A 56,123-nucleotide genomic window follows, 5' to 3' on the forward strand; every position below is an offset into this window, starting at 1 on the left:
GTCTTCATCCCGTCCAGCAGGATCTCGTTCACGATCTCCAGGGCCGGCCGGACCGTCAGCGCCTCGTCGAGGTCGCCCTCCAGACCGTTCTTCTCGCCGTCGACGATCCGCCGCTTCAGCCGCTCGTCCAGCGGCAGCGCGAGGAGTTCCTCGGTCTTGCCCGCCTTCATCGACTTGGTGTTGACGCCCTCGAAGAGGGCCATCAGCTTCTGCAGCGGGTCGTAGCCCTCGGCGCGCCGGTCGTAGATCAGGTCGAGCGCGGTGGTGACCTGCTCCTCGTCGAAACGCGCGATCGGCAGGATCTTCGACGCGTGCACGATCGCCGAGTCCAGCCCCGCCTTCACACACTCGTCCAGGAAGACGGAGTTCAGCAGGATGCGGGCGGCCGGGTTCAGGCCGAAGGAGATGTTCGACAGACCGAGCGTGGTCTGCACGTCCGGATGGCGCCGCTTCAGCTCTCGGATCGACTCGATCGTCGCGATGCCGTCCTTGCGGGACTCCTCCTGCCCCGTGCAGATCGTGAACGTCAGGGTGTCGATCAGGATGTCCGACTCATGGATACCCCAGTTACCGGTGAGGTCGTCGATCAGCCGCTCCGCGATGGCGACCTTGTGCTCGACGCTGCGGGCCTGACCCTCCTCGTCGATCGTCAGGGCGATCAGCGCCGCGCCGTGCTCCCGCGCCAGCCGGGTGACCTGCGCGAACCGCGACTCGGGCCCGTCACCGTCCTCGTAGTTCACCGAGTTGATGACCGCCCGGCCACCCAGCTTCTCCAAGCCCGCCCGCAGCACCCCGACCTCCGTGGAGTCCAGGACGATCGGCAGCGTCGAAGCCGTCGCGAACCGGCCCGCCAGCTCCGCCATGTCGGTCACACCGTCGCGGCCCACGTAGTCCACGCACAGGTCCAGCATGTGCGCGCCCTCGCGGATCTGGTCCCGCGCCATCTCGACACAGTCGTCCCAGCGCCCGTCGAGCATCGCCTCACGGAACTTCTTCGAACCGTTCGCGTTCGTCCGCTCACCGATCGCCATGTACGCGGTGTCCTGCCGGAACGGGACGGTCTGGTAGAGCGAGGCGGCGCCCGGCTCCGGGCGGGGTTCGCGCACACCGGGGGTGAGTCCCCGGACCCGCTCGACGACCTGCCGCAGGTGCTCCGGGGTCGTACCGCAGCAGCCGCCGATGAGGGAGAGCCCGTACTCGCGGACGAAGGTCTCCTGGGCGTCGGCGAGCTCGGCGGGGCTGAGCGGGTAGTGGGCGCCGTCGGAGGTGAGGACCGGCAGGCCCGCGTTCGGCATACAGGACAGCGGGATACGGGAGTGGCGGGCGAGGTAGCGCAGGTGCTCGCTCATCTCGGCGGGGCCGGTGGCGCAGTTCAGACCGATCATGTCGATGCCCAGCGGCTCCAGGGCCGTCAGCGCGGCCCCGATCTCCGAGCCGAGCAGCATCGTGCCGGTGGTCTCCACGGTGACCTGCACGATGACCGGCAGGTCCACGCCCGCCCGGTCCAGGGCCCGGCGGGCGCCGATGACGGCCGCCTTCGTCTGGAGCAGGTCCTGCGAGGTCTCGATGAGCAGGGCGTCCGAGCCGCCCCTGATCAGGCCCTCCGCGTTCTGCTGGAAGGCGTCCCGCAGCGGCTCGTACGTGACGTGCCCGAGGGTCGGCAGCTTCGTGCCGGGGCCCATCGAGCCGAGGACCCAGCGGGGCCGCCCGTCGACGGCCGTGTGCGCGTCGGCCGTGGTGCGGGCGATCCGGGCGCCCGCCTCGGACAGCTCGTACACCTGGTGCTCGATGCCGTACTCGGCGAGCGCGGCCAGGTTCGCCCCGAAGGTGTTGGTCTCGACGCAGTCCACGCCCACCGAGAAGTAGGCGTCGTGGACGGAGGCCACGATGTCCGGGCGGGTCAGGTTGAGGATCTCGTTGCAGCCCTCCAGGTCCCGGAAGTCCTCCATCGTCGGGTCGGCTTCCTGGAGCATCGTGCCCATCGCCCCGTCGGCGACCACGACCCTGGTGGCGAACTCCTCCCGCAGCGAGCGTCGCGCGGTACTCACGTCAGCCCCCTGAGATGTGTGACGAGGGTGGCCGTGCAGCCGGTCCCGTACGTCGTCCTGATCCGGTCGAGCAGCGGCTCCCGGTGCAGCCGGTACTCCTGCGTCCCCACGTAGTCGAGGACGGTCGCGGCCACCGCGCAGCCGAGCTGCGCCGCACACCGCTCCGGCACGCCCCACAGCGTCCCGGCGAGGAACCCGGCGCGGAACGCGTCCCCGACCCCGGTCGGGTCGACGACACCGGCGACCTGCACCGCGGGCACCGCCAGCGGCTCCCGGCCGACGCCCCGGATACGGACGCCCGCCTCGCCGTGGGTGGTCACCCAGGTGCCGACCCGGCGCAGCACCTCGTCCTCCGTCCAGCCCGACTTGTCCAGGAGGAGCGCCGTCTCGTACTCGTTGGTGAACAGGAACCGGGCCCCGTCCACCAGCTCCCGCACCTGCTCGCCGTCGAGCCTCGCCAGTTGCTGCGAGGGGTCGGCGGCGAAGGGGATCCCCAGGTCACGGCAGGTGCGGGTGTGCCGCAGCATGGCCTCGGGGTCGTCCGGTGAGACCAGGACCAGCTCCAGGCGGCCGGTGCGCGCCACGACCTCCCGCAGGTCGATCTCGCGTGCCTCGGCCATCGCCCCCGCGTAGAAGGTGGCGATCTGGTTCTGCGCCCGGTCGGTCGTACAGACGAACCGGGCGGTGTGGAGCGACTCGCTGACGCGCACCGAGTCGGTGTCCACACCGTGGTCCTTCAGCCATACCCGGTAGGGCTCGAAGTCGGCTCCGACCGCGCCCACGAGGGTGGGGCGCAGACCGAGCACGCCGAGTCCGAAGGAGATGTTCGCTGCCACTCCACCGCGCCTGACCTCCAGGTTGTCGGCGAGGAACGACAGGGAGACCCGGTCGAGCCGGTCGGCGAGCAGCTGCTCGCTGAACCAGCCGGGGAAGGTCATCAGATGGTCGGTCGCGATGGATCCCGTGACAGCGATGCGCATGGACTACGCCTCCGTCGCCTTCTTGAGGGCCTCCACGCGGTCCGTGCGCTCCCAGGTGAACTCGGGGAGCTCGCGGCCGAAGTGGCCGTACGCCGAGGTCTTCGCGTAGATGGGCCGCTTGAGGTCGAGGTCGCGGATGATGGCGGCCGGGCGCAGGTCGAAGACCTCGCTGACGGCTTCCTGGATCCGCTCGTCGGGCAGGGTGCCGGTGCCGAAGGTCTCGACGAAGAGACCGACGGGTTCGGCCTTGCCGATCGCGTACGCCACCTGCACCTCGCAGCGGCGGGCGAGTCCGGCGGCGACGACGTTCTTGGCGACCCAGCGCATGGCGTACGCGGCGGAGCGGTCGACCTTCGAGGGGTCCTTGCCGGAGAAGGCGCCGCCGCCGTGCCGGGCCATGCCGCCGTACGTGTCGATGATGATCTTGCGGCCGGTGAGTCCGGCGTCGCCCATCGGGCCGCCGACCTCGAAGCGTCCGGTCGGGTTGACCAGCAGGCGGTAGCCGTCGGACTCCAGGCTGACGCCCTCCTCCACCAGCTCCTTCAGGACGTGCTCGACGACGTACTCGCGCACGTCCGGGGCGAGCAGGCCCTCGACGGAGATGTCGGCGGCGTGCTGCGAGGAGACGACGACGGTGTCCAGGCGCACCGGGCGGTCGCCGTCGTACTCGATGGTGACCTGGGTCTTGCCGTCGGGCCGCAGGTAGGGCACGGTGCCGTTCTTGCGGACCTCGGTGAGGCGGCGGGCGAGCCGGTGGGCGAGCGCGATCGGCAGCGGCATCAGTTCGGCCGTGTCGTCGCAGGCGTACCCGAACATCAGGCCCTGGTCGCCTGCGCCCTGCGCGGCCAGGGCGTCGCCCGTGCCCTCGACGCGGGACTCGTACGCGGTGTCGACGCCCTGCGCGATGTCCGGGGACTGCGCGCCGATGGACACCGACACGCCGCAGGAGGCGCCGTCGAAGCCCTTCGCGGAGGAGTCGTAGCCGATGTCGAGGACGGCCTCGCGGACCAGCTTCGCTATCGGCGCGTACGCGGTGGTGGTGACCTCGCCCGCGATGTGCACGAGACCCGTGGTGATCAGGGTCTCCACGGCGACGCGGGAGCCCGGGTCCTCGGAGAGGAGGGCGTCGAGGATGGTGTCGCTGATCCGGTCGGCGATCTTGTCGGGGTGTCCCTCGGTCACGGACTCCGAGGTGAACAGGCGGCGGCTCATGCCTGGACCTCCACCGGGGCCTTGAAGAAGTGCTGCGCGATGGCGCCGAGGGTGCGGATGGACTCGACCTCGAGGGTCTCCATCTGGATGGCGGTGCCGCTCTCCTGCTCCAGCAGGAAGACGAACTCGACGAAGGACAGGGAGTCGATGAGCCGGTTCTCGATGAGGTCCAGGTCGGACGCGATGTCGTCGCGCTCGGGGTGACGCTCCAGGATCCAGTTCTTCACCGTCTGCAGGCCGTCGGCCATGGTTGCTCTCCTTTAGCTGCTGCTGCTGGACACGTAAGGGGTGGGGGCGATGATCGGAGCGGCCACCGCCACCGCGTAGTCCACGTCGTGGCTGATGGACACGGTGATCTCGGTGATGCCGGACTCGGCGGCCATCTCGGCCGCCGAGGCGTGCAGTTCCACGAGCGGCCAGCCGCCCTCGGAACGCCGCACGACGATTTCCGGCCAGGGCAGGAACCTGCCCCTGACCCGTAAGGTCTTGAAGGCCGCTTCCTTGGCCGCGATCCGCCCGCACAGGCTCAGTACGTCGAGCCCGGAGGAGGTGCGGCAGTCGGCGAGCTCGCCGGGGGTGAGCATCCGCTCGAAGAACTGCTCGCCGTACTGGGCGAGGAGCCTGCGGACACGGTTGACGGACACGATGTCCATGCCGAGGTTCGCCCACCCCAGGCCGCCCGCCGGCGGGGCGGCGGGACGGGCCGGCACGTCAGATCACCGGCCCGGCCGCGCCACTCGCACCGGCCCGCAGGCGGGCGTTCGCGTCGAGGACCGCCTCGCGGGCGACCTCCCAGCTGCCGTGGCGCCGGGTGAGAGCGGACAGCCAGCGTTCCAGGCCGAAGGCGACACAGCTGGTGAAGGCCGGTCCGCCGGTCGACGCCAGGGTGATGTCGCACCGGTCGCCGAAGAAGTTCCGGTGGGTGTTGACCGAGGCGATGGCCAGGTCCTCGTACAGGAACTCGTACTTCACCGGGGTGAGCCGCTGGAGGAGCGCCTTCGAGCTGCCCTTGTCGAAGAAGGGGTCGCAGGCGGCCTCCTTGCGCAGCGGCAGGTCGAGCGCCGCGGCGAAGGCCTGGATGCGGGTGGTGAAGTCCGCGAGGTGGGACTCGGCGTGGTCGGGCGCGCCGATGGCGACGATCTCCCTCATGCGGAAGCCGAGCTGGCGCCGCATCCCCTCGTAGTGGGTCTCCTTGCGGAAGCACCAGGAGCAGACCGTGACGAGGGTGTCGTCGGCGACCCGGGTGCCCTGGTGGTCGAGGTAGACGGCGTAGCAGGACGCCGAGGGCAGTCCCAGCGAGGCCGGCTGGAGCGCCGCGCTGGGGAAGTGCCCGGTGTCGGCGGAGAAGGGTTCGGTGGCCCGCCGGTCCAGGTCGAGCGGGGTGGCGACGACGGCCTGGTGCGGGAAGTTGTCGTAGTAGTCGAGTCGGGCCAGGTCGGCGGCCGGGAGGAGCGGGGGCATGGTCATCGGACGGGCGCCCGCGGTCACCCCCCAGCTCTCGAAGGTGTCGTCGAGGAGCCGCAGCAGGCGGGTCCCCTCCGGGCCGAGCGAGGGCAGGCCCCGGCTGGTGCCGGGCCGGTCGCCCCTCGTCTCGGCCTTGGTCTCCCCGCCGGTCACGGGGGCCCCGACGGGTGCGGGGGTCGTCACGGTCATGATCTCTTCACCTCTCGGGTGGGAGGTCTCGCGGTTGCCTCAGACGACGGGCAGCGTGTCGTCCGAGAAGATCCCGGTCTTCAGGAAGAAGGCGAGCGGCTTGCGGATCGCCTTGCGCTCGTGGGGACGGCGGCTCCCGTCGGCGACCAGCGCGTTGCGCAGGGCCAGCGGGTCGGCGATCCCGGCGTCGCGGTAGACGTGCGGGTTGTAGAGGGAGTTGATGCTGTAGACGACGTACCGCTTGAGGTACGCCTCCACCTCGCGGACCCGCTCGGCGCCGACGGACTGACACATCCGGCCGTACAGGAGGGAGACCAGCTCGCGCCCGAAGGCGATGTGGCGGGACTCGTCCTGGTGGTGGATGCGGTTGACCTCGCGGATGGTGTGGCAGAGCGAGGAGTCCTTCGCCATGCGGGAGTTGTAGTGGTCGACCAGCTCCTCGAAGAAGAGGATGCGGGTGAAGACCAGGAAGTTCTCGACCTCGGGCTCCCAGGCGGCGTCGGCGCGCATCCCGGTGGAGCCGTAGATCTTGTTGCCGTAGCGGCGGCAGAACTCGGAGAAGAACCACATGTGTTCGTTCTCCTCACCGATGAAGTGGTGGAAGAAGTCCGAGGGGACCTCGAAGCCCGGCATGTGGATCCGGCCGACGACCTCGATGAGGAGCTCGCGGATGCCGTGCACGTTGAGGCTGTAGAAGTTGATGGACTCCCACTTCGACAGGCGCTGAAGCGTTTCCTCACCGAGGGTGTCGTAGTGCTCGGTGCCGTAGACGGTGAGCAGCTCCGGCGTCATCCAGAAACGGTTCTCCTCCAGCGTCTCGGGCCACTGGAAGGTCTGGTACGGGTTGTAGTAGTCCTCCACGGAGCGCTCGCTGAGCCGCTCCAGGACCTCCATGAACCGGTCGGTGACCGGCAGGGGGGCGGTGACGCCCATGACATCGCTCCTCGGGATCGGGTTACGGCCGGACTTCGTAGACCGCGTTGACGGGGGTCTCCGTCGCACGGCGCCAGCGGGTGAAGCCGGCCTCCTCCGCGATGCCCCGGAACGCCTTCTCCCCGGAGTGGTTGCCGAGCGCGTGCGGGCCGCGCTGGGCGACCGCGACGGGCAGGCACATGACGGCGGACAGGGCCATGAACATGCGGGCGGCGGGGGTCTGGGCGTCCACGTCCTGCGGGGACACGTTCGACTCGACGAGCATCCAGGTGCCGTCCGCGTCCAGGGACTTGTGGACGTGCTGGGCGGCGGCGACCGGGTCGCCCATGTCGTGCAGGGCGTTGAAGAAGCACACCAGGTCGTAGCCGGAGCCGGGGTAGTCGTCGGCGGAGGCCACCTCGAAGACGACCCGGTCGGAGAGCCCGGCCTCCTCGGCGAGCTCCCGCGCGATGGCGATGGCCTCCTCCGAGTAGTCGAAGCCGTGGACGGTGGCGTTCGGGAAGGCCCGCGCGATGAGGAGGGTGGTGTGGCCGACGCCGCAGCCGACGTCGACGACCGTGCCGCCCGCGTCGAGCTTGCCGGTGACCTCGTGCAGGGCGGGCAGCCACTCGGAGACGAGCTTGTGCTCGTACGTCGGCTGGAAGAAGGAGCCCATGCCGGTGTCGAGGGCCGCGTCGTGCTCGGCCCAGCCGACGCCGTCGCCGGTGCGGTACGCGTCGACGAGGAGGTCCTCGGTGGCGTACAGCGCCTTGAGGGCGGTGAAGAACCCGGCGGCGTAGGTGACGGCCTTCGGGTCGGCGAGGACCTCGACGTGGTCGGCGGGCAGGGTGTACGTGAGGGAGCTGGGGTGCCGCTCGACGTATCCGGCGGACAGCTGCGCGTGCAGCCACTCCTCGATGTACCGCCCGTCCGTGCCGGTGACCTCGGCGAGCCGGGGCGCGGTGAGCGGGCCCTGCTCGGCGAGCGCGCGGTAGAGCCCGAGGCGCTGGCCGAGGGAGACCGTCAGGCCGCGCACGGCGGCACCGGCGTCGCTGATCACTCTCTGGTGGAAGTCGTGGGCGCTCATGCGGCCTTCTCCTCCTCGTACGTGGGGAGATCGCAGGTGAACAGGAAGGAGCGGGGCACGCGGGGCACAGTGCGGGCCGGGACCGGGTAGGGCCAGCGGCCGAAGTCGGCGCCGTCCTCACCGGGCTGCCGGACCTCCCGCACGGCCCAGCCGCAGTCGTCGAGCAGCGCCTCGGGCTCCTCGGTGCCGAAGAGCCACGGGTTGCCGTCCTCCTCCAGCGCGTTCATGAAGGAGCGGGCCAGCGGATTGTCCAGGGCGGCCTTGGAGATGACGTCGCCGAGCAGCACGGAGCCGGGTGCGGCGTGCGCGGAGAGCGTGGAGATGAGGGTCCGTACGGCCTGCTCCGGCAGGAAGAACAGCAGTCCCTCGACCACCCACAGGACGGGCTCCTCGCTCTTCCAGCCCGCCTCCTTGAGGGGGCCGGTCCAGTCCTGGGTCAGGTCGACCGGGACGGTGATCCGGGTGCGCCCGGCGGGCCGCGGCTCGTCCTTGAGCATCTCCGCCTTGGCCTCCAGGAGGGCGGGGCGGTCGAGCTCGTAGACGGTGACGCCGTCGGGCCAGGGCAGCCGGAAGAAGCGGGTGTCCATACCGGCGGCGAGGAACACCACCTGGCGGATGCCGCGCTCCCGCACGGTCCGGACGACGGCCCGGTCGAGGTAGGTGGTGCGGATGGCGAGGAACGGCACGGTGCCGCCCCCGGCGTAGCGATCGAGCAGTTCGAAGCCGATCCGGTCGGCGACGGTGCGCGCGTAGGGATCGGCGAACAGCCGGTCCTCGCGCTCGGTCTCCAGGGCGCGCGCGGCGGCGGTCCACTGGGCGGTGCGGGATACGGCCTCCACAGGAGGTCTCCCTTCACTTGGGCGGGTGTACGGGGAGGTGCGGAGCCACGTCGGGGCACGGAGGTGCCCCGACGTGGTGCGGAGAGGTGGTGCGGTGACGGGTGGTGCGGTGATAACGGACGGCCGTGTTCAGGGGCCTGCCGGACGGGGTCCGTCAGGCACTCATGACCGGGACACAGGTCTTGGCCGGTCGCACGCAGCCGACGGGGTCCTGGGCCGAGGGCATCGACGACAGATGGTCGGCGTCGGACTCGGCGGGGCGCCGGCGGAAGATGCTGTGCAGGATCATGCTGAACACGGCCGTCCCGTCGGAGGCCACCAGGGTGCACCGGGGCTTGACGGTGCCGGTGGCGGGATTGAACGGCGACGGGGTGATGCCGAGGATCTCGACGCGCGCGGTGAGGGTGTCACCCGGGCGGACGGGCCGCAGGTAGCGGACCTCGTCGATGCCGGGCGAGCCCATACAGGCGCTGTAGGCGAGCATCCCGTCGACATAGCGGCGCATGAACATCGCCTGGGTGTGGAACCCGCTGGCGATCAGACCGCGGAACTGCGAGTCCGCCGCACGCTCGGGGTCCGTGTGGAAGGGCTGCGGGTCGAAGCGCCTGCCGAACTCCAGCACCTCCTCCGCCGTGACGGTGACGGTGCCCAGCTCGTGGACGTCGCCGGGCCGGAAGTCCTCGAAGTAGCGCATCTCGCGCCCCCCTTGACCTAGGAGTGGTATTTCCCTGGCACACCCCAATATACGAATCGACCATTTATTTTGTCAACCCAAAAGAAGGACCCCGGGGCGCGGAAACCCGCACGAAGATCCCCTATCCGAGGGCCTGTTCGATATCTGCCCACAGGTCCTCGACGTCCTCGATGCCGACCGACATCCGGACGAGCCCGGGGCCGATGCCGGCCGCCGCGAGGGCCGCTCCGTCCAGCTCCCGGTGCGAGGTGGACGCCGGGTGCGTCACGAGGGTCTCCACCCCGCCGAGGGAGAGCGCCAACCTGGCCAGCCGTACGCGCTCGATGAACGCCCGGCCCGCCTCCCGGCCCCCCGCCAGCTCGAACGACAGCAGCCCGCCGCCGCCGGACAGCAGCTTCCCGGCCCGTTCGTACGAGGGGTGGCCGGGCAGCCCCGGGTAGTGCACGGCGGTGACCCCGGGGCGCCGTTCGAGGCGTTCCGCGAGGACCGCCGCCCCGGCGCAGTGCGCCCGCATCCGCAGCGGCAGGGTGGGTATCCCGCGCAGGGTCAGCCAGGCCGCGAACGGGTCCGCGCAGGCGCCGAGTTCGACCGTCCGGGGCCACACCGCGCGGCGCAGCGCGTCGTCGGCGAAGACGGCGGCGCCGCCGAGGACGTCGGAATGGCCCGAAAGGTACTTGGTCGTGGAGTGCACGACGATGTCGGCGCCGTGCTCCAGGGGCCTGCACAGCACCGGCGAGGCCAGCGAGTTGTCGACGACGCTCGTCACCCCGAGCGCGCGGGCCGTCGTGAGCAGCCCCGGCAGGTCGGGCACCCGGCCCGTGGGGTTGGCGATCGTCTCCAGGACGAGCAGCCGGGTCGCGGGGTGCACGGCGGCGGCCTCCAGTTCGGCCGGGTCGTCGCCGGATATCCGTACGGTCTCGATCCCGTACCGCTCGGCGAGGTCGCCGAGGACGGCGTGCGTCCCGCCGTACAGGGTGTGCTGGGCGACCACCCGGTCGCCCGGCCGCAGCAGCGCGAGCAGCACCCCGCTGATCGCCCCCATCCCGGAGGCGAAGGCGAGGGCCCCGGCGCCGCCCTCCAGTCCGGCGAGGGTCTTCTCCAGGGACCGCACGGTCGGGTTGCCCCGGCGGCCGTAGACGTACGGACCGTCCGGACCGGCCATGGCCCCGGCCAGCTCGTCGGCCGACTCGAAGGCGAAGGCGGAGGACTGCACCAGCGGCACGGAGAGCGGCCGACTGCCCTCCGGGAACGGCTCGTTGACGACGTGGACGGCCCGGGTGTTCAACTCCATGACGTGCTCCTTCTCGCGATGCTCGGATACGGGGTAGGGGTATGTGGGGAGGCGTACGGACGGGGGTACGGGGAGGGGCGCGGGGAGGGGTCCAAGCAGAGGTACGGGGAGGGGTCCGGGCAGAGGTACGGGCAGGGGTCCAGGCAGGGGTCCCGGGTACGGGAAAGGGGCCGCCCGACGTCCTGGGGTGGACGTCGGGCGACCCCTGCGGGCGACACGCGGTCACGCGCGCCCGGTGTGTCAAGCGGAGACCTTCTCGCCCTCGGGAGCGGGGGCGGGAGCACCGGCGGCGGCCTTGTCGCCCTTCATCACGAGGAGGGTGATCACACCGCCGACGGCGGCGATGATCGCGGCTCCGATGAAGGCGGACGAGAACCCGTCGGTGAGGGCGGGCAGGTCACCGAGCTTGTCGGCGCCCTGCGACATGGCGACGGCGGTCAGCGCGGCGAGACCGAGGGCGGAGCCCACGTTGTAGGTGGTGTTGACGATGCCGGAGGCGAGACCGGCCTGCTCCTGCGGGGCGCCGGACATCGCGGCGATCATCGCCGGGATGTAGGCGAGGGACATGCCGAGCGCGGCGACCAGCGAGGCGGGCAGGACGTCGATCAGGAAGGTGCCGGTGGGCGGGACGGCCGCGAGCCAGACCAGACCGGCGGCGAGGACCAGCAGACCGGTGCCGATCAGCGGCTTGGCCCCGAACTTGCCCATGAGCCGGGCGGTGATGGCCGTCATGAAGATCATGAGGAGCACGGTCATCGGGAGCAGGGCGGCGCCGGACGCGAAGGCGCCGTAGCCCAGGACCTGCTGGAGGTAGAGGTTGAGGAAGTACCACATGGGGATCCAGGCGGCACCGAGCAGCGTCATCGCCAGGTTGGCGGAGCCGAGGCGCGGGACGCGCCAGACGCTGAGCGGCATGAGCGGCTCGCGGATGCTCTTCTGGATGAGGAAGAAGACGATCAGCAGGGCGACGGCACCGATGAGCTGCAGGACGGTGCCCGTGGAACCCCAGCCGACCTCGGGGGCGCGGACGACCGCGAAGACGGCGAGCGCGAGTCCGGCGGTGACGGCGACGGCGCCGAGGACGTCGACGGAGCCCCGGCGGGACGCGACGCTCGGGAGGATCTTGGTGGCGGCGAGGGTCGCGAGACCGATCGGGATGTAGATGATGAAGACCCACTGCCAGGCGGCCCACTCGGTGAAGACGCCGCCGAGGAAGACACCCGCGGTACCACCGGCGGGGGCGGCGGCACCGTAGAGCGCCATCGCCTTGCCGAGCTCCTTCGGGTCGTGCATGAAGAGCATCATCAGCAGGGTCATCGCGGCGGGCGCGATGAGGGCACCGCCGACGCCCTGGACGGCGCGGCCCGCGATCTCGACCCAGGCGGTCTGGGCGGCGGCGGCGAGGATCGAGCCCACGATCATGATCGCCCAGCCGGTGACGAAGATCTTGCGGGCCCCGATGAGGTCGGAGAGGCGTCCGCCGAGGAGCAGGAGGCCGCCGAAGACGATCACGTACGCGTTGAAGACCCACTGGAGCTCGCCCTGCGAGAAGCCCAGGTCCTTCTGCATCTCGGGGAGCGCGACCCCGATGATCGACGTGTCCATGATGACCATGAACTGTGCGGCGGCGAGCACGACAAGTGCCCACCAGCGCCGGGGATTGACGGTTGACATTGCCCTGACCCTTCACTCGCGACGACCCCCGGACACCGCCGGGGCATACCCCTAGGGGGTACCTTTGCGGAGCACCGTAGCATACCCATGGGGGGTATGTAAGAGTGAGGTGAGGAGCCGTCAGGAGGCGTACGGGAGAGCCCACCGGGACCACCCCGAAGGCCCACCGACACCCCGGGGAACCACCCGCTCCACCCACCCCGAAGGCCCACCGACACCCCGGGGAACCACCCGCTCCACCCACCCCGGGAAGCCCGGCGGACACCACGCACCCCAGGCCGGGGCCCCTCGGGCGGGGGCGGGCCCTCACCCCCCGAAGGGGACCCCGTCCGAGCGGAGGCGCCTTCGGACCGCGTCCCCCGGCGGGCACAATGCCCCCATGACCGCAGACCAGGACCCCGCGCTCCTCCGGCGCTGGAACACCACCCTGCTCGCCGCCCGTGCGGGGCGCGGGGGCCCCGATCCCGCCCCGTACGGGCTCGATCTCCTCGCCCGCTGGGCCGAGCCGCAGCGCCGGTACCACACGGTCGACCACCTCCGCGCGGTCCTCGACCGGGTGGACGAACTCGCCGACCAGGGCGGCGAGGGCGGGGAGTTGGAGCTGGTGCGGCTCGCCGCCTGGTTCCACGACGTGGTCTACCGCCCCGACCGCTCGGAGAACGAGGAACGTTCGGCGGCGCTCGCCGAACGGGCCCTCGCCGAGGCGGGGCTCACCCCGCGCGAGGTGGCGGAGGTCGCCCGTCTGGTCCGCCTGACGACCACCCACGACCCGGCCGGGGGCGACCTGAACGGCGAGACCCTGTGCGACGCGGACCTCGCGGTCCTCGCGGGCGATCCGGACGCGTACGGGGAGTACGCGGCGGCGATCCGCGAGGAGTACGCGTTCGTCCCGCCGGACGCCTACCGGGAGGGCCGCGCGGCCGTCCTCCGCCAACTCCTGTCCCTGCCGCGCCTCTTCCGCACCCCGTACGGGGCGGCGGTGTGGGAGGCGCGGGCGCGGGAGAACGTGGCGCGGGAGATCGCGGAACTCTCCGGGGAAGCGGCGGGGACGGGCGGCTGAGATCCATCGGCCGGTGGGCCGCCGGGGAGCGGACCGCAGTCGGTCAGGCGACGCTCCGGCCGCCACCGCGACCGCGCGCGGCGCCTTCGTCGGCGGCTCTTCGGCAGTCGGCGCAGACGGCTTCGGGATCGTGGCTCCGGAAGGCCCGTTCGCAGCCGTCGCAGGTGATCAGGGGCAGTGCGGCGGGGGATTCCCCGGGCCCCGCCGCCTCCGGCAACGGTGGCGGGAGGAAGACCCGGAGGCGGTACGCGAGGAACGCGGCGGGATGGTGCACGGGTACGGAGACGGGCGGCAGTCCGGCGGTGAGGGCCTGGGTCACCTGAGCGCCGGACAGCGCGCGATCCAGCCATACGTCCACCAGGGGCGCGAGGCGGTGCACGTCCCGCGCGGAGAGCAGCAGCCGGGGATCGACGGCCCGCAGCCCGGCGAGGATCCCGAGCGCGGGGACGGACGCCCGGACGGGGGCGGGTGGCGCGCCGGAGCCGGGCTCCGGCCCGCCCGGGGGCGCGAGGCGCCGCGAGGCTGGTACGGCCCCGAGGTCCGGTGCGGGCGCGGGCAGAGGCACCGGCTCGGCCACGGGGGGTGGTTCGGGTACGGGCTCCGGCCCGGGTGCCGCAGCCGACCCGGGTACGACGACCGACCCGGGTACGACGACCGACCCGGATACGGGCTCCGGCCCGGATACGGCGACCGACCCGGGTGCGGCGGCTGGTTCGGGCTCCGGTTCGGGCTCGGGCACGCCCTTGACCTGGCGCTTGGTCCTTCGCTGAGGCTCGGGGCGGGCCTCGTGGAGGAAGTACTGGCCGTCGGGCCCGAAGGTCACCGTGCCGCAGCCGGGCTTGCTGTACGAGATGATCCTCGTGGCGAACCGGCCGCCCCCGAGCGGCACCCGCCTGCGCTCCAAGTACCCGGTGGCGACGAGCTCGTTGAGGGCCCGCCGGATGGTGATCTCGCCTTCGCGGAACCGCCGGGCGAGCGCCTTGACGCTCACGTCGTCGCCCGCCTTGAGCGACTGGATGTAGACGCCGAGCCCGATCGCCGCGGCGGAGAGGTCGGGATGCTGGGCGAGGTGGTTTCCCACCACGGTGAAGCGTTCCTCATGACCGTGCGACAGATTGATCACTCCTGAGCATGGCTTTTCGGAAGCAATCCCAGAGAGAGGAGAAATGGGAGAAGAGGTCGCGTTAAACTGCGAACAAGCCATTGGGAAGGTGCTTTCTTCCTGATCGGTCAGGCCCTCGCCGGGATGCCAGTCCCGACGGGGGCCGACTTGCATATGCCAGTCGGACGAACCGACCGTACCCCACTCGTCCGCTGACCGGACAATCTGTCACCCGTTCGTGTGAGCACGGCAGTTGGGGGAGGGAGGGTGGGAAGGAAGGGTTCTTTCCCAGGTCTTTTAAAGGGAGTCGTGGCCCACCGGAACGCGCGGAGCCACACCCCGGCGGGCACCGGCCGCTCACCTCAAGAACGTCGTGCGCCACTGGAGCGGGGACATGGTCAACGCGGCCTCGGCGAGCACCCGAGCGGAGTCGGTCCTCAGACTGCCCAGGGAGGTGTCGATCCAGTCCTGGACGAGGGTGTTCCCCTGCGCCCGGTACTCCACCGCCTGGACGAGGCACTCCAGTTTGTCGGCGTCGCGGGCGACGACCGCCTCCGGCGTCTCCTTGGCCTCGTACTCCTCGACGACGTCCCGCACGCCGTCCCGCACGGCGGGGTGCGCGGCGGAGACCTGGTCCGCGGTGACCGTCTGGTTCGTGGCCGCGTCGAGATACCGGCGGCCGATGTGGGGGATGTCCCCGATACGGGTCTCCTGGGTGTCGTGGAACAGGCACATCAGCGCCACCCTGGCGGGGTCCACGCCCTCCATCATCGCCAGCACCGCCCCGATGACGCCCACTCGGAACGAGTGTTCCGCGATCGACTCGGGCTGGTTGTTCCCGGTGAACCACCACCCGGTGCGCCTGGCGTTCTTCAGCACCCCCATCTCGAAGATGAACCCGGCCGTGCCCTCGGCGTTCGCCGTCTCGTCCGTCATGCCGTGACCTCCGGTGTCAGATGCGATCATCCAGAACGTAGTGCACGGCCCGAAGCTCACGCCGGGTCCTTCCGGAGGTCCCGTTCCCGTCGAGCAACTGGCCGATCCTCTCGGCCAGGACAGTCGCGGTCGTCGGCGACGCCTTGGGCAACCACGGGTGTTCGACCAGGAGGACCCACAGGGTGTGGATGTGCAGGTCGACATAGCCCGGGGCGTCGTTCAGGCCTCGCGCCAGCCCGCGTAGAAGCGTGACGGGATCCCAGTCGGAAAGCTCCTGGTCGCGCATGAACCGATCATCGGGCTGGGGCAGCCGGACACTCCCCAGCCAGTACGCCCAGTAGTTCAGGTTCGCCGCTTCCGCGATGTCGTCGTCGGCCAGGGAACGTTCGATGAAGTCCAGCAGAGGCTGCGGATCTCCCAACCGGGCCAGCGCGGTCGCGATGGATCGCGCTTCCGCCCAGTGTTCCGACCACCCTTGACGCATGAGCACCCCGCGACGGGTGTGCAGTGCGTGGGCTGTCCACGCGGCGGCCTCAGGTCCACGGTCGTACGAGGCCAGGTAGAGGGCTTGGCGGTGCAGCAACGCGCCGCCACGAGGACTCCGGGCCGCTTCGGCCGTCTCCCTCAGGTGGTCGAAGAACCGCGCCTTGTCCACCGCTCCCAACAGCGGGGCCTCAGCGACGGGCCCTCGCCTCGGAAGAGGCACACGGTCCCGCAGGACCGGTGGCACCGCGCCCGTCAGAGCCCAGGCCAGCATGTGGGCCGTATCCTGCGTGTGCACCCAGGCCGCGAGCGGATGCGATCCGATGTCCCCCCGGGGATCCAGCGCCGCACCGATGATCTGATCGGCGTCCATGGCCGGATCCAGTAAGCCGACGACGGCGGAGTCCGCCCCCAGAGCCCCCAGCCGACGCCTGAGCCGCAGCAGTGTTCCGGCCTTCACATTCGCCAAGGGCCTACGTCCCGTTTCCCACCCTTGGAGCGTGCCCAGGTCCACCTCCAGCACCTCGGCCAGGGACACCTGTGTGTACGGGATGCTCTCCCGGGCCGAGCGGAGCACGAACCCCGCGACAGCCCCATGGACCGCGCGTCCTGTTGCAGGCGGTTTCGCCATCATGAGCAGCCCCCTGAGAGCGTCCATGCTCCTGAACACGTACTGCCAGTCAGTCCTGCCGAGCCCGCGCCGACCGTACGTTCAAGACGCGAGAACGACCAGCGACCGCACAGGTTACGGGCGTTGGGAATCCAGCCGACTGCCTCCCGAGAGGAGTTCCCCTCATGGCCGACTCGATCACAGGTGCACCGAGCAGAGCGCTCGGAGCCGAAGCGACAGGCGGACGGGAAAGGCTGAGGCGTCACGTCGAGGACCGGACCGCGTACTCCACTGGACCCGACGGATACGAGAATCGTCCGCCGGCCACCACGGAAAAGCCCTGGGGCCTGGAACGGCTGGCCCCCTACGTCCTCACGGTCCCGGTGCCGTACGCCCGGATCGAGATCGACCCCGTCACGCAGACGACGCGCTACCTCGGCCCCGACGGGTGGAGCGTCGACATGGGTGAGCACGGTACGAACACGGCCACCGCGACCGCGACCGCCACGGGCGCCGACGGCGGGGGAACCCGGCCTCCGCAACCCGCCGACACGGACGCCCTCGAAGACCACGCGTCGGACTGACATGCCCGACGCGCCCGTCCTCGTCATCACCGCACTCGGTGACGTCACGGCCGATCTGGTGCTGCGCGAGCTGTACGACCGGGGCGTCCCGGTCGTACGGCTCGACCCCGCCGTGGACCTGCGCGGCGGCGCCCGGATGAGTGCCCGGGTCGGGGCCGCCGGACTCACCGGCGGCCTGGTCACTTCGACGCGCCGTATCGATCTGGCGGCCGTCCGCTCCGTCTACTGGCGGCGCCCGTCCCCGTACGGAGACGCCCGACGAGCAGTGACTCCGGAGCAGCGGTTCGGGATCGAGCAGTCCCGTGCCGGTTACACCGGCATCCTGACCGCGCTCCCGGGCGCCCTGCACCTCAACCATCCCCTGCGGAACCGCGCCGCCGAGCACAAGGCCGCGCAGCTCGCCACCGCCGTCCGCGTCGGCTTCGCCGTGCCCGACAGCCTGGTCACCAACAGCCTTGAGGAAGCGAGGGGGTTCACACGCGAGCACGAGCGGGTGATCTACAAGCCCGTCCACGGCGTACACCTGCCCGGCCCGGACGGCAGGAACATGACCATCTGGGTCCACACCGTGGAAGCCGACGAGCTCGGCTCCTCGATCGCGCTCTGTCCCCACCTCTTCCAGGCATGTGTCCCGAAGACCGCGGACATCCGGGTCGCCGCGGTGGGGGACGAACTCTTCGCGACCCGGATCGACGACGAGGGCGACCACCTCGACTGGCGGCGGGACCAGCGCCGCATCAGGTGCTCTCCCGTCGCCGTGCCGGGCGCCGTGAGAACGGCCGTCCGGTCGTACCTGCACGCGTTCGGGCTCACTTTCGGCGCTTTCGACTTCGCCCTCGACGCCGACGGCCGATGGTGGTTCCTCGAATGCAACCCGAACGGCCAATGGGCCTTCGTCGACGACGCCACGAGCCGCGCCATCGCACACGCGCTCGCCGACACGCTCCGGAAAGGCACTCCTCATGGCTGATGACGCACCCGACCTCGCGGCACTCCCCCGGCGTCGGCTCATCGAACGGCTCGTCGCCGACGGAAGACTGCGCGACACCGACGTGCGGCGCGCGGGCGGCGCCGTACCTCGTGAGGTCTTCCTCGGACCCGCCGTCTACCGGGCGAGCGCGCCTCCGGGCGTCACCGTGTGGACACCGGTACGGCGTGCCGAGACGACCACCGAGGAATGGCTGCGTCTCGCGTACGAGGACACCACGTGGGTCACACAGCTCGACGGAGTCCTCGCCGAACACGCCGCAGGACCCGTCACCGGGGGGACACCGACATCGTCCTCCACCCTGCCCGGCCTCGTCCTGTGGATGGTCGAGCAGTCAGGTGTCCGGCGCGGGCATCGCGTGCTCGTCATCGGTGCGGGCACCGGATACTCGACCGCCTGCGTCTGCGAGATCGCCGGTGCCGCGAACACCACCGCGATCGAGACCGACCCGGACGCCGCCGAGCGGGCACGGACGGCACTCGCCGAAGCGGGTCACTCCCCCACGCTCATCACCGGTGAGGGGCTGCGTGGCCACGCCGAGCGGGCACCGTACGACGTCGTGATCGCCTTCTGCTCGATGCGGCACGTCCCGTACGGTCTGCTCCGGCAGGTCGAGCCCGGAGGAACCCTCCTGGTCACCCTCGCCGGATGGGGCTTCGGCCATGGCCTGGCACTCCTGAAGGCCGACGCCTCAGGCGGGGCCGAGGGGCGGTTCCTGCCCGGATACACGTCGTTCATGGCCGCCCGGCCGCACGACCGTCCCCCGCACGGACCCGTCGAACTCCTTCCCGGTGAGGAGCGGCCGAGCCGGATCGACCCGTCCCTCCTCGACGACTGGACCGGACGGTTCGTCGCCCAGCTCGCCGCGCCGTCGGCCGAGCGGCTGGGACTGGGCGACGGACAGATCCTGCTCGACGTCGCCACGGGCTCGCAGGCATGGACACGGACGGACGGCGCCGGTGGATGGACAGTGGTCCAGCGGGGCCCACTGCGACTGTGGGACGCGGTCGAGGACGCCGTCGGCCACTGGGAGGGACACGGCTCGCCGGACCTGTCCGCGTTCCGCGTCTCGATCACACCGGACGCCCAGCGCGTGCTGCTCGCCGGGCCCGGCGGACCGAGCTGGAACCTACCCGTCTGAGGAGGGCCCTCAGGAACAGGAATCCCTACGGTGGGGCCCCCGTCTCGTATCCCGAGAAGTTCCGCACACCTGGAATGACAGGGACAAAACGCAGGTTGACGCATGTCATGCCGTCAACCTCCGCCGGGTCCTCGACGTCCTCGTCCGCCGCCCGTATGCCCCTCGCCGTCTACATCCTCGGGCTCTCCGTCTTCGCGCTCGGTACGAGCGAGTTCATGCTCTCCGGGCTCCTCCCGCCCATCGCGGAGGACATGAACGTCTCCATACCCCGCGCCGGACTCCTCATATCGGCCTTCGCGATCGGCATGGTCGTCGGCGCGCCGCTGCTCGCCGTCGCCACCCTCCGGCTCCCCCGCAAGGCCACCCTGATCGCCCTCATCGCCGTCTTCGGGCTCGGCCAGGTCGCGGGCGCGCTCGCCCCCAACTACGCCGTCCTCTTCGCCTCCCGGATCGTGAGCGCCCTCGCCTGCGCCGGGTTCTGGGCGCTCGGCGCCGCCGTCGCCATCGCGATGGTGCCGGTCGGCTCCCGCGCCCGCGCCATGGCCGTCATGATCGGCGGACTCTCCATCGCGAACGTCCTCGGCGTCCCCGCCGGTGCCTTCCTCGGCGAGCACCTCGGCTGGCGCTCCGCCTTCTGGGCCGTCGGTCTGGCCTCCGCCGTCGCCCTCGTCGGCGTGGCCACCCGCATCCCGCACATCCCGCTCCCCGCGACCAAGCCCCGCCTCAAGCAGGAGGTCGCCATCTACCGCGACCGGCAGGTCCTGCTGTCGATCGTGATCACCGCGCTCGCCGCGGGCGGTGTCTTCTGCGCCTTCTCCTACCTCGCCCCGCTGCTCACCGACGTCTCCGGGCTCGACGACGGCTGGGTCTCCGGGGTCCTCGGCCTCTTCGGCATCGGCGCCGTCATCGGCACCACGATCGGCGGCCGGGTCGCCGACGCCCACCTCTTCGGCGTCCTCCTCACCGGCATCACCGCCTCCACCGTCTTCCTGGCCGCCCTCGCCCTCCTCGCGTCCAACCCGGTCGCCACCGTCGTGCTGACCTTCCTCCTCGGCGTCTCCGCCTTCTACACCGCGCCCGCCCTCAACGCCCGCATGTTCAACGTCGCCGGAGCCGCCCCCACCCTCGCGGGCGCCACCACCACCGCCGCCTTCAACCTCGGCAACACCGGCGGCCCCTGGCTCGGCGGCACGGTCATCGACGCGGACCTCGGCTACGCCTCCACCGCGTGGGCGGGCGCCGCGATGACCGCCGTGGGCCTGGGCGCGGTCATCCTCTCGCTGCGGCTGAACCGCGACGCGTCCAGCCCGGTGGTGGCCCGGGGCGCGGCCACACCCGGCGACGGACACGGCCCGGCACGGAAGACGGCGAAGCAGGCGGAACCCTCGGAGTCCGTGGAGACCACCGCCCTCCCGTAGCCGGGAAGGCGGCTTCCGCCCTCGTACGAAGGGCACCGCTCAACCGGACACCCCCCGGACGATCATGTTCCCGCCGGAGTCCGGACCGGCCGTCGGCGGAGGCGGAGGGAAGTCCCCGCTCTCGATGCGGCTGAGGATCCGCTCCGCCATCCGCCGCGCGCCGGACTCCGACCACGTGGTGGTGACCGGAAGGCCCACGGCGGTCGGTACCACGTCGTCGGTCACCCGGAAGCCGAAGACCCTTCCTTCCCGCAGGAGGATCAGCCCGTGGTCCTCGCACCACAAGGCGTCCTGGGAGCCGCCGGTCCCTCCTGCGGACCGGCACCTGTTGTCGGCGAGCCACGCGCGCCTGGCCGCCGTCCAGTCCCGCGCGGCAACGTGCGCGTAGCTCCACTCGGCCGCCCATCGCGTCTCGACGCCCCGGATCACCGGATCGGCGGGGGTGTCGGTGGTGTCCTGCTCGTACCGGCAGGACACGGGGTCCGTCTGGAAGGCGAGCCCCATGTCGTTCAGGGTGCCCCCGCCTCCCGGGATGTTCCAGGACAGAACGGGGATCGTCCGGTAGTACGAGTCCTCGGGGACGGCGGCGACGGTGTTCACCTCCTCGATCGTCAGCGCCTGACACGGATCTCCGGGAAAGGTCGGGCCGGGGCCGTCCTGGGCCGACCGCCCGGATGCCGACCCGTACGTACGCCAGACGATCGCACCGACCGCTGCCAGGGCCAGGACGAGGATGCCGACGACGACCTTGGTGTCCCGGCGCATCAGGGCCGCGTCTCCACCGCGTACTTGAGGAAGTCCGACCCGGCCGTGGTGGACGCCGTCCAGTCGCGGGCACCGGGGGCCCGGGAGTAGGCGCCTGCCAGTCGCGCCGGAACCCCGGACACCACGAACGGCCCGCCGTCCTCGTCCTTGATCTCGACGGACCCCGTCCTGCCGTCCACCGCGTACGACACCACGAGCGAGAAGCGCACCAGGCTCCGCCTCGCGTAGGCGCTGACCGTCACCGACGCCACCTCCTTGCGCACCAGCGTGAGACCGCTGCCGTCGAAGTGGTGCTTGCCGAGGGTCGCGCCGTTCCCGTCCCCGCCGGCGAGCGTACGGGCCCGGGGCCGGTCCTCCTCCAGGTCCAGCCCGATGCTCAGGGCCGTGACGCTTCCCCCCGACGCCTCCTGGTAGGCGGTGCCACCGTAGGGGGCCCCGCGGCCGTAGATCCGCGCGCCGATGTCGGTGATCACCACCGTGCTCCGCCGATTGCCCTCCAGGGTGAGCCTGATGGCCTGCCCCAGCAGGGGCGCGCCCTCGTACGCCGCGGCCAGCCGGGGGATCCTGGTGTCCGGTCCCGGTCTCGGCATGGGGTCCTTCAGGACCCACCACAGGCCCACCTCACCGGGGTCCGTGCTTCCGGCGAGGGTGACCTTCACGGCTTCGCCCGGGGTGAGCCCGTCGATCACGGAGTCCTGGCGGACGCTCCACCACAGGGCCCCGGCGACGAGGACGACCGCGGCGACGGCAGCGGCGAGGATCCGGCGGACGGACATCCGCTCGGGGCGACGCGGGGGGCCCGGGTGGGGGTAGGCGGTGCCGACGATCACGGGGAGGCCGCCGGTTCCGCCGTGACCGGGGGCTTCGCCGCCGCCCCGGGGCCAGAGCACGCCGCGGAACGCCGCCCGGTTCGCCGGATCCATGCGGTCGACCGCCGTCAGCGGCTCCAGCGTGACCGCGCTCGCCCCGTCCCGCGACCGGTGCTCGATGACCACGCCGATCGCGAACTCCCCGCCCCCGCCGTCCCCGGCGAACACGACCGTGCCCGAGGCGCTGTCCCACGCCGACCTGCCGAGGCCGTCCCGGCGTTCGCCGGGTGCCGCGCGCATGTGGAAGGTCAGCTGTCCGCCGACCGGCCCCTCGGCCGTGGGCACCTCCCCGAACAACTGGGCCCGCCCCCGGGGCCGGGGACCGTCCGCCGGTTCGTCGCCCTCCTTCCACCAGGGGTATCCCACTCCCTGGCAGTACAGGACCGCCGCCCGACTCGTGTCCACCCGGGCCACCCGCACCCTCGGCGGCTCGGGGCTGACCGCGGCGAGCAGTCTCACGAGCGCGAGATCCGCCGCGCCGCCCCCTTCCGCCACGACCTCGGCGGGGAGGACCACGCCGCCCCAGAACCGTACGGACACGCTCCCCGGGCCCACCGCGTGGCCCGCGGTCAGCACGTACCGTCCGCCGACGCAGTACCCGGACGCCACCGTCCACTCGGCCGTGGTCCCGCTTCCCCGCCGGTGGAGCACCTCGACCGCGTACCGGCTCTCGGGCACCGTGGTCAGGGCCTCTCGCGGCTGGGCAGCGAGGCGATCCGCACGGACTCCCCGTCCCGCCCGACAGGAGCGCCCAGTTGCAGGGTCACGGTCTGCACGGTCTCCCTGCCGTACCCGGCTTCGGCCCCCAGTTCGAGCACCCAGAACCTGGCCTTGCCACCGGCCTGCGCGTCCACGGTGACGGCCACCTGGAACTCCAGGGTCACCCCCTCCACGGGAAACCGGACGCCCCGTCCGGCACCGGCCCGCGCCGCCTCCGCGAGCTCCTCCTGGAGCGCCGCCACGACCTCGGTCAGCCCGATCCTGCCGTTCACGGAATCCCCCGTCTCCCCCGACCCGCTTCCTTCGGCCGATCCTACGGTCGCCTTCGCGCCACGACAGTCGAATCGCCTTTCTGCGCAAGGCAGTTCAGAACGGCGCGCGCCATTCGCGGCTCTCTTCCGGGCAGGCACGGACCGTACGGGAGGCCCCACCGGGCGACGCGACGACGGTGCGGACTCCGGCCGGACTGCCTAGGGTGACCCGGGTGACGAAGCGGATGATCATTCTCAACGGCGGTTCCAGCTCCGGGAAGTCCGGGATCGCGCGGTGCCTCCAGACCGTGCTCCCCGGGCCGTGGCTGGTGTTCGGGATCGACGCGTTCGTCGACTCCCTGCCCCCGTCGATAAGGAACGCCGACGACTCGGGGATCGTCTTCGACCCGGACGGCGGGATCGCGGTCGGGGCGGCCTTCCAGGAACTCGAAGCGGCCTGGGCGCACGGGATCGCCTCGACCGTACGCGCCGGGGCCCGGGTCGTCGTCGACGACGTGTTCCTCGGCGGCGCCGACTCCCAGAAGCGGTGGCGGGCCGTCCTCGGCGACCTGGACGTCCTCTGGGCCGGGGTCCGCTGCGAACCCGCCGTCGCCACCGGACGCGAGACCGCCCGGGGCGACCGGGTCCCGGGCATGGCCGCCCGGCAGGCGGACCTCGTCCACCGGGGCGTCCACTACGACGTCGAGGTCGACACCACCCGCACCGAAGCCCTCGCCTGCGCCCGCGCCATCGCCGCCCGGCTCGGCTGACCCGTACGGGCCGATCCCTACGGCATGACTCTTACGGGTGAACTCGTACGGGCCATGCCCCGGCCCGTACTCCCACCGCCGGACCCTCACATCCCCGGCACCGACACCGACCCCGGCCCTGGCATCGGCACCGACCCCGCCCCTGGCCCTGCCCCGACCCTGGCACCGGCCCCCGTCTCACCCCGCCGGGCGTCCCTTCGGTCTGCGCAGGCCCGCCGTCGTCAGGCGGTGGAGCAGTTCCTTGGAGCCGACCTCCACCGCGCCCGCCGTCACCGCGTCCGCGTACCGGTCGGACGGGATGTCGTAGTGGTCCCGCTCGAAGGCGCGCGGCGGGGCGCCGATCAGGGCGGCGAAGGCGTGCAGCTCCTCGAAGGAGACGTCGCTGACCAGGTGCGACCACATGCGTCCGTGGCCCGGCCAGGTCGGCGGGTCGATGTAGAGGGTCATACGGGGCCGCCTTCCGCGCCGCTCGTCATTCCGGTCCGCCTTCCGGCTCCGGACCCGGCCGTCGTCCCGGTCCGCCCACCGTCCCACTCGTCACACCGGTCCGCCTCCGGTCCCGGGTCCGCTCCCGGTCCCGGTCCCGGGCCCGGCCCGCCTCCGGTCCCGGTCACTCCGCCCCCGTCACCTCAGGCCGCCGACCGGGGCCACCGCCACGCCCCGCTTCGCGCAGACCCAGTGCGGGTCCGGGCCCAGTTCGGGTTCCACGTCCAGGGCGTGCGGGTCGTCGGAGGCGCAGACCGGGCAGAGCGGCCAGCGTCCGTACCGTTCGAGGAAGGCGTCCTGGACGTCCTGCGCGACCAGCCCGGCGACGTACCCGACCCCCTCCGGCCACTGCTCGACCCACCAGCGCCGGTGGGTCACGGCGTCCTCCACCATCGACACGACCTCGGCCGCGGCGACGTCCCGGGCCGCCAGATCGGCCAGTACCAGTGCGCGGGCGGCGTGGAGCGCCTGCTCCACGGTGTCGATGTCGTCCATGGGTTCATTGTCACCCGTCGCCGGGAATCCGTACGGGGAGGGACCAAGGTCCCCCTCTCATCCGGGACCGTCGGGGTCTTGTCCACGCCACCCGGCCGAAAGTATCTTTCAGATGTGACCAATGATGTGAAGGAAAGTTTCACGAGCGACGCGCCGCCCGCGCCCGCCGCCCTCGCGGCCAAGGTACGGACCCTCGCGCCCTCCATGACCCGCTCCATGCAGCGGGTGGCCGAGGCCGTCGCCGGAGACCCGGCGGGCTGCGCCGCACTCACGGTCACCGGCCTCGCCGAACTGACCGGCACCAGCGAGGCGACCGTCGTCCGCACCGCCCGCCTCCTCGGCTACCCCGGCTACCGCGACCTGCGGCTCGCCCTCGCCGGACTCGCCGCCCAGCAGCAGTCCGGCCGCGCGCCCGCCGTCACCGCCGACATCGCCGTCGACGACCCGATCGCCGACGTCGTCGCCAAACTCGCCTACGACGAGCAGCAGACCCTCGCCGACACCGCCGCCGGACTCGACACCGTCCAGCTCGGCGCCGCCGTCACCGCCCTCGCCGCCGCCCGCCGCGTCGACATCTACGGCGTCGGCGCCTCCGGCCTCGTCGCCCAGGACCTCGCCCAGAAGCTCCTGCGCATCGGCCTCGTCGCCCACGCCCACAGCGACCCGCACCTCGCCGTCACCAACGCCGTGCAACTGCGCTCCGGGGACGTCGCCATCGCCATCACCCACTCCGGCTCGACCGGCGACGTCATAGAACCGCTCCGGGTGGCCTTCGACCACGGCGCCACCACCGTCGCCGTCACCGGCCGCCCCGACGGCCCCGTCACCCAGTACGCCGACCACGTACTGACCACCTCGACCGCCCGCGAGAGCGAACTCCGCCCCGCGGCCATGTCGTCCCGCACCAGCCAACTCCTGGTCGTGGACTGCCTGTTCACCTGCGTCACCCAGCGTACGTACGAGACGGCGGCCCCTGCCCTCGCCGCCTCGTACGAAGCCCTCGCCCACCGGCACTCACCCCGCACCCGCTGAAACCCGAAAGAGCCGCCCCATGTCCACCACGTACTCCGAACTGCGCGCCCAGCTCGCCACCCTCACCACCGAGGCCTTCCGCCCGGAGCTCGCCGAGATCGACCAGCTGCCCACCGCCGAGATCGCCGCGATCATGAACGGCGAGGACGCCACCGTCCCCGCCGCCGTCGCCCGGGAGCTGCCCGCCATCGCCGCCGCGATCGACGCCACCGCCGCGCGCATGGCCCGGGGCGGCCGGCTCGTCTACATGGGCGCGGGCACCGCGGGCCGCCTCGGCGTCCTCGACGCCAGCGAATGCCCGCCCACCTTCAACACCGACCCCGCCCAGGTCGTCGGCCTCATCGCGGGCGGCCCGTCCGCCATGGTCAAGGCCGTCGAAGGCGCCGAGGACTCCAAGGAACTCGCCGCCGCCGACCTCACCGCGCTCGGCATCACCCCCGACGACACCGTCGTCGGCATCTCCGCCTCCGGCCGCACCCCGTACGCCATCGGCGCCGTCGAGCACGCCCGCGCCGCCGGGGCGCTCACCATCGGCCTCTCCTGCAACGCGGACAGCGCGCTCGCCGCCGCCGCCGAGCACGGCATCGAGGTCGTCCCCGGTCCCGAGCTGCTCACCGGCTCCACCCGGCTCAAGGCGGGCACCGCCCAGAAGCTCGTCCTCAACATGATCTCGACGATCACCATGATCCGGCTCGGCAAGACCTACGGGAACCTCATGGTCGACGTCCGCGCCTCCAACGAGAAGCTCCAGGCCCGCTCGCGGCGGATCGTCGCCCTGGCCACCGGCGCGCCGGACGAGCAGATCGAGACCGCCCTCACCGCCGCCGACGGGGAGGTGAAGAACGCGATCCTGATGATCCTCGCCGACGTCGACGCCCCCACGGCCGCCGACCGGCTGACCGTCTCCCGGGGCCACCTGCGCGCGGCGCTGCACGCGACCGGCCCCACGACCGACTGACCGTCCGGTCAGCCGACCGTCACCCCGGCCGACCGGTACCGGCCTCCCGCCGCCTGCCCCCACACCAGGCCCCCGCACCACCAGGACCAGCGAGAACCCCCCTCACAGCAAGGCACCACCGCACCATGAGCAAAGACGACAAGAACCGCGCCACAGCCGCCGCGATCCTCCCCCTCGTCGGCGGCGCCGAGAACATCAGCTCCGTGGCCCACTGCATGACCCGCCTCCGGCTGGGCCTGCGGGACCGCTCCCTCGTCCAGGACGACGCCCTCAAGGCGCTGCCCGCCGTGATGGGCGTGGTGGAGGACGACACGTACCAGATCGTCCTGGGGCCGGGGACCGTAGCCCGGGTGACCCCCGAGTTCGAGGCCCTGATCGCCGCCGCTCCGAAGCCCGAGCCCTCGGGCGCCCCCGGCGCGGAGGAACTGGCGGCCCAGGGAGCGGCCCTGAAGGAGGCGCGGAAGCAGAAGAACGCGACCCCGTTCAAGCTGTTCCTGCGCCGGATCGCGAACATCTTCGTCCCGCTGATCCCCGCCCTCATCGGCTGCGGCATCATCGCCGGTCTCAACGGTCTGCTCGTCAACCTCGGCTGGCTGCCCGGCGTCACCCCCGCGCTCGCGGCGATGGCCAGCGGCTTCATGGCGCTCATCGCGGTCTTCGTCGGCTACAACACGGCGAAGGAGTTCGGCGGTACGGCGATCCTCGGCGGCGCGGTCGCCGCGATCATCGTCTTCCCCGGCGTCGCCAAGATCGACGCCTTCGGTCAGACGCTCTCGCCCGGCCAGGGCGGTGTCCTCGGCGCGCTCGGCGCGGCGGTCCTCGCCGTGTACGTGGAGAAGTGGTGCCGCCGCTGGGTGCCGGAGTCCCTGGACGTCCTGGTCACCCCGACCCTCACCGTGCTGATCTCCGGTCTCGTCACCATCTTCGGCCTGATGTTCGTGGCCGGTGAGATCTCCACCGCCATCGGCGAGGCCGCCGACTGGCTCCTCACCAACGCGGGCGCCGGGGCCGGATTCCTCCTCGGCGGGCTCTTCCTGCCGCTGGTGATGCTGGGCCTGCACCAGGCGCTCATCCCGATCCACACCACCCTCATCGAGCAGCAGGGCTACACGGTCCTCCTCCCCATCCTCGCGATGGCGGGCGCGGGCCAGGTCGGCGCGGCCATGGCCGTCTACCTCAAGCTCCCCCGCAACGGCTCCATCCGCCGCACCATCAAGTCCGCGCTCCCGGCCGGTTTCCTGGGCGTCGGCGAGCCCCTGATCTACGGCGTCTCGCTCCCGCTGGGCCGCCCGTTCATCACCGCCTGCGTCGGCGGCGCCTTCGGCGGCGGCTTCATCGGACTGTTCAGCATGTTGGGCGACAAGGTCGGCTCGACCGCGATCGGCCCGTCCGGCTGGGCGCTCTTCCCGCTCCTCGACGGCAACCACGGTCTGGGCTCGACGATCGCGATCTACGGCGGCGGTCTGCTCGTCGGCTACCTGGCCGGATTCGTCGCCACCTACTTCTGGGGCTTCAGCGGGGAGCTCCTGGAGGAGTTCAACGTGGACACGGAGAAGGCCTCGGAGACGGCCGGGGAGACGGCCGGGGCCACGGCTCCGGACACCGTGACGGCGACGGCGGGCGAGGACCCGTCGCCCACCGCGCGCCCCGAACCCGCCAAGGTCTGAGCGGAAACAGCCCGCGACCTCCCCGAGGGCCCGGCCGGAAACACTCCGGCCGGGCCCTTCGGCGTACCCGCCCGGCCCGCAGGTCCTGAGGGCCCGGCGGGATGACACCTCCCGTGGCCCGGCGGGGCGTTGCCTAGACTCCCTCCCCATGACGAACGCCGACCGCGCCGCCGACCACATCGCCGAACGCACCGCAGAGATCGCCGCCGGGATCACCGCAGAGATCGCCGCCGACCTCGCGCCCACCGGGACCCTCCGCGCCTCGGTCAACCTGGGGAACCCCGTACTGGCCCAGGGCACCCCCGAGGACCCCTCCGGGATCACCGTGGACCTGGCGCGGGAGATCGGGGCGCGGCTCGGGGTGCCGGTGGAGCTGCTGTGCTTCGACGCGGCGCGCAAGTCGTTCGAGGCGATGGCGGACGGCCGCGCGGACCTGTGCTTCCTCGCGGTGGACCCGGCGCGGGAGAAGGAGGTCGCGTTCACCGCCCCCTACGTGGTCATCGAGGGGGTGTACGTCGTGCCCGAGGACTCGGCCCTCGGCTCGGCGGCGGACGTGGACGCGGCGGGCGTACGGATCGGGGTCAAGCGGGGCTCCGCGTACGACCTGTTCCTGTCCCGGTCGCTGGCGCACGCCACGGTGGTGCGCGGGGACGAGGGGGTGGACGTGTTCCGCTCCGAGGGCCTGGAGGCGGGCGCGGGCATCCGCCAGCCGGTCACCGCGTACGTACGGGAGAACCCCGGCGTGCGGATGATCGGGGACCGGTTCATGGAGATCCGGCAGGCGGTCGGCACGACGACCGGCCGCGCGCCGGGGACGCTCGCGTTCCTCCGCGCCACCGTCGAGGAACTGAAGGCGAACGGCTTCGTGGCGGAAGCCCTCCGGCGCGCGGGCCAGGACCCGGCACTACTGGCACCCCCGGCCTGACCGCGCCCGGCCCGGCCCCCTGCCTGCCGGGCCCGGAGGCACCCGTACGGGCACTCCCTTACGGGCACTCCCGTACTGGTACCCCCTCCAGGCGACTCCCGTACGGGCACTCCCGTACGGGTCCCGGACCCGGCCGTCCAGCAGCCGCACCCGGCGTCCCCGCCGCCCTCGCCGCCCCCCGCCAGGAAAACCGCGAGCCTCCCCCGCCCCGGTCTCCTACTCTGGCGCCATGGGCCACGCCAAGACCTCGTACGTCTGTCTGCCGTGCCGCGCCTCGTACAAGCAGACGTACGGTCCGGAGCGCGAGCGGCGGTGTCCGCGCTGCGCGCGCGTCCTCATCCACGCGGGTTCCGCCTTCGCACCGCCCAAGCGCCGTGACGTCTCCGCCTGGCGGGCCCTCTCGGTCGTGCTCCACTCGGGCATCCGCTTCCACAAGTCCTGCTGCGGCGGACCCGGTCACCGTCCCCGTACCCTCTCCGAGGTGAAGGCGGGCCTGGCGCGCGCCCGACGCACCGGGGAACCGATCGCCGAGGCCCTGCTCAGGGCGGTGTGAGCGGCCCGGCCGGGCCCGCCCCGAGCCGCCCCGCCAAGGGGACGCTTCCGGCACTTCCGGCACTCGCGTCCACCAAGTGAACACGTTCAACACGTCAGCGCTACAGTTCTGCCACGCGGCCGCCCGGTTCCCGGCGATGCCGCCATCCCGACCTGTGGGGGGTCCCCTTTGCCGCGCTCTCAGCGCAGGCTTCCGCGCGCCTTCGTGCGTGCCGCAGCCGTCTTCGCACTCTCGGCGGGCGTCGTCACGCCCGCCGTCGTCCACGCCCCGGCCGCCTACGCGGCCGACGTGTCCGGCACCTTCACCACCGACGACGCCAGGATCGGCGTCCAGATCAGCGGCAGCCCGCTGTGGATCAAGGCCAGCGTGCTGGCCTCCACCGCGCCCGGCGCCGCCGTGCTCGCCACGACCGACGACCTCGCACACCGCATGACCGACACCGACGCGGGCCTGCCCTACGGACAGACCAGCGCCACCGCGCCGCGGCTCCCCGAGGGCACCCCCTACGGGACGTACCCGGTCCTCGTCGAGTACCGGCAGCCCGGCGGCACCGTCCAGCGGTGGACCGGCGGCACGTACGAGCACAAGCGGCACACCGGGGTCTCCCGGCTCTCCTTCGACCGGAAGACCACCAGCCTCACCGAACGGAAGGTCGTCCTGTCCGGGACGGCCACCACCTGGGACCCGGTCACCCGCGCGGTGACGCCCGCCCCGGCCGGCACCACCGTCGAGGTCGCCCTCGACACCCACGCCGACGACTGGAAGGTCCTGAAGGGCCGGGCCACCACCGGCGCCGACGGCACCTTCTCGCTGCCGTTCACCCCCAACGCGAAGATCGGCGGCGGTACCGCGACCGTCGTCCCGGCCTCCGCCGACACGGTGGCCAACCGGCCCTCGGCCGTCCCCGAGGTCGAGGTGGAGAAGACCACCTACCGGATCTACGCGAACCTCAACAAGTGGCGCGTCCCGGTGAACACCAACGTCACCGTCACCGGCCGCGTCGAACGGCTGACCGAGGACGGCTGGAAGCCCTACGCGGGCGCGCCCCTCGTCAGCGGCTCCTCCCAGCCGCCGTACCACTCCCTGACGACCCACGGGGTCATGGGCCGGGGCACCTCGGCGGCCAACGGCACCTTCTCCTTCCCGGCCCGCGCCACCTCGACCACCCAGGTCTACACGTACCTGGCGCCCTCGGTGTACTACACGACCACCGCCTTCGACCAAGGGGGCATCGCCGTCCCCCAGCCGTTCTCGTTCACCAACTGGCGCATCACCCTGGACGAGTACGGCAAGCTCTCGGCCACCGGCCGGATGGCGACCCAGCGCGGCTGCTACGACGAGCCCGTCCACCTCCAGGCGTCCGTGGACAACGGCCGCACCTGGCGCAACCTGGCCACCGCCAAGGCGCAGAGCGGCGGCGGCCACTGCGCCTTCGAGACCACCTCGGGCGCCTACGTCAACGCCCTCTACCGGCTGCACCACTACGAGACGGACCAGTTCGTCACCAAGACCACCGGCAGCATCAGGCTGGGCCGCATCCCGACCCGGTTCTCGGCCTTCTCGATCACCCCCGCCCGCCCCTCGGTCAACTCCAAGATGACCGTCTCGGGCACCCTCCAGCAGCAGACCGGCGGTGTCTGGAAGCCCCTCAAGGGCGCCAAGGTGACCCTCGTGTTCAAGCCCAAGGGCGACTTCCAGTGGTACTGGGTGACCCGGAACATCACCACCGGCGCCAACGGCTCCTTCAGCTTCCGCGCCACCAACTACGGCGACGGCACCTGGGCCATGGTGAAGCAGTCCGCGAACGGCTGGTTCTACAGCGAGACGAAGGACAAGTACATCGATGCGCGCTGACCGCCGCCGGACCTCCGTCCCGCTCGCCGCGACCCTCACCACCACCCTGGCCGCGGGCCTCCTCCTCGGCGCCACCGCCCCGGTGACGGCCGCCGCCTCCCCGTCCCCGATCGGCATCGGCCCCGCCGTCACCGAGGCCGCCCAGCGCGGCTCCTTCCGGGTGAGCGCCTGGACCGACGCCCCGGGCACCACGGTCACCCAGGTCTCCGCGACCCTCCGCAGGGGCGACACCGTCATCGAGGTCCCCGCCGTCCCCGAATACACCTGGGACAAGGGCCGGTTCGGGCTCTCGTACACGCCGCTGAAGCTGACCGAGGACGGCGGCACGCTGCCCTCCCTCGGCCGGTACGCCATCGACGTCACCGCCGTCGACTCGCGCGGCAACCGCCACACCCGCGCCGACGCGGGAGTCCTCGACTTCACGCTCAGGCCGGAGCTGGCGTTCAGCCTCTCCCAGCCCGGCTGGGACGACCGCACCACCGTCCCCACCGGGACCCTGACCGGTGTCCAGCCCGGCTCCGGCGACCTCGTGCCCCTTCCCGGCCGCACGGTCGACATCCGGCGGACCGCCCCCGTGGAGACCCCCGCGCAGTCGCCCGTCACCTCGGAGACCGGCGAGTTCACCGGCGAGGCGTACACCGACGTCCGGCCCGGCGAAGTGTTCCGGGTCTCCTACGCCGAGAACAGCGAAGAGGTGCGCGGGAACCTCTCGTTCGACCGCAACCTCTACACCTGGCGCTCCCACGCCGTGGCCGTGACCGCGCGCGCCGACCGGGCCAGGGTCGTCCCCGGCCAGGAAGCCGTCGTCACCGGCCGGATGACCGACCCCCAGAACAACGGCGCCCCCCTCGCGGGCCAGCAGGTCCGCGTCGGCCCCGACTGGACCCACGTCGCCACCACCGCCTTCTCCAAGATCGTGACCACCGACGCGGACGGGCGCTTCACCGGGAAGATCCCCGCCCTCCCGGGGCAGCGCGCCGGGGGCTGGTCGGTCACCCCGGTCGACCCGTACCAGAGGTTCACCACCAATGTCGTCGGACCGCTCGCGCACCCCCAGGAGGCCAAGTTCCTGCTGGGCTCGCGCGTCCTGACGAACGAGGGCAAGGTCACCGCGACGGGCACGCTCCGCGCCGTCTACGACTCCCAGGCCTACTTCGACACCCAGGCGGTCTACCTGGAGGTCTCGCCCGACGGCCGGACCGGCTGGCGGAAGATCGCCACCGGCTGGGCGAGCAACTACTACTCCACGACCGTCACGGCCACCAGCCGGGGCGGTTACTACCGGCTGCGGCACCCGCAGTCGGACTTCTTCGACGGGGCCGTCAGCGGGGTCTTCCGCCTCGCCCGCTCCGAGGCCCGGATCATCAACGCGGACACCGGTCCCGAGCCGGTCCGCAAGGGCGCCCTCGTCACCACGACGGGCACGCTCCAGCACCATGTCGGCGGCGCCTGGCGGACGTACGGGAACGGGACCGTGGTCCTGCAGTTCCAGGCGAAGGGCTCGACGGCCTGGCGTCAGGTCGCCAGCGGCCGGTCGGCGGCCAACGGCAGGATCTCGCTCCGCGCCAAGGCGACCGTCGACGGCTCCTGGCGCCTGCGGTACTACGGCGACGCCACGCACTTCCACGGGCAGACCCCGTGGGCCGACTACATCGACGTGCGCTGACCCGTCCGCCCGCCGCCCTCCGGGAGCGGCGGGCGGACGGAACGCCCGAGGGCGGCACCCCCCGTGGGGGTGCCGCCCTCGTTCCGTTCTTCGCGTCAGCGACGAACCACCGATCCCGGAGGATCAGAAGTCCATGTCGCCGCCCGGCATACCGCCACCGGCGGGCGCGGACGCCTTCTCCGGCTTGTCGGCGATGACGGCCTCGGTGGTGAGGAACAGCGCGGCGATCGACGCGGCGTTCTGCAGCGCGGAGCGCGTCACCTTCGCCGGGTCGATGATGCCCGCGGCGATGAGGTCGACGTACTCGTTGGTCGCGGCGTTCAGACCGTGACCGACGGGCAGGTTGCGGACCTTCTCCGCCACGACGCCACCCTCGAGACCGGCGTTGACGGCGATCTGCTTCAGCGGGGCCTCAAGGGCCAGCTTCACGATGTTCGCACCCGTGGCCTCGTCGCCCGCGAGGTCGGCCTCGAGCTTCTCGAAGACCGAGGAAGCCTGGAGCAGGGCCACACCGCCACCGGCGACGATGCCCTCCTCGACGGCCGCCTTCGCGTTGCGCACGGCGTCCTCGATGCGGTGCTTGCGCTCCTTGAGCTCGACCTCGGTCGCGGCACCGGCCTTGATGACGGCCACGCCGCCGGCCAGCTTCGCCAGGCGCTCCTGGAGCTTCTCGCGGTCGTAGTCCGAGTCGCTGTTCTCGATCTCGGCGCGGATCTGGTTCACCCGACCGGCGACCTGGTCGCTGTCACCGGCACCGTCGACGATGGTGGTCTCGTCCTTGGTGATGACGACCTTGCGGGCGCGGCCCAGCAGGTCGAGGCCCGCGTTCTCCAGCTTGAGGCCGACCTCCTCGGAGATGACCGTGCCGCCGGTGAGGATGGCGATGTCGTTCAGCATCGCCTTGCGGCGGTCGCCGAAGCCCGGAGCCTTGACCGCGACGGACTTGAAGGTGCCGCGGATCTTGTTGACGACCAGGGTCGACAGGGCCTCGCCCTCGACGTCCTCGGCGATGATCAGCAGCGGCTTGCCCGACTGCATGACCTTCTCCAGGAGCGGGAGCAGGTCCTTCACGGAGGAGATCTTGGAGTTGACGATCAGGAGGTACGGGTCGTCGAGGGACGACTCCATGCGCTCCATGTCGGTGGCGAAGTACGCCGAGATGTAGCCCTTGTCGAAGCGCATACCCTCGGTGAGCTCCAGCTCCAGACCGAAGGTCTGGGACTCCTCGACGGTGATGACGCCTTCCTTGCCGACCTTGTCCATCGCCTCGGCGATGAGCTCGCCGATCTGGGTGTCGGCGGCGGAGATGGAGGCCGTAGAAGCGATCTGCTCCTTGGTCTCGACATCCTTCGCCTGCTCGAGCAGGGCGCCCGAGACGGCCTCGACGGCCTTCTCGATACCGCGCTTGAGGGCCATCGGGTTGGCACCGGCGGCCACGTTGCGCAGACCCTCGCGGACGAGCGCCTGGGCGAGGACGGTGGCGGTGGTCGTACCGTCGCCGGCGACGTCGTCCGTCTTCTTGGCGACTTCCTTGACCAGCTCGGCGCCGATCTTCTCGTACGGGTCCTCGAGCTCGATCTCCTTGGCGATGGAGACACCATCGTTGGTGATCGTGGGGGCGCCCCACTTCTTCTCGAGGACGACGTTGCGGCCCTTGGGGCCGAGGGTGACCTTGACGGCGTCAGCGAGCTGGTTCATGCCGCGCTCGAGACCGCGCCGGGCCTCCTCGTCGAACGCGATGATCTTGGCCATGTGAAGTGGTCCTCCCGGACATGGGGTGGATAACGCTCCAGGACCGCGCCGACGCCCGCGACGGACGGCCTCCGTGGTTCCGCGTGGTTCCTTGCCCCACCCGGACGGCGACCTCGTCTGCCCGATCCTCGTAAGCACTCTCACCTGCCGAGTGCTAACGCCAATGATTAGCACTCGACCTAGGAGAGTGCAAGCGACTCTCGATGATCGGGACATGGGGGAAGAGGCGGGGAAGAGGCGGGGAAGGGGCGTGGAAGGGGTGCGCGAGGGGCCCCCGGAAGGGCGCGCGGGAGCACCCGAGGGGCACGGGAAGAGGGGGAACGGGCAGGCGGCGGGCGGCGGGAGCCGGGGACGGAGGTCCACGAGCCGCGCGGGGCGTACGGGCCCGGGGCCCGGGCCCCGGGCCCTGGCGAAAGGGAGGGCGCCCGGGGCGCCGGGCGGGAGCGGGGGCGCGCTCCGGGGCGGGAGCGCGGGCGCACGGGCGTCCGGGAAGCCCGAGGGGGGCGTATCCCTCACAGGCGTCCGGCAAAGCCCGAGCGAGCCGCGTCCCCGCAGCGTCCGGAAGCGCCCGAGAGGGCCGCATCCCCGCAGGCGTCCGGCAAAGCCCGAGGGGGGACCGCATCCCCCACAGGCGTCCGGAAACGCCTGAGGGGGCCGCATCCCTTTGCGGGGATGCGGCCCCCTCGACGGCGTTGCGTCAGTGGCCGATCGCGCCGTGCTCAGACGGCGAGCTTGACCATGTCCGCCTGCGGACCCTTCTGGCCCTGCGAGATCTCGAACTCGACTCGCTGTCCTTCTTCGAGACTGCGGTAGCCATCCATCTGGATCGCGCTGTAGTGGACGAATACATCCGCACCACCGTCGACCGCGATGAAGCCGTAGCCCTTCTCCGCGTTGAACCACTTGACGGTGCCCTGAGCCATGCCTAACTCCCCTATTACTGGCCCTTGCGCGGGCCCGCACTTCACGGACCCGGGTCAGACCCTGCGCCGGAACGCGTCGACCGCGGCTGAATGTATCTGTCCAACTGCCCTCTGCAACAGGTCATTCGAGCGAGAATTCTGGGCGCGGCTGAAAGAAGAATTGGGGATATTCCCCTGGGTTACGGGGCAACTCGGGCCCGGCAAAGCGCGCAGAAGGTACACAATGCGCACACACTTTGGCTGCTTCTTGTCGCGCAGGGACGCATTCTCATATGCGTCCGGCATGAGCAGCGGAGGGGACTTCCCCAACTCTACCGCGCTCAACCATATAGAATTGCCCCCTCCGCTTATTGTCGCGGAGGGGGCAATTCGAGGGAGATGGGGATCAGCAGCCGCCCGCGACCGCCGGGATGATCGAGACGCCCGCGCCCGCCGGGGTGGCGGTCTCCAGGCCCTGCTCGAAGCGCACATCGTCGTCGTTCACGTAGACGTTGACGAAGCGGCGCAGCTTGCCCTGGTCGTCCAGGACGCGGGCGGCGATGCCCGTGTGGTTCTTCTCCAGGTCCGCGATGACCTCGGCGAGGGTCCCGCCCTCGGCCTGGACCTCGGAGAGACCGCCCGTGTAGGTGCGGAGGATGGTGGGGATGCGGACGTTCACGGCCATGTCTTCGTAACCTTTCAGAGGGCCAGGCCGGCGTCGCGGAACGCGTCCAGGCTCGGGCGGATGGTGGTGGTCGCCTGGGCGGTGTCGGCCACCGCGTCCAGGGTCTTGAGCCCGTCACCGGTGTTGAGGACGACCGTGGTGAGGTTCGGGTCGATGAGCCCGTTCTCGACGAGCTTGCGCGTGACGCCGACGGTCACCCCGCCCGCGGTCTCGGCGAAGACGCCCTCGGTGCGGGCGAGGAGCCTGATCGCGTCCACCACCTGCTCGTCGTTCACGTCCTCCACGGCGCCGCCGGTGCGGCGGGCGATGTCGAGGACGTAGGGGCCGTCGGCCGGGTTGCCGATGGCCAGCGACTTGGCGATCGTGTTCGGCTTCTGCGGGCGGACCACGTCGTGACCGGCCTTGAAGGCGGCGGAGACCGGGGAGCAGCCCTCGGCCTGAGCACCGAAGATCTTGTACGGCTTGTCCTCGACGAGGCCCAGCTTGATGAGCTCCTGGAGACCCTTGTCGATCTTCGTGAGCTGGGAGCCGGAGGCGATCGGGATGACGAGCTGGTCGGGGATGACCCAGCCGAGCTGCTCGCAGATCTCGTACGCCAGCGTCTTGGAGCCCTCGCCGTAGTACGGGCGGAGGTTGACGTTGACGAAGCCCCAGCCCTCGCCGAGCGGGTCGCCGATGAGTTCCGAGCAGAAGCGGTTGACGTCGTCGTAGTTGCCCTCGATGGCGACGAGTTCACCGCCGTACACGGCGGCCATGACGACCTTGCCCTGCTCCAGGTCGTGCGGGATGAACACGCAGGAGCGGAAGCCCGCGCGGGCGGCGGCGGCGCCGACGGCCCCGGCCAGGTTGCCCGTCGAGGAGCAGGAGAGGGTGGTGAAGCCGAAGGCGCGGGCCGCTTCGAGGGCCTGGGCGACGACCCGGTCCTTGAAGGAATGGGTCGGGTTGCCCGAGTCGTCCTTGACGAAGAGCTTGCCGGGGGCGACGCCGATCTCGCGGGCGAGGTTGTCGGCCTGGACGAGCTTGGTCCAGCCGGGGTTCAGGTTCGGCTTCTCGGCGACGTCGGCGGGGACGGGCAGCAGGGGGGCGTAGCGCCAGATGTTGGCGGGGCCGGCCTCGATCTGCTTGCGCAGTGCCTCGGGGTCACCGGTGGGGAGGTCGTACGCGACTTCGAGAGGGCCGAAACACAGCTCGCAGGCGAAGATCGGTCCGAGTGCGAAGACTTCACCGCATTCGCGACAGGAGAGCCCGGAAGCGGGACCGAGGTCGACGGTGGTCGCGGGGGTGACGGTCTGTACAGCCATGGAGGGGAGGCCCTTTCTCCTCATCTTTCCCATGACGAATTTTTCGTCATGAGACGGATTTGGCACCTTCCCTAGCCGGGGGACCTCGCTGGAGTACGAGTGACCGACTGGAGGGTTGCCGGGGCTTCAACGGGCCGTTTCCCTCTGCCCCTCTGGATGAGCGGTATTCGATTGTGAAGCGCGCTGGACTTCGTTCCTGCGCTCCGACGCGGGCGGCACCCCGACGTGCATCGGGCATCCGCGTTGTTCAAGACTGTAACCGAAGGCCCGGACGCTTGGACCGGCCGTCCGTACCGCGAGATGGAGATCACGTGCTGGAAGAGGTGGAGCGCTGGCTGGACCGGCGGTCCTGGTCCCTGGCGGACCGGCCGCTGGATCAGGTCCTCGCCGCCAAGCGCTCGACACGGGTCAGCGTGGTGCTGCCCGCGCTGAACGAGGAGGCGACGGTCGGGGAGATCGTCTCCGTGATCCGGCGCGAGCTGATGTCGGAGGCGGCACCGCTGGTGGACGAGCTGGTGGTGATCGACTCGGGCTCCACCGACCGCACGGCGGAGGTGGCGGCTGCGGCCGGGGCGCGGGTCGTCGCGCGGGACGCGGTGCTGCCCCGGATACCGGCCGTGCCGGGCAAGGGCGAGGTCCTGTGGCGGTCACTGATGGTGACGAGCGGGGAGGTGGTCTGCTTCGTGGACGCGGACCTGCGGGACTTCTCGGCGGACTTCGTGACGGGGATCGTGGGGCCGCTGCTCACCGATCCCGAGGTGTCCTTCGTGAAGGCGATGTACGACCGTCCGCTGGGCGACGCCCCCGGGCAGGGCGGCCGGGTGACGGAGCTGGTGGCCCGGCCGCTGCTGAACCTGCACTGGCCCGCGCTCGCCGGTTTCGTGCAGCCGCTGGGCGGGGAGTACGCGGCCCGGCGCTCGCTCCTCGAACGGCTGCCCTTCCCGGTCGGTTACGGAGTGGAGTTGGGACTGCTGGTGGACGCCCTGCACACGGTGGGTCTCGACGCGCTCGCGCAGGTGGACGTCGGGGTGCGCAAGCACCGGCACCAGGACGGGCAGGCGCTGGGCCGGATGGCGGCGGCGATCTACCGGACGGCGCAGCTGCGGCTCTCCCGGGGGCATCTGGTGCGGCCCCGGCTGACGCAGTTCGAGCGGGGGGCGGCGGGCTTCGAGCCCCGGACGTACGCGGTGGACACGGAGGAGCGGCCTCCGATGGTGGAAATCACGGAGTACGCGAGCCGTCGCGTGGCGTAACGCCCCATGATGATGTGTTTTGCATACATTTCGCTTTCATGCGCTTCAGACACCACCATCTGGGCAGGGTGCTCGCGGTCATCGGGCTGACGGCGGGCTCGCTCGCCTCCACGGCGGCGGGACGGGCCGCCGCGGACGTGGTCGAGCCCTTCGGCAAGCGGTACGGGGCCTCGCTGTACGGCGACTTCACGACGCTCGGCAACACGGTCATGGGCTGCCCGCCCGCGTCCGGGGACCGGGCGGACCACGGCGCCCCGGGGGCCCCGGACGGCCGGGGGCCTGCTGCGGGTCAGGGGCCCGCTGCCGGTCCGGGGGCCCCGGGGTCCGCTCGCAGCCCTGCTTCCTCAGCGGGCCCTACCAGGCCCACTGGCACTACTGGTCCCACTGGCGCCACCGGTCCCACTAGCCCCGCTGGCCCCGCTGGCCCTGTCGGCCCCGCCAGCCCTGCTAGCCCGGCTGGCCCCGCTGATCCCAAAAACCCCACGGCCCCCTCCACCACCCATCCCACCCACTCCACTCAGCCCGCCCACTCAGCCCACTCAGCCCACCCGGCTCACTCCACCCACCCAGCTCACTCCATCCACTCAGCTCACTCCGGGAGCATCGGTCCCGAGGACGCCGCCGCCCGTTGCGCGACCGCCGCGCGGGGGCAGGGTCCCGACAGCGGCAACGCCTTCGTGATGCGGCGGACCGACGCGGCGGGCGTCTCGCCCGGCTTCGGCTCCAGCTCCGGCCACGTGCGGATCCCGGCGGGCGCGGAGGTCGCGTACGCCCGGCTCTTCTGGGGCGGGAACGACGGCACGCACCGGGGTCCCGGCGGGGCCGACCTGAGGCGCTGCGACCTCGCGGGCGCGGACGTCGACCCCTCGCCCGGCGCCCCGGCGACGACCGCCCCGGTGCTCCGGATCGGCTCGGGCCCGACGGTCCCGGTCTCGATCGACAGCATGGCCACGGACCCGGCCGACAGCGCGGGGCCGCACTTCTACACCGGCGAGTCCGACGTGACCGCCGCCTTCGCGGGCGTCTCGGGGACGGACGCGCGCGTGACGGTCGGGAACGTCTGGGCGCCCGGCGGCAAGGGCTGCGCGGCGGGCTGGTCCCTGACCGTGGTCCACCGCTTCCCCGGCCCGGTCGCGGAGCTCGCCCCCGTACGGCGGACGGTCTCCGTGTACGGCGGGCACGTCGTCCAGCGGCCCGACTCCCCCGCCACCAGGGTCACCGTGGACGGCTTCCGGCGGGCGGCGGGACCGGTGCGGGCGGGCGTGGTCGCCTTCGACGGCGACCGGAACGCCCCCGGGGACGTCTTCCGCGTCGACGGCCGGACCGTCACCGAGGGCCGTACCGGGGAGACCGACAACTTCTTCGTCGGCGGGAGCGACGGCGCGCTCGACCCCCGCCCGGCCGACAGCCCCGGGGTCGACGCCAAGGAGTTCGTCCTGCCCGACGGGGCCGTCCCGCAGGGCGCGACCTCCGCCGAGCTGTCCTTCGCCACCCGGGGCGACACCTTCGTACCGGCCGGGCTGGCGTTCTCCGTGCCGGTGCCGGACCTGGAGATCACCAGGACGGCGAGCCCGCGCGCGGTACGGCCGGGAGACGTCCTCACGTACACCGTCACCGCGCGGAACACCGGCCCGGCCGACCTCCCGGCCGTCCGGTTCGCCGACGACCTGACGGGCGTCCTCGACGACGCCGACCACCGCCGGGACGCCCGTACGGACCTGGGCACGGTGACGTACACGGAACGCGGCACCGCCTTCTCCGGCGCCCTTCCCGCCGGGAGGACCGCGACCGTCACCTACTCGGTGCGGATCAAGGACCGGCCGGAGGGGGACGGGCGGCTGCGCTCCGCCGTCACGGCGGGAACGCCCCGCTCGAACTGCGGACCGGGCAGCGGGGACCCGGCGTGCGCGACGGCCCCGGAGCTGACGCGCCCGGCCCCGACCCGGGCGGCCCCGCCACGGGCGCTCCCCACCCGGACGGCCCCGGCCCGGCCGGACGCCGGGGACGCCAAGAACGCCACCGGGGAGCCCCGGGCGGCGGCCGGACCCGCCGCCCCGGCGGACCCGGCCCCCGGACCGCGCGGGAACGCGGGCTCGATGGCCGCGACCGGCGGCCACGGCGAGCGGCTGTGGCTGCTCGGCGCCCTCGGCCTGGCCCTCGCGGCGACGGGCCTGGTGGCGAAGGCCGCCCTGCGCGGCCGACGCGACAACTGAGGAGGCGGGGGGCTCCGGGAGGGGCTCCGGGGGCCTCCGGGACGAAGGAGGAGGCCGGGGCCCCGCCGCCCCACCGGCGAGGACCCTCCGTGGCCGGATCGCCCCGTCTCGTATCCGTACGTTTGAGCGTTTACGGGACGGGCTAGGTTCGCCCCATGGCTACTGTGCTTGTGGCATCCAACCGGGGCCCCGTCTCGTACGCGCTCGGCGAGGACGGCGGACTCGACGCCCGCAGGGGCGGCGGCGGACTGGTCTCCGGTCTGAGCGCCGTCTCCTCGCGGGACAGCCGCTGGATCTGCGCGGCCCTCGGGGACGGCGACCGGGAGGCCGTCCGGCGCGGGATCTCCGAGCCGGGCGTCCAGATGCTCGACATCCCGCCGGACGTGTACGCCGACGCGTACAACGGCATCGCGAACTCGGTGCTGTGGTTCGTCCACCACCATCTGTACGACGTCCCGCGCGAGCCCGTCTTCGACGCGGGGTTCCGCCGCCGCTGGGACGCCTACCGCGCCTACAACCGGGCCTTCGCGGAGGCCCTCGCGGCCGGTGCCGACGAGGGCGCGGCCGTCCTCGTCCAGGACTACCACCTGGCGCTCGTCCCGGGACTGCTCCGGGAACTCCGCCCCGACCTGCGGATCTCCCACTTCACCCACACGCCGTGGGCCGATCCCTCGTACTTCCGGATGCTGCCCGCCGACATCCGCGCCGAGCTGCTGTGGGGGATGCTCGGCGCCGACGAACTCGGCTTCCACACCTGGGCCTGGGCGCAGAACTTCATGGGATGCGCCTCCCTGGACGACGCGACCGGGACCGCCGACGCCTTCTTCCCGAGCGGCGACCCCCGCCGCTGGGTGCTCCACCGCAGGACCGGCGGCCCGAAGCGGACCACCTGGATCAAGACGTACCCCCTGGGCGTGGACGGCGAGGACCTGCTGGCCCTCGCACACCGGCCCGAGGTCGACGAACGGCTGGCCGCCCTGCGGGCCGAGGTCGGCGACCGCAGGACCATCGTCCGGGTCGACCGCACCGAACTGTCGAAGAACATCCTGCGCGGGCTGCTCGCCTACCGGGAACTGCTCACCGTCCACCCCGAGTGGCGCGGCAGGGTCGTCCACCTGGCGTCCGCGTACCCGTCCCGGCAGGACCTGGAGGTCTACCGCGCCTACACCGCCTCGGTCACCGAACTGGCGGCGGAGATCGACGCGGAGTTCGGCACGGCGGACTGGCGGCCGGTCCTGGTCTCCGTCGAGGACGACTTCACCCGCTCCCTGGCCGCGTACCGCCTGGCGGACGTGGCCCTGGTGAACCCGGTCCGCGACGGCATGAACCTGGTCGCCAAGGAGATACCGCTCGTCTCGGAGGAGGGCTGCGTCCTGGTCCTGTCGACGGGCGCGGGCGCCCACACCGAACTACGGGACCACGCCCTGACGGTGAACCCCTACGACGTCACGGAAACCGCCGAGGCCCTCCACCGAGCCCTGACGATGCCCCCCGAGGAACGCGCCACCCACACGAAACACCTCAGAGCCGCAGCCACGGCCCTCCCCCCACAACAGTGGTTCCTCACCCAACTGGCGTCCCTCAGATCCCACTAGAACCGGGGTCGACCAGCCCCCGCACGACGGACGGCCCGGCGAAGTCACGGGCGAGGGCGTCCATGACCGACTCGTCACACACCCGGCCGAGCCAGTACCCCGCCTCTCGCAGGGTCCCCGCGAGCCGGAACCCGGCCCGCTCGTACGCCTTGACGGCCCCGGCGTGGGGCGCCAGCACCTTCAGCCAGACCATGCGCAGATTGACGACGTGGAACGCGTAGTCGAGCACGAGCCGGGTGGCGGCGCTCCCCAGCCCCCGCCCCCGCGCCTCGGGGGCGAGCATGACGACGTACTCGGCGGTGCGCACCCGGTGGTCGGGGAGCAGCGTGGCGACCCCCACCGGGACCGGTGCGGCGCCGCTGAGGTCGTAGACGGTGAAGCGGATGTTCTCGCCCCGCAGTTGGTGGGCCATCCCTTCGGTGCGGCTCTCCAGCGATTCGGGCGCCTGCCGCCCGTACCCCACGAGGAGGGCCGGGTCCTGCTCCCACCGCCAGTAGCTCTCGACGAGGTCGGGCCGGAAGGGCCCGAGAGCACAGGTGTCGTCCTTGATCCACAGGATCGGGTCAGTGGTCACGGAGGTCTCCGATCACGAGAACGGGGGTGTGGGCGCGGGTCGAACCGGGTTCGGCCACGGGCGTGCCGTCCCCAGTCTGGACCCATGCGTGCAGCCGGACGGGGTCCGGCGCGATGCCGTGGCACCAGGTGACGGACAGCCCTCGTGCGGCGAGGAGCAGCACGGCCGCGGCGGACTCCTCCAGACAGGCGGTGCGACCGGGCGACAGCCAGGCCGCACGGCGTACGGCGAGCACGGCCGCTCTCGCCTGCCCGGGGGTGGCGGGACGGCGGCATGTCGACGCCGCGGCCCGGATCACGGCCGTCACCCGGTGCATGGCGGTCGCCCTGCTTCCCGCCCTCTCGACCGCGAAGATTCCCGCGAGGGCGAGGGCCGCCGAGAGGGGCCAGGCCCCACCGGGGCGTTCGATTCCGGCGGGGTGCTCGGTGCTGCCCCAGCTCGCGGCAGGTACGGCAACGGGGTTCGGGCTCCGCCCCGGCACCTGGCAGCGGACGCGGCCGGTGCGGTAGTCGATGATCACCAGGACGTGCCCGAAGTCCACGGACCTCTCCCTCACACGGACCTCCCGGGGAGGCCGAAGATCCAGGTCGGTGCCGGGTCGCGATGGTGGGCGCGCAGCCAAGCCTCCGCCATGAGGGCCTGTTCGAGGGTGGCGAGCGACATCGGGACACCGGCCGCCGCATGTCGGAGGTGGCGGCGGAAGAGGGCGGGATCGAGGAGCCCCAGGGACGCCAGGCGTCCGTCACCCAGCGACTGGAGATCGGCCAGGTTCTCGCGCATCCCGGTGAAATGGTCGGCCTCGAAGCTCCCCTTCGTGGTGCGCGCGGCCACGGCGGGCGGCAGCAGGTCGCCGACGGCCCGCACGAGAAGCGGCTTGTACCCGTGGACGGGCGGCCGGTGGTCCAGCGGATCGCGCAGTACGGCATCGATCACGGACGGGTCCAGGAAGGGATTGTGGAGGTCGATGCCACAGGAAGCCGCGAGTTCCGCATCGGCCCTGGCGGTACGCGCGACTTCCCGGATCTCGTCCACAAGCGTGTGGAGGGAGGCGTCGAAGCGCCGAAGAGGGTCGGGGGCAGCGGCGGCCCGCGCGGCGGCTTCGGCGACGTGGCCGAGGGCGAGGGGTCCTGCCCACCCGGGAACGGGCGGTGGCGTGACCCAGCGGACATTCCCCCGGCCGAGGCCCGGCGCTGTCCCGCCGGAGAAGTACCGGGCGAGGTCGGCGAGAGCATCGGAGCGACGGGTGGCGGCCATCGTGACGGCACCGCGCAACAAGGGCACGACGGGGACGCGCCGCAGGCGGGCCCAGCCGTACGCCTCCCTCAAGGTCCGACGCCACCGCCGGGCGCGCACGAGGTCACACAGCTGCGCCGGAGGCCGGAACAGAACGCTGTCCCCGCCGTCGCCGGTGAGATGCGTCCGGGTGCCGAACTCGCGGCGCATCCAGCGGAACTGACCGAGGAGCCGGGCCTGTGTGAGGGTCGACGGGGCGGGCTCGTCGGTGGCCGGTACCGAGGTGATCCCGCCGTACGGCAGATGCTCCGCGCCCAGCGGGAGCAGGCGGTGGGAGATCCGGCCCGCCGAGGCGGCGGCCAGCCCCGCGTAGTACAGATCGGCCCCGTCCAGGCGCCCCTCCGGATGGATCGTCACCGCGTCGAGGACGTGTGGATCACTGAGGGAGCGCGCTGCGAGGACGGCCACGGTGGTGGAGTCCAGACCGCCGGACAGGTCCGAGGACAGGGAGGGATCCGCCCGCACCCGCAGCGCCACGGCATCCGTGAGGGCTCGGCGCAGCCGCCTGTGCGCTGGGCGGTGGGGCTCGGGTTCTGGACACCACGTCGTGGAGCGGCGGAGCGGGCCCCCGTTCCTGGGCAGCTCGACCCGGCTGCCGGGCGGAAGCTGCTCGACCCCCGAGAAGAAGGTCCTGCCGCCGACCAGCGGGGGAACCGAGGGAGCCAGAACCGCACACGCGATGCGGCCCACATCGACATCGGCGCCCGTCAGCGAGGCGAGAGCGCGGGCGGAGGTCGCCCAGGCCCAGCCGCCGTCCCACCGTGTGGCGTACACCGGGAAGGCGGCGGCCGGGTCGGTGTGCACCACCACGCACTCCGTACACTCCTCGACCACGGCGTACGAGCCGGGCCAGCGCCATGTCACGTCGGTCGGCACCGGCTCGGCGGAGAGATCACGCAGTTGTCCGGTCGTCGCCCCGCACCATCCGATCACCAGGACACGGGGGCGCCCACCGCCCGTGGGCACCGCGTGGACCGGAGTCTCCCCGAGCCGCCAGAGGGTGCCCGGAGGAGCCGGATTCCGCGCACCGGACACGCGCGGGAAATCGTCCGAGGTCGTACTGAATCCGCCGAGGGTCACGGGGTCCTCCGGTGTCGGGCCGAGTACGGGGGCGGAACCGGCCCGAGCCGGTGCCGCCCCCGCGCGGACGGAACGGTCAGCAGTTGTACGCGCGCCTCTTGTCCTCGGACTGGCCACCACCCTGGCCCTCGGTCAGAGCCACCGCGTCGCCGATGTCGATCGTGTCCGGCTCGGGTGTCAGGTCGTCTTCCTCGCGGAGCGGTTCGTTCATGACGGTTCCTTTCCCTGGTGGATGAGGTGTGTGTGCGACCCGCTCCGTACCGACCGCGGAGGCGGGGGAGGGAGCGGGAGACCGTGGGACTACCCGCCGGGCGCCCCCGCGACGGACAGGACGATCACGAGGGCACAGGTGACGACGGCGTGGAGCAGGACGACGAGGCGCTGTCTCATCCGGCGGTCTGGACGTTGGCCACGGCCGTCGACCACTCCACGCCGGAGACGGGCCGGATGTGGGCGACCCGTACCACGCGCCCATCGGTGTGGACTTCGTGCGTGACCGCCATCAGCTCGCCCTCGCCCCGGGAGGCGATGTCCCGCACCTGGCGTCCGAGCAGCTCATGCCGCTCATATCCGGCATGGTCGACGGCGTTCACGCTCCGCCCTCCGGGCCGGTCCGCTCGTCGGCGAAACGCCGCAGGAACCGCTCCCAACCGCAGGCCGCCCGTTCCCGCAGCTCACGACTCGGAACGCCATGCTCCGGCCCCGGTATGCCGTGCGCGTGTCCGCTGGCTCCGGGCGTGCGGTGGGGGAGGGTACTGGCCATCGCATGGCTCCCTTGGTGGGTTCGGTAGCCGTACGGGCTGGTTGAGACCCGTATTGACCGGCCTGCGCCCAGGCGGGCATGTGCTCAGTCAACGCAGGAATGCGGCAGTGGAACCATCCGCGATGCGGCATGTGCATCCGGATATGCGCGGAGCGGGTACGGGTACGCGCACAGTGGGGAGGGAAGCAATGATGGGGAGACATTGAGCATTTCACCCAAGGTCAGAGAAGCCTCCCGCGCGAGGGACTACGGCAAGGTCATCGAGCTGACGCGCACGAGCGCGCGTATGACGCAGACCCAGTTAGGCGAGGCATGTGGGATGTCGCAGTCCGCGATCTCCCGTCTGGAGAAGCGTGGGGCGCGCTCATACGCGACGGATGTCCTGGCGACGATGGCCACCCACCTGGGCATCCCGAGAACTTTGCTGGGTCTTGCGCCCCTCGCACAGACACAACAAGAGGGGTACGAGCATGTGGAACGACGCGGCTTCCTCGGAGGAGTGGTCGCTGCCGCCGTCACCCCAGCTCTTCCTGCCGTCCACGACCATGCTGACGAAGCCTCCCTCCAAGCCGCCGCTCTGCGGCTCGGCACGGCTGCGTACAGGCGCCTGGACGCATCGGTCCCATCCCGTGAGCTGGCCGAAGCGGTGCGGTCGCACGTGCGGCTCGTCCAGACCGTGACCAGGTCCGCATCCCGAGACGGGCAGCGGGCCCGGCTGGCTGCGGTCTGCAGCGAGGCGGCAAGCCTGGTGGGGTGGCTGTCGTGGGACATGGGCGACCACGGTTCGGCGCGGAGTTGGTACGGCTCGGCCATCAAGGCGGCGCGCGCGGCTGGCAACCCTCTGCTGGCTGCCTACCAGGCGGGAAGTCTCGCCCAGTTCGAAGCAGACACAGGCAACGGCGTGCGTGCTCTCCATCTGACGATGACGGCCCGGAGGCTCCTCGACGGGCGCACGACTGCGGTCGCAGGCGCTTGGCTTGCGTCAGTGCAGGCCCTGGCCCACGCGGCGGCCGGACACGAGCGTGAAGCAGACCGCGCACTGGTCGCGAGTCGGGCTCTGTCCGAGAAACTCAGCCCTGCGGAACCACCTCCGTGGCCATGGGTGTTCGCCTTCGACGAATCCAAGGTCGCGGCGGCCCGGGTGACCTGCGGGGCACGGCTGAGTCTATCCGGATGGGCACTGGGTATGGACGTGGAAGCACTCGCCACCGGTCACGCGAAGCAGCGATCTCTTGTCGTACTCGACATCGCGGCGGGGCATCTGGCGGCAGGACGGGTGGAAGCCGCGTTCTCGCTGGCCACCCGAGCGCTGGAGACCGGTCTCCAGTACGGTTCCGGGCGGATCGTGGAGCGTGCCCGCGCGATCCGACGCTCCTACGGAACCACGTCGGTTCCCAAGGTCGTCCGGGAATTCGACGGGCTTCTTCATGATTTCCACCTGTAGCGGGGAGGGCACACGATGCGTGTGGGGATCACCGGCCATCGCGGGCTGGACACCGATGTGGAAAGGCGCGTCCGTGGGCTTCTGGAGGCCGTGGTGCGGGCGTACGACCCGGACGAGCTGGTCGGTGTCTCCTGCGTCGCGGACGGTCCGGACGCGTGGTTCGCCGAGTACGTGCTCGCGCACGGCGGGCGGCTGGAGGTCGTCGTCCCGGCCGACGCGTACCGGGAGAGCCTGCCCGAGGAGCACTGGCCGGTGTACGACCGGCTGATGGACCGGGCGGCGGAGGTGCACCGGACCGGCATGACCGACTCCGACTCGGTCGCGCACATGGCGGGCAGCGAGATCCTCGTGGATCTGGCGGACGAACTGCTGGCCGTGTGGGACGGAAACCCCGCGTGGGGCTTCGGCGGCACCGCCGACGTGGTGGCGTACGCGGAGCGCGCGGGCGTCCGGGTGCGGGTCCTGTGGCCGGACGGCGCGACCCGCTAGCCCGGCACCGGCCCGCCCGCCCGCCCACGAAGCCCACGGCACCCAGTACGCCCACCACACCTGGAGGCAGCCCCTATGACCCCGCGACTCCGTCGCTACGGCGGTGCGGATCTCCGTCAGGTCGTCGTTCCCCTGATCGCGGTGTACGCGCGGGTGCGCGAGCCGCTGCTCCATCTGCCGAACTACGCGGTGGCCACCTTCGCCGAGCGGCTGGAACGCCACGGCGGAGAGCCGGGGTTCGGGGCGGTCCTGGCCTTCGACGACGAGGACCGGCCGGTGGGCTACGCGTACGGCAACACCGTGGAGGAGGGCGACCGGTGGTGGACCCGGATGGGCGAGGTCGACGCCCGCTTCACCCGCACCCCGGCCCTCGCCCTCAAGGAGATCGGCGTCACGACCCCCCACCGGGGCACCGGACTCGCACGGCGCGTCCATGACGAACTGCTCGCCGGGCGCGCCGAGGCGCACGTGTCCCTCATGGTCAACGCGGCGGCGGGCGGCGGAAAGGTCCGGCGGGTCTACGAGTCCTGGGGCTACACGGCGATCGGCACGAGCCGCCCGTCCCCCGACTCACCGGCCCTCACCTCGATGATCCGACCGATCGCCCGCTAGACCCGCCCCTGCTGCCGGGTCCTCCCCCACTCCGACAGCGGCTCCAGGGCCTCGTTCAGGCGGAGGCCCGAGGGCGTCAGGGCGTACTCGACGCGGGGCGGGACCTCGTCGTGGGCGGTGCGGTCGACGATGCCGTGGGCCACCAGTTCGCGCAGATGCGAGGCGAGGACCTTCTCCGTGACGCCCGGGAGCATCCGGCGCAGTTCGCCGAAGCGGCGGTGCGGCGCCTGGTGGAGGGCCCACAGGATCAGCACCTTCCACTTGCCGCCGATGACCTCCATCGCGGTGTCGAGGCCACAGTCGTGGCTCCCCTCCGTGCCCGGCCTGTTCGCCGTCGCCATCTGTCCACCCTTCTGACCTGCTCGCTCACCTCAGGGTAACCACCCACTTAACAGTGGGTACTTGATCGGCCCGCAACCCCTGCCGCAGCCTGAGGACATGACAGCGAACTCCCACGGGAAGACCCCCGTCACCCTCCTCGGCCTCGGCGCCATGGGAACCGCCCTCGGCCACGCCTGGCTCGCCGACGGCCACCCGCTCACCGTATGGAACCGCACCCCCGGCCGCGCCGGAGCGCTCACCGCCGAAGGCGCCGAGACCGCCGCGAGCGCCGCCGAGGCGGTCGCCGCGCACCGCCTCGTCGTCGTCTGCCTCCTCGACGACGCCTCCGTCGGCGAAGCCCTCGCCGACGCCGACCTCACCGGCAAGGACCTCGTCAACCTCACCACCACGACCCCCGCCGAGGCCCGCGCCCGCGCCGTCTGGGCGCAGGAGCGCGGCGCCCGCTACCTCGACGGCGGGATCATGGCCGTCCCCCCGATGATCGGCGTGCCCGACGCGGGCGCCTCCGTCTTCTACAGCGGCTCCCGCGCCCTCTTCGACGAGCACCACGAGACCCTCGCCGTCCCCGCCGCGACCAGTTGGACCGGCGAGGACCCCGGCTTCGCCGCCCTCCACGACATCGCCCTGCTCAGCGCCATGTACGGGATGTTCGCGGGCATCAGCCACGCCTTCGCCCTGATCCGGCGGGAGGACATCGACCCGGTCGCGTTCGCCCCGATCCTCTCCGACTGGCTCACCGCCATGACCGCCGAGGCCCACGGGAAGGCCCGGCACCTGAGCGGCGGCGACTACACCAAGGGGGTGGTCTCCCGGCTGTCCATGCAGGTCGCCGGCATCCCGACCTTCCTCGCCACCGCCGAGGAACAGGGCGTGAGCCCGGAGCTGCTCACCCCCTACTTCGCCCTGATGCGACAGCGACTGACGACGGGTCCCGACGCGGGCGACGAGGACCTGACGGGCGTGATCGACCTGCTCGTCGGGGACGTCCCCGAGGGGGGCTCCCGTACGGGACGTCCCTGAGGAGCCTTCCCGTACGGGATGTCCCCGGGTCCCTCAGGCACCGCCCCCCACCGCCGCCGCCAGGGACGCCAGCAGGTCCACCACCCCCCGCGGGCCCTCGACCGCGAGGTCCGCGCGGTCGGTGAGTTCCGTGACCTCCGTCGAGCCGCTGCACACCAGGAGGCCCGGCACGCCGTCGGAGCGGAGCTTCTCCACGGCGGCGAAGGCGGGCAGGTCCCCCAGGTCGTCACCCGCGTAGAGCACCGACCCGGCGCCGGTCTCCCGTACGTACTCCAGGAGCGCGACCCCCTTGTCCATGCCCGGCGGTCGCAGCTCCAGGACCATCCTGCCCGGTTCCAGGACCAGCCCGTGGTGGGTGGCGAGGTCCCCCAGCGGTCCCTTGAGGGCCTCGAAGGCGTTCTCGGGGTCGAGGGCGCGGCGGGTGTGCACCGCGACCGCCCGGCCCTTCTCCTCGATCCAGACCCCCGGCCAGGCACCGGCCCGGTCCAGGAAGCCGGGCAGTTCGGCGCGGACCGAGGCGACCCCCGGGTGCGGGGCGGGGGCGTGGACGGTGCCGGTGACCGCGTCCCAGCGCTCGGCCCCGTAGTGGCCGAGGACGACGAGGTGTTCCAGACCGGGGACCCCGGCGAAGCCGCCGTGGCGGACGGCGACCCCGGCGGGGCGGCCGGTCACGACGGCGACCGAGGCGACCCGGGGCGCGAGCGCGGCGAGCGCGGCGACGGCTCCGGGGTGGGCGCGGGCCCGCTCCGGGTCGGGGACGATCTCGGCGAGGGTGCCGTCGAAGTCGAGGGCGACGACGGCGTGCGCGGGCCGCGCGAGGAGCGCGGCCAGACCGTCGCGGCCGGCGGAGGTGGTCGGGTGCGGGAGGCTGCTGACCATGCCCCGACCCTACCGACGCAGGGCGCCCGCGTCAGCGGGACGGACCACCGGACCGGACCACGGGACCGGAGCACGAGGCCGGACCACCGGACCAGACCTACAGGACCGGACCACCGGACCGGACCACCCGGCGCCCGGTCAGCGCCGCTGCTGCCGTTCCGTCCTGATCCTGCGCAGCCGGTTGACCGTCACCGGGTCGTGGACGAGGGCGCGGGGATCGTCGAGGAGGGCGTTGAGGAGCTGGTAGTAGCGGGTCGGGGAGAGTCCGAGGCGCTCGCGGACGGCCCGTTCCTTGGCGCCGGGCCCGGGCCAGGAACGGCGCTCGACGGCGAGCAGGGCCCGCTCGCGCGCCCCGAGCCCGGAGGCATCGGCGGCGGGGCCGGGGCCGGGGCCGGGCGGGGGGACCGTACCTCCGTCGACGGAGGGCGCCGGGACCGCGGCTCCGGCGGCGGCGGGCGCCGGAGCCGTATCGCCGTCCGGGGCGGCGGGCATCGGAGCCGTACCGGCGTGGTCGGCGGACGACAGACCCGTACCGCCCTGGCCGGTGGTCGACAGACCCGTATCCCCGCCGTCCGCGGCCGACAGGCCCGTACCCTCGCCGTCCGTGACGGCGGGCGATCCGTCCCCGGCGGCGTCCCCGCCACCGGCCGCGTCCCCGCCACCGGCCGCGTCCCCGCCCCCGACGGCGTCCGCCCTCGCGTCCCTTTCCTCCTCGGTCATACGACCAACCTATTACTCCGCGTTCTCCGCCGCCGTCGCCACCCGGCCGATCGAGGCCAGGACCTGCGAGGGGTTCCCGGAGGGGGTCACCGCCTTGCCGATGTTCTGCTTGACGGTCTCGCTGACCTTCGCCCAGGAGGTCTTGCCGACCGGGGGGAGCTGGCTGCCCGGGAGCGTCTTGAGGAAGACGCGGAGGTTGGCGTGCTCGGCGTCGGTCTCCATGCGGGTGGAGGCGGTGACGGTGACGGGCAGGAGGTCGTTGTCCCCGGCGAACTTCAGCACGTTCTCGTCGCTGAAGGCGAAGTTGAGGAAGTCGCCGATCTCCTTGCGGTTCCCGTTCTGCTTGAAGCCCATGATCCAGTCGGCGACGCCCATCGCGGCCTTCGCCGGGCCGTCGTTGCCGGGCAGCGCGATCTGGCCGACCTCGACGCCCTTCTTGGCCGCTTCCTTCAGGAGCGAGGGGTGGCCGTTGAGCATCCCGACCTCGCCGCTCGCGAAGGCGGCGAACGCGGCCTTGCGGTTGAGCTTGCCGGGCGAGACCGGACCGGTCAGGCCCTTGCCGACGAGGTCCTTCTTGAGCCATTCGAAGGTCTTGACGTTGGCGTCGGAGTCCACGTTGTAGTGGTCGGTGCCGTCGGTCCAGCCACCGCCGCCGCTGAGCATCCACATCAGCGCCTCGGCCTGCGCCTCCTCCGGTCCGAGGGGCAGCGCGAAGGGGGTGCGGACGCCGTTCTCCTTGAGCTTCCCGGCCGCCTCGGCCAGCTCGTCCCAGGTGGTGGGCGGCTTCGCCCCGGCCTCCTCGAAGAGCGCCTTGTTGTAGAAGAGGGGGCGGGTGGAGGCGACGAACGGCAGCCCGTACTGGGTGCGCTTGTGCTCCCCCGCGGAGACCAGCGGGGGGAGGAAGTTGGCCTGGACGGGGATGGAGAGGAGTTCGTCGGCGGAGTACAGCTCCCCGGCGGCGGCGTAGTCGGCGTAGGCGCCGATCTGCGCGATGTCGGGGGCCTTGCCCGCCTTGACCATCTCGGCGACCTTGCGGTCGACGTCGTCCCAGGACTCGACCCGCACCTCGACCTTGACGCCGGGGTTCTTCGCCTCGAAGGCGGTGACCAGGCCGTCCCAGTACTTCTTGGTGGTGTCCCCGCCGGTGAGGTCGTAGTCGGCGGCGACCAGCCGGAGGGTCACCTCGCCGGATTCACCCCCGAGGGCGCCGCAACCGGTGACCGTGGCGGTCAGCCCGAGGGCGGCGACGGCCGCGGTCAGTCCAAGGAATCGTCGCCGCTGCACGGATTCGTCCACCTTTTGCTCGTCGTTGAGCTGCATCGAGCCGCACGTTCGCCCTGAGCAGGGCCGCAAGTCTCCCCCTTGGGCAGGTATGAGGTCTACACCACCCGGGTATCACTTCCGCAACACAGTCAGGACCATGGACCCATGGCCGGTCCCGAATTTGTATCCGTACGCAACAATCCTCCGCAGTGGACTAGACCTTTTGGGTCTTCGCGCGCCAAACTGTCCTCCGTGAGACATGTCATCGCCCTGGATGTGGGCGGCACCGGTATGAAAGCCGCCCTCGTCGGGGCGGACGGCACCCTGCTCCACGAAGCCCGCCGCGCCACCGGCCGCCGCCGTGGCCCCGAGGCCGTCGTGGAGACGATCCTCGGCTTCGCCGAGGAGCTCCGGACCCTCGGTACCGAGCGGTACGGACAGCCCGCCGCAGCCGCCGGAGTCGCCGTCCCCGGAATCGTCGACGCGGAGAACGGCGTCGCCGTCTACGCCGCCAACCTCGGCTGGCGCGACGTTCCCATGCGCGAACTCCTCAGCCGCAGGCTCGACGGCATCCCCGTCGCCCTCGGCCACGACGTGCGCACCGGTGGTCTCGCGGAAGGCCGGATCGGCGCGGGCAACGGCGCCGACCGCTTCCTCTTCGTCCCCCTCGGCACCGGCATCGCCGGAGCCATCGGCATCGGCGACCGCATCGAGGCGGGCGCCCACGGCTACGCGGGCGAGATCGGCCACATCGTCGTCCGCCCCGGCGGCACCGACTGCGGCTGCGGCCAGCGGGGCTGTCTGGAGCGGTACGCCTCCGCCTCCGCCGTCTCCCAGGCGTGGGCCAAGGCCAGCGGCGACCCCGAGGCCGACGCGGCCGACTGCGCCAAGGCCGTCGAGTCCGGCGACGCCAAGGCCCTCAAGGTCTGGCAGGACGCCGTCGACGCCCTCGCCGACGGTCTGGTCACCGCGCTCACCCTGCTGGACCCCCGCACGCTCATCATCGGTGGCGGACTCGCCGAGGCCGGGGAAACCTTGTTCACACCACTTCGGGCCGCGGTGGAGGAGCGAGTCACGTTCCAGAAGCTGCCCGCGATCGTCCCGGCGGCCCTCGGGGACACCGCCGGATGCCTGGGCGCGGGCCTCCTCGCCTGGGACCTTCTCGCCGCACAGCGCCCCACCGACTCGGAGGTTTCCGCCTGATGGCCGATCACAAGGTTCTCGCCGGCGCACACGTCGTGCTGCCCACCGGGATCGTCGAGAACGGACGCGTGATCGTCGACGGCGACCGCATCGCGGGCAGCTCCCCCGAGGGCGCCCCGACCGTCGACCTGACCGGCCACTGGCTCGTCCCCGGCTTCGTGGACATGCACAACCACGGCGGCGGCGGCGCCTCCTTCACCTCCGGCACCGTCGACGAGGTGCTCAAGGGCATCCACACCCACCGGCTGCACGGCACCACCACCGTCGTCGCCTCCTTCGTCACCGGCGAGATGGACTTCCTCACCCAGCGGGCCGGACTGCTCTCCGAGCTGGCCGAGCAGGGCGAGCTGGCCGGTCTGCACTTCGAGGGCCCGTTCATCTCCCCGTGCCGCAAGGGCGCCCACGACGAGACGCTGCTGCGCGACCCGGACCCGGCCGAGGTCCGCAAGCTGATCGACGCCGCCCGGGGCCAGGCCAAGATGGTCACCCTCGCCACCGAGCTGCCCGGCGGTCTGGACTCCGTACGGCTGCTCGCCGAGCACGGGGTGATCGCCGCGATCGGCCACACCGACGCCAGCTACGAGCAGACCGTCGCCGCGATCGACGCGGGCGCCACCGTCGCCACCCACCTGTACAACGCGATGCCCGCGCTCGGCCACCGCGCGCCCGGCCCGATCGCCGCCCTCCTGGAGGACGAGCGGATCACCGTCGAGCTCATCAACGACGGCACGCATCTGCACCCGGCCGCCCTGGAGCTGGCCTTCCACCACGCGGGCCCCGGGCGGGTCGCCCTCATCACCGACGCCATGGACGCCGCCGGGTTCGGCGACGGCCGCTACATGCTCGGCCCGCTGGAGGTCGAGGTCAAGGACAGCGTCGCCCGGCTGGTCGAGGGCGGCTCCATCGCCGGTTCCACCCTCACCCTGGACCGCGCGTTCAAGCGGGCCACCACCATCGACGGGCTCCCCGTCGAGGCGGTCGTCCGGGCCATCTCCGCCAACCCGGCGCGACTGCTCG

55 protein-coding genes and 1 riboswitch (1 of these 56 running past the window's edge) are annotated in these 56,123 nt (G+C 72.0%); of the genes, 22 read left to right on the forward strand and 33 right to left on the reverse strand.

From position 1 onward, the window contains the following. The 12 genes from ACFXGN_RS27730 to ACFXGN_RS27785 form a co-directional block, all read right to left on the reverse strand. On the reverse strand, positions 1–1,982 hold a 1,982-nt coding region (locus ACFXGN_RS27730; protein WP_384864532.1), incomplete at its 3' end, for a homocysteine S-methyltransferase family protein. Between the two features lie 62 nt (positions 1,983–2,044). Next, positions 2,045–3,028 (reverse strand): carbohydrate kinase family protein, encoded by a 984-nt coding sequence (locus tag ACFXGN_RS27735; protein WP_384864396.1) that lies wholly within the window; start codon positions 3,026–3,028, stop codon positions 2,045–2,047. 3 nt (positions 3,029–3,031) lie between these two features. Then, positions 3,032–4,240 carry a methionine adenosyltransferase gene (metK, locus tag ACFXGN_RS27740; protein ID WP_384864398.1) on the reverse strand — a complete coding sequence of 403 codons (1,209 nt, stop codon included), beginning with the start codon at positions 4,238–4,240 and terminating at the stop codon, positions 3,032–3,034. After that, positions 4,237–4,488: an acyl carrier protein gene (locus ACFXGN_RS27745; RefSeq protein ID WP_366445470.1), complete on the reverse strand. Its 252-nt coding sequence runs from the start codon at positions 4,486–4,488 to the stop codon at positions 4,237–4,239. Before ACFXGN_RS27745 ends, metK begins: the two co-directional genes overlap by 4 nt. Positions 4,489–4,500: 12 nt before the next feature. Beyond that, positions 4,501–4,893, reverse strand: a complete 393-nt coding sequence (gene acpS, locus ACFXGN_RS27750; protein WP_366445471.1) for a holo-ACP synthase — start codon at positions 4,891–4,893, stop codon at positions 4,501–4,503. Positions 4,894–4,951: 58 nt separating this feature from the next. Continuing rightward, a complete protein-coding gene (locus ACFXGN_RS27755; RefSeq protein WP_384864400.1) occupies positions 4,952–5,893 on the reverse strand; it encodes a hypothetical protein in 942 nt (313 codons plus the stop codon). A gap of 39 nt (positions 5,894–5,932) precedes the next feature. After that, positions 5,933–6,826, reverse strand: coding sequence for a diiron oxygenase (locus ACFXGN_RS27760; RefSeq protein WP_384864402.1), 894 nt, complete (start codon positions 6,824–6,826; stop codon positions 5,933–5,935). 22 nt (positions 6,827–6,848) lie between these two features. Next, positions 6,849–7,892 (reverse strand): class I SAM-dependent methyltransferase, encoded by a 1,044-nt coding sequence (locus ACFXGN_RS27765; protein ID WP_384864404.1) that lies wholly within the window; start codon positions 7,890–7,892, stop codon positions 6,849–6,851. Further along, complete coding sequence (locus ACFXGN_RS27770; RefSeq protein ID WP_384864406.1) at positions 7,889–8,731, reverse strand: class I SAM-dependent methyltransferase; 843 nt, start codon at positions 8,729–8,731, stop codon at positions 7,889–7,891. Before ACFXGN_RS27770 ends, ACFXGN_RS27765 begins: the two co-directional genes overlap by 4 nt. A gap of 154 nt (positions 8,732–8,885) precedes the next feature. Then, positions 8,886–9,425 carry a MaoC family dehydratase gene (locus ACFXGN_RS27775; RefSeq protein WP_351794405.1) on the reverse strand — a complete coding sequence of 180 codons (540 nt, stop codon included), beginning with the start codon at positions 9,423–9,425 and terminating at the stop codon, positions 8,886–8,888. A 121-nt stretch (positions 9,426–9,546) separates the two neighbouring features. Next, a complete protein-coding gene (locus tag ACFXGN_RS27780; RefSeq protein ID WP_384864408.1) occupies positions 9,547–10,716 on the reverse strand; it encodes a trans-sulfuration enzyme family protein in 1,170 nt (389 codons plus the stop codon). A gap of 240 nt (positions 10,717–10,956) precedes the next feature. After that, positions 10,957–12,390, reverse strand: coding sequence for an MFS transporter (locus tag ACFXGN_RS27785; protein ID WP_384864410.1), 1,434 nt, complete (start codon positions 12,388–12,390; stop codon positions 10,957–10,959). Positions 12,391–12,769: 379 nt separating this feature from the next. Between ACFXGN_RS27785 and ACFXGN_RS27790 the strand changes: the two genes are divergently transcribed. Next, complete coding sequence (locus tag ACFXGN_RS27790; protein ID WP_384864412.1) at positions 12,770–13,450, forward strand: hypothetical protein; 681 nt, start codon at positions 12,770–12,772, stop codon at positions 13,448–13,450. Positions 13,451–13,493: 43 nt separating this feature from the next. Here the strand turns inward: ACFXGN_RS27790 and ACFXGN_RS27795 are convergent, their stop codons facing one another. The 3 genes from ACFXGN_RS27795 to ACFXGN_RS27805 all read right to left on the reverse strand — a co-directional run bounded on the left by ACFXGN_RS27795 (position 13,494) and on the right by ACFXGN_RS27805 (position 16,344). Next, positions 13,494–14,534: a hypothetical protein gene (locus tag ACFXGN_RS27795; RefSeq protein ID WP_384864413.1), complete on the reverse strand. Its 1,041-nt coding sequence runs from the start codon at positions 14,532–14,534 to the stop codon at positions 13,494–13,496. Positions 14,535–14,909: 375 nt separating this feature from the next. Continuing rightward, positions 14,910–15,488 (reverse strand): HD family hydrolase, encoded by a 579-nt coding sequence (locus tag ACFXGN_RS27800; protein ID WP_384864533.1) that lies wholly within the window; start codon positions 15,486–15,488, stop codon positions 14,910–14,912. A 16-nt stretch (positions 15,489–15,504) separates the two neighbouring features. Then, complete coding sequence (locus ACFXGN_RS27805) at positions 15,505–16,344, reverse strand: XRE family transcriptional regulator (protein WP_384864414.1); 840 nt, start codon at positions 16,342–16,344, stop codon at positions 15,505–15,507. A 422-nt stretch (positions 16,345–16,766) separates the two neighbouring features. Between ACFXGN_RS27805 and tgmA the strand changes: the two genes are divergently transcribed. From tgmA to ACFXGN_RS27825, 4 genes are all read left to right on the forward strand, one after another. Further along, entirely contained in the window at positions 16,767–17,165 is a 399-nt protein-coding gene (gene tgmA, locus ACFXGN_RS27810) for a putative ATP-grasp-modified RiPP (protein WP_384864416.1), read from the forward strand. A gap of 1 nt (position 17,166) precedes the next feature. Next, positions 17,167–18,135, forward strand: coding sequence for an ATP-grasp ribosomal peptide maturase (gene tgmB / locus ACFXGN_RS27815; protein ID WP_384864418.1), 969 nt, complete (start codon positions 17,167–17,169; stop codon positions 18,133–18,135). Then, positions 18,128–19,294 (forward strand): ATP-grasp peptide maturase system methyltransferase, encoded by a 1,167-nt coding sequence (gene tgmC, locus ACFXGN_RS27820; RefSeq protein WP_384864420.1) that lies wholly within the window; start codon positions 18,128–18,130, stop codon positions 19,292–19,294. The genes tgmB and tgmC overlap by 8 nt, the downstream gene beginning before the upstream one ends. A 155-nt stretch (positions 19,295–19,449) precedes the next feature. After that, the gene (locus ACFXGN_RS27825) at positions 19,450–20,712 is read left to right on the forward strand and encodes a Cmx/CmrA family chloramphenicol efflux MFS transporter (RefSeq protein WP_384864535.1); all 1,263 of its coding nucleotides are present in this window, start codon (positions 19,450–19,452) and stop codon (positions 20,710–20,712) included. A gap of 39 nt (positions 20,713–20,751) precedes the next feature. Here ACFXGN_RS27825 and ACFXGN_RS27830 read toward each other — a convergent pair whose 3' ends face one another. Genes ACFXGN_RS27830 through ACFXGN_RS27840 form a run of 3 tightly spaced genes read right to left on the reverse strand, consistent with a single transcriptional unit; the run spans position 20,752 to position 23,338 of the window. Next, positions 20,752–21,477: a hypothetical protein gene (locus ACFXGN_RS27830; protein ID WP_384864422.1), complete on the reverse strand. Its 726-nt coding sequence runs from the start codon at positions 21,475–21,477 to the stop codon at positions 20,752–20,754. After that, positions 21,477–23,024 carry a hypothetical protein gene (locus tag ACFXGN_RS27835; RefSeq protein ID WP_384864424.1) on the reverse strand — a complete coding sequence of 516 codons (1,548 nt, stop codon included), beginning with the start codon at positions 23,022–23,024 and terminating at the stop codon, positions 21,477–21,479. Before ACFXGN_RS27835 ends, ACFXGN_RS27830 begins: the two co-directional genes overlap by 1 nt. A 5-nt stretch (positions 23,025–23,029) precedes the next feature. Then, positions 23,030–23,338, reverse strand: coding sequence for a trypco2 family protein (locus ACFXGN_RS27840; protein WP_384864426.1), 309 nt, complete (start codon positions 23,336–23,338; stop codon positions 23,030–23,032). Between the two features lie 224 nt (positions 23,339–23,562). On the opposite strand from ACFXGN_RS27840, the gene cpt reads away from it, so the two are divergent. Then, positions 23,563–24,087, forward strand: a complete 525-nt coding sequence (gene cpt, locus ACFXGN_RS27845) for a chloramphenicol phosphotransferase CPT (RefSeq protein WP_384864537.1) — start codon at positions 23,563–23,565, stop codon at positions 24,085–24,087. A 177-nt stretch (positions 24,088–24,264) separates the two neighbouring features. Here the strand turns inward: cpt and ACFXGN_RS27850 are convergent, their stop codons facing one another. Both ACFXGN_RS27850 and ACFXGN_RS27855 read right to left on the reverse strand, forming a co-directional pair. Then, positions 24,265–24,534 carry a DUF4031 domain-containing protein gene (locus ACFXGN_RS27850; protein WP_366445482.1) on the reverse strand — a complete coding sequence of 90 codons (270 nt, stop codon included), beginning with the start codon at positions 24,532–24,534 and terminating at the stop codon, positions 24,265–24,267. 177 nt (positions 24,535–24,711) lie between these two features. Continuing rightward, positions 24,712–25,068, reverse strand: coding sequence for a hypothetical protein (locus ACFXGN_RS27855; RefSeq protein WP_384864427.1), 357 nt, complete (start codon positions 25,066–25,068; stop codon positions 24,712–24,714). Between the two features lie 114 nt (positions 25,069–25,182). Here ACFXGN_RS27855 and ACFXGN_RS27860 point away from each other — a divergent pair, with 114 nt between their 5' ends. The 7 genes from ACFXGN_RS27860 to ACFXGN_RS27890 all read left to right on the forward strand — a co-directional run bounded on the left by ACFXGN_RS27860 (position 25,183) and on the right by ACFXGN_RS27890 (position 33,723). Beyond that, positions 25,183–26,100 (forward strand): MurR/RpiR family transcriptional regulator, encoded by a 918-nt coding sequence (locus ACFXGN_RS27860; RefSeq protein ID WP_366445484.1) that lies wholly within the window; start codon positions 25,183–25,185, stop codon positions 26,098–26,100. Positions 26,101–26,119: 19 nt separating this feature from the next. Then, positions 26,120–27,058 carry an N-acetylmuramic acid 6-phosphate etherase gene (gene murQ / locus ACFXGN_RS27865; protein WP_384864429.1) on the forward strand — a complete coding sequence of 313 codons (939 nt, stop codon included), beginning with the start codon at positions 26,120–26,122 and terminating at the stop codon, positions 27,056–27,058. A gap of 125 nt (positions 27,059–27,183) precedes the next feature. Then, positions 27,184–28,725 (forward strand): PTS transporter subunit EIIC, encoded by a 1,542-nt coding sequence (locus ACFXGN_RS27870; RefSeq protein WP_384864431.1) that lies wholly within the window; start codon positions 27,184–27,186, stop codon positions 28,723–28,725. A gap of 148 nt (positions 28,726–28,873) precedes the next feature. Next, a complete protein-coding gene (locus ACFXGN_RS27875; protein ID WP_384864432.1) occupies positions 28,874–29,650 on the forward strand; it encodes a transporter substrate-binding domain-containing protein in 777 nt (258 codons plus the stop codon). A 229-nt stretch (positions 29,651–29,879) separates the two neighbouring features. After that, positions 29,880–30,203: a deoxyxylulose-5-phosphate synthase gene (locus tag ACFXGN_RS27880; RefSeq protein ID WP_384864434.1), complete on the forward strand. Its 324-nt coding sequence runs from the start codon at positions 29,880–29,882 to the stop codon at positions 30,201–30,203. Positions 30,204–30,407: 204 nt separating this feature from the next. After that, positions 30,408–32,057: a hypothetical protein gene (locus ACFXGN_RS27885; protein WP_384864435.1), complete on the forward strand. Its 1,650-nt coding sequence runs from the start codon at positions 30,408–30,410 to the stop codon at positions 32,055–32,057. After that, entirely contained in the window at positions 32,047–33,723 is a 1,677-nt protein-coding gene (locus ACFXGN_RS27890) for a hypothetical protein (RefSeq protein ID WP_384864437.1), read from the forward strand. The genes ACFXGN_RS27885 and ACFXGN_RS27890 overlap by 11 nt, the downstream gene beginning before the upstream one ends. A 123-nt stretch (positions 33,724–33,846) precedes the next feature. Here ACFXGN_RS27890 and groL read toward each other — a convergent pair whose 3' ends face one another. The 4 genes from groL to thrC all read right to left on the reverse strand — a co-directional run bounded on the left by groL (position 33,847) and on the right by thrC (position 38,387). Then, the gene (groL, locus tag ACFXGN_RS27895) at positions 33,847–35,475 is read right to left on the reverse strand and encodes a chaperonin GroEL (protein WP_366445494.1); all 1,629 of its coding nucleotides are present in this window, start codon (positions 35,473–35,475) and stop codon (positions 33,847–33,849) included. 719 nt (positions 35,476–36,194) lie between these two features. Further along, positions 36,195–36,398: a cold-shock protein gene (locus ACFXGN_RS27900; protein ID WP_015035246.1), complete on the reverse strand. Its 204-nt coding sequence runs from the start codon at positions 36,396–36,398 to the stop codon at positions 36,195–36,197. A gap of 385 nt (positions 36,399–36,783) precedes the next feature. Further along, positions 36,784–37,062: a MoaD/ThiS family protein gene (locus tag ACFXGN_RS27905; protein ID WP_351794353.1), complete on the reverse strand. Its 279-nt coding sequence runs from the start codon at positions 37,060–37,062 to the stop codon at positions 36,784–36,786. A gap of 14 nt (positions 37,063–37,076) precedes the next feature. Continuing rightward, positions 37,077–38,387, reverse strand: a complete 1,311-nt coding sequence (gene thrC / locus ACFXGN_RS27910) for a threonine synthase (RefSeq protein ID WP_384864439.1) — start codon at positions 38,385–38,387, stop codon at positions 37,077–37,079. Then, positions 38,381–38,526: riboswitch (SAM riboswitch) on the reverse strand. Its footprint overlaps the gene before it by 7 nt. 148 nt (positions 38,527–38,674) lie before the next feature. Between thrC and ACFXGN_RS27915 the strand changes: the two genes are divergently transcribed. From ACFXGN_RS27915 to ACFXGN_RS27925, 3 genes are all read left to right on the forward strand, one after another. Beyond that, positions 38,675–39,616 (forward strand): glucosyl-3-phosphoglycerate synthase, encoded by a 942-nt coding sequence (locus ACFXGN_RS27915; protein ID WP_384864441.1) that lies wholly within the window; start codon positions 38,675–38,677, stop codon positions 39,614–39,616. A gap of 680 nt (positions 39,617–40,296) precedes the next feature. Continuing rightward, a complete protein-coding gene (locus tag ACFXGN_RS27920; protein WP_384864443.1) occupies positions 40,297–41,829 on the forward strand; it encodes a hypothetical protein in 1,533 nt (510 codons plus the stop codon). Positions 41,830–41,984: 155 nt separating this feature from the next. After that, on the forward strand, positions 41,985–43,424 hold the full coding sequence (locus ACFXGN_RS27925; protein WP_384864445.1) for a trehalose-6-phosphate synthase: 1,440 nt from the start codon (positions 41,985–41,987) through the stop codon (positions 43,422–43,424). Here the strand turns inward: ACFXGN_RS27925 and ACFXGN_RS27930 are convergent. The 5 genes from ACFXGN_RS27930 to ACFXGN_RS27950 form a co-directional block, all read right to left on the reverse strand. Continuing rightward, complete coding sequence (locus tag ACFXGN_RS27930; RefSeq protein WP_384864539.1) at positions 43,411–43,974, reverse strand: GNAT family N-acetyltransferase; 564 nt, start codon at positions 43,972–43,974, stop codon at positions 43,411–43,413. The two genes, ACFXGN_RS27925 and ACFXGN_RS27930, sit on opposite strands and share 14 nt — an antisense overlap. A gap of 13 nt (positions 43,975–43,987) precedes the next feature. After that, on the reverse strand, positions 43,988–44,539 hold the full coding sequence (locus ACFXGN_RS27935; protein WP_384864447.1) for a lasso peptide biosynthesis B2 protein: 552 nt from the start codon (positions 44,537–44,539) through the stop codon (positions 43,988–43,990). Between the two features lie 11 nt (positions 44,540–44,550). Next, positions 44,551–46,491, reverse strand: coding sequence for an albusnodin/ikarugamycin family macrolactam cyclase (locus ACFXGN_RS27940; protein ID WP_384864448.1), 1,941 nt, complete (start codon positions 46,489–46,491; stop codon positions 44,551–44,553). Continuing rightward, positions 46,448–46,582: an albusnodin family lasso peptide gene (locus tag ACFXGN_RS27945; RefSeq protein WP_384864449.1), complete on the reverse strand. Its 135-nt coding sequence runs from the start codon at positions 46,580–46,582 to the stop codon at positions 46,448–46,450. Before ACFXGN_RS27945 ends, ACFXGN_RS27940 begins: the two co-directional genes overlap by 44 nt. A 175-nt stretch (positions 46,583–46,757) precedes the next feature. Then, positions 46,758–46,964: a hypothetical protein gene (locus ACFXGN_RS27950; RefSeq protein ID WP_384864451.1), complete on the reverse strand. Its 207-nt coding sequence runs from the start codon at positions 46,962–46,964 to the stop codon at positions 46,758–46,760. A 372-nt stretch (positions 46,965–47,336) separates the two neighbouring features. On the opposite strand from ACFXGN_RS27950, the gene ACFXGN_RS27955 reads away from it, so the two are divergent. From ACFXGN_RS27955 to ACFXGN_RS27965, 3 genes are all read left to right on the forward strand, one after another. After that, positions 47,337–48,578, forward strand: coding sequence for a helix-turn-helix domain-containing protein (locus ACFXGN_RS27955; protein ID WP_384864453.1), 1,242 nt, complete (start codon positions 47,337–47,339; stop codon positions 48,576–48,578). 15 nt (positions 48,579–48,593) lie between these two features. Further along, complete coding sequence (locus tag ACFXGN_RS27960) at positions 48,594–49,067, forward strand: hypothetical protein (protein ID WP_384864455.1); 474 nt, start codon at positions 48,594–48,596, stop codon at positions 49,065–49,067. A gap of 75 nt (positions 49,068–49,142) precedes the next feature. Then, positions 49,143–49,679 (forward strand): GNAT family N-acetyltransferase, encoded by a 537-nt coding sequence (locus tag ACFXGN_RS27965; protein ID WP_384864457.1) that lies wholly within the window; start codon positions 49,143–49,145, stop codon positions 49,677–49,679. On the opposite strand, the gene ACFXGN_RS27970 is transcribed toward ACFXGN_RS27965, so the two are convergent. Beyond that, positions 49,676–50,020, reverse strand: coding sequence for a winged helix-turn-helix transcriptional regulator (locus tag ACFXGN_RS27970; RefSeq protein WP_384864458.1), 345 nt, complete (start codon positions 50,018–50,020; stop codon positions 49,676–49,678). The two genes, ACFXGN_RS27965 and ACFXGN_RS27970, sit on opposite strands and share 4 nt — an antisense overlap. A gap of 97 nt (positions 50,021–50,117) precedes the next feature. Here ACFXGN_RS27970 and ACFXGN_RS27975 point away from each other — a divergent pair, with 97 nt between their 5' ends. Next, a complete protein-coding gene (locus tag ACFXGN_RS27975) occupies positions 50,118–51,041 on the forward strand; it encodes an NAD(P)-dependent oxidoreductase (protein ID WP_384864460.1) in 924 nt (307 codons plus the stop codon). A 33-nt stretch (positions 51,042–51,074) separates the two neighbouring features. On the opposite strand, the gene otsB is transcribed toward ACFXGN_RS27975, so the two are convergent. From otsB to ACFXGN_RS27990, 3 genes are all read right to left on the reverse strand, one after another. After that, on the reverse strand, positions 51,075–51,920 hold the full coding sequence (gene otsB, locus ACFXGN_RS27980; protein ID WP_384864462.1) for a trehalose-phosphatase: 846 nt from the start codon (positions 51,918–51,920) through the stop codon (positions 51,075–51,077). Between the two features lie 138 nt (positions 51,921–52,058). Beyond that, on the reverse strand, positions 52,059–52,640 hold the full coding sequence (locus tag ACFXGN_RS27985) for a DUF3263 domain-containing protein (protein ID WP_384864464.1): 582 nt from the start codon (positions 52,638–52,640) through the stop codon (positions 52,059–52,061). Positions 52,641–52,652: 12 nt separating this feature from the next. Then, entirely contained in the window at positions 52,653–53,960 is a 1,308-nt protein-coding gene (locus ACFXGN_RS27990; RefSeq protein ID WP_384864466.1) for an ABC transporter substrate-binding protein, read from the reverse strand. 195 nt (positions 53,961–54,155) lie between these two features. On the opposite strand from ACFXGN_RS27990, the gene ACFXGN_RS27995 reads away from it, so the two are divergent. Both ACFXGN_RS27995 and nagA read left to right on the forward strand, forming a co-directional pair. Beyond that, on the forward strand, positions 54,156–55,106 hold the full coding sequence (locus ACFXGN_RS27995) for an ROK family protein (RefSeq protein ID WP_351794333.1): 951 nt from the start codon (positions 54,156–54,158) through the stop codon (positions 55,104–55,106). Beyond that, on the forward strand, positions 55,106–56,123 hold the 5' portion of the coding sequence (gene nagA, locus ACFXGN_RS28000) for an N-acetylglucosamine-6-phosphate deacetylase (protein ID WP_384864468.1). Its footprint extends 137 nt past the window's final position; only the first 1,018 of its 1,155 coding nucleotides appear in the window; it begins with the start codon at positions 55,106–55,108; the stop codon falls past the right edge of the window. The genes ACFXGN_RS27995 and nagA overlap by 1 nt, the downstream gene beginning before the upstream one ends.

Origin of the sequence: Streptomyces sp. NPDC059247 (assembly GCF_042754005.1) — a bacterium.
In the GTDB taxonomy this organism is placed as follows: domain Bacteria; phylum Actinomycetota; class Actinomycetes; order Streptomycetales; family Streptomycetaceae; genus Streptomyces.

Coding starts and splice junctions, on each gene's coding strand:
- ACFXGN_RS27755 (WP_384864400.1), bottom strand. CDS start 5,893: ATGACCGTGACGACCCCCGCACCCGTCGGGGCCCCCGTGACCGGCGGG.
- murQ (WP_384864429.1), top strand. CDS start 26,120: ATGTCCACCACGTACTCCGAACTGCGCGCCCAGCTCGCCACCCTCACC.
- ACFXGN_RS27765 (WP_384864404.1), bottom strand. CDS start 7,892: ATGAGCGCCCACGACTTCCACCAGAGAGTGATCAGCGACGCCGGTGCC.
- ACFXGN_RS27745 (WP_366445470.1), bottom strand. CDS start 4,488: ATGGCCGACGGCCTGCAGACGGTGAAGAACTGGATCCTGGAGCGTCAC.
- ACFXGN_RS27855 (WP_384864427.1), bottom strand. CDS start 25,068: ATGGACGACATCGACACCGTGGAGCAGGCGCTCCACGCCGCCCGCGCA.
- ACFXGN_RS27975 (WP_384864460.1), top strand. CDS start 50,118: ATGACAGCGAACTCCCACGGGAAGACCCCCGTCACCCTCCTCGGCCTC.
- ACFXGN_RS27890 (WP_384864437.1), top strand. CDS start 32,047: ATGCGCGCTGACCGCCGCCGGACCTCCGTCCCGCTCGCCGCGACCCTC.
- ACFXGN_RS27850 (WP_366445482.1), bottom strand. CDS start 24,534: ATGACCCTCTACATCGACCCGCCGACCTGGCCGGGCCACGGACGCATG.
- ACFXGN_RS27990 (WP_384864466.1), bottom strand. CDS start 53,960: ATGCAGCTCAACGACGAGCAAAAGGTGGACGAATCCGTGCAGCGGCGA.
- ACFXGN_RS27825 (WP_384864535.1), top strand. CDS start 19,450: ATGCCCCTCGCCGTCTACATCCTCGGGCTCTCCGTCTTCGCGCTCGGT.
- tgmC (WP_384864420.1), top strand. CDS start 18,128: ATGGCTGATGACGCACCCGACCTCGCGGCACTCCCCCGGCGTCGGCTC.
- ACFXGN_RS27985 (WP_384864464.1), bottom strand. CDS start 52,640: ATGACCGAGGAGGAAAGGGACGCGAGGGCGGACGCCGTCGGGGGCGGG.
- ACFXGN_RS27790 (WP_384864412.1), top strand. CDS start 12,770: ATGACCGCAGACCAGGACCCCGCGCTCCTCCGGCGCTGGAACACCACC.
- ACFXGN_RS27920 (WP_384864443.1), top strand. CDS start 40,297: ATGCGGCGGACCGACGCGGCGGGCGTCTCGCCCGGCTTCGGCTCCAGC.
- tgmA (WP_384864416.1), top strand. CDS start 16,767: ATGGCCGACTCGATCACAGGTGCACCGAGCAGAGCGCTCGGAGCCGAA.
- otsB (WP_384864462.1), bottom strand. CDS start 51,920: ATGGTCAGCAGCCTCCCGCACCCGACCACCTCCGCCGGCCGCGACGGT.
- ACFXGN_RS27800 (WP_384864533.1), bottom strand. CDS start 15,488: ATGACGGACGAGACGGCGAACGCCGAGGGCACGGCCGGGTTCATCTTC.
- ACFXGN_RS27775 (WP_351794405.1), bottom strand. CDS start 9,425: ATGCGCTACTTCGAGGACTTCCGGCCCGGCGACGTCCACGAGCTGGGC.
- ACFXGN_RS27945 (WP_384864449.1), bottom strand. CDS start 46,582: ATGAACGAACCGCTCCGCGAGGAAGACGACCTGACACCCGAGCCGGAC.
- ACFXGN_RS27805 (WP_384864414.1), bottom strand. CDS start 16,344: ATGGACGCCGATCAGATCATCGGTGCGGCGCTGGATCCCCGGGGGGAC.
- ACFXGN_RS27905 (WP_351794353.1), bottom strand. CDS start 37,062: ATGGCCGTGAACGTCCGCATCCCCACCATCCTCCGCACCTACACGGGC.
- ACFXGN_RS27900 (WP_015035246.1), bottom strand. CDS start 36,398: ATGGCTCAGGGCACCGTCAAGTGGTTCAACGCGGAGAAGGGCTACGGC.
- metK (WP_384864398.1), bottom strand. CDS start 4,240: ATGAGCCGCCGCCTGTTCACCTCGGAGTCCGTGACCGAGGGACACCCC.
- thrC (WP_384864439.1), bottom strand. CDS start 38,387: ATGAGGAGAAAGGGCCTCCCCTCCATGGCTGTACAGACCGTCACCCCC.
- ACFXGN_RS27870 (WP_384864431.1), top strand. CDS start 27,184: ATGAGCAAAGACGACAAGAACCGCGCCACAGCCGCCGCGATCCTCCCC.
- ACFXGN_RS27780 (WP_384864408.1), bottom strand. CDS start 10,716: ATGGAGTTGAACACCCGGGCCGTCCACGTCGTCAACGAGCCGTTCCCG.
- ACFXGN_RS27925 (WP_384864445.1), top strand. CDS start 41,985: ATGGCTACTGTGCTTGTGGCATCCAACCGGGGCCCCGTCTCGTACGCG.
- ACFXGN_RS27785 (WP_384864410.1), bottom strand. CDS start 12,390: ATGTCAACCGTCAATCCCCGGCGCTGGTGGGCACTTGTCGTGCTCGCC.
- ACFXGN_RS27830 (WP_384864422.1), bottom strand. CDS start 21,477: ATGCGCCGGGACACCAAGGTCGTCGTCGGCATCCTCGTCCTGGCCCTG.
- ACFXGN_RS27760 (WP_384864402.1), bottom strand. CDS start 6,826: ATGGGCGTCACCGCCCCCCTGCCGGTCACCGACCGGTTCATGGAGGTC.
- ACFXGN_RS27960 (WP_384864455.1), top strand. CDS start 48,594: ATGCGTGTGGGGATCACCGGCCATCGCGGGCTGGACACCGATGTGGAA.
- ACFXGN_RS27735 (WP_384864396.1), bottom strand. CDS start 3,028: ATGCGCATCGCTGTCACGGGATCCATCGCGACCGACCATCTGATGACC.
- ACFXGN_RS27880 (WP_384864434.1), top strand. CDS start 29,880: ATGGGCCACGCCAAGACCTCGTACGTCTGTCTGCCGTGCCGCGCCTCG.
- groL (WP_366445494.1), bottom strand. CDS start 35,475: ATGGCCAAGATCATCGCGTTCGACGAGGAGGCCCGGCGCGGTCTCGAG.
- tgmB (WP_384864418.1), top strand. CDS start 17,167: ATGCCCGACGCGCCCGTCCTCGTCATCACCGCACTCGGTGACGTCACG.
- ACFXGN_RS27970 (WP_384864458.1), bottom strand. CDS start 50,020: ATGGCGACGGCGAACAGGCCGGGCACGGAGGGGAGCCACGACTGTGGC.
- ACFXGN_RS27875 (WP_384864432.1), top strand. CDS start 28,874: ATGACGAACGCCGACCGCGCCGCCGACCACATCGCCGAACGCACCGCA.
- ACFXGN_RS27965 (WP_384864457.1), top strand. CDS start 49,143: ATGACCCCGCGACTCCGTCGCTACGGCGGTGCGGATCTCCGTCAGGTC.
- cpt (WP_384864537.1), top strand. CDS start 23,563: ATGATCATTCTCAACGGCGGTTCCAGCTCCGGGAAGTCCGGGATCGCG.
- acpS (WP_366445471.1), bottom strand. CDS start 4,893: ATGGACATCGTGTCCGTCAACCGTGTCCGCAGGCTCCTCGCCCAGTAC.